The 56,827-nt window shown below is 74.7% G+C and carries 52 protein-coding genes (2 of these 52 only partly in view); 35 read left to right on the top strand and 17 right to left on the bottom strand.

The features are described from left to right. Positions 1-541 carry the beginning of a phytoene desaturase family protein gene (crtI, locus tag CRP30_RS18445; RefSeq protein ID WP_097185475.1) on the bottom strand. It extends 992 nt beyond the left edge of the window, so 541 of the gene's 1,533 nt are visible here — the first part of the coding sequence; the start codon lies at positions 539-541; the stop codon falls past the left edge of the window. Next, positions 541-1,737, bottom strand: coding sequence for a polyprenyl synthetase family protein (locus CRP30_RS18440; RefSeq protein ID WP_097185474.1), 1,197 nt, complete (start codon positions 1,735-1,737; stop codon positions 541-543). The genes crtI and CRP30_RS18440 overlap by 1 nt, the downstream gene beginning before the upstream one ends. 173 nt (positions 1,738-1,910) lie before the next feature. Here CRP30_RS18440 and metF point away from each other — a divergent pair, with 173 nt between their 5' ends. Then, positions 1,911-2,819 carry a methylenetetrahydrofolate reductase [NAD(P)H] gene (gene metF, locus CRP30_RS18435; protein WP_097185473.1) on the top strand — a complete coding sequence of 303 codons (909 nt, stop codon included), beginning with the start codon at positions 1,911-1,913 and terminating at the stop codon, positions 2,817-2,819. Positions 2,820-2,869: 50 nt separating this feature from the next. On the opposite strand, the gene CRP30_RS18430 is transcribed toward metF, so the two are convergent. Next, positions 2,870-3,508, bottom strand: coding sequence for a hypothetical protein (locus CRP30_RS18430; RefSeq protein ID WP_097185472.1), 639 nt, complete (start codon positions 3,506-3,508; stop codon positions 2,870-2,872). 106 nt (positions 3,509-3,614) lie between these two features. On the opposite strand from CRP30_RS18430, the gene CRP30_RS18425 reads away from it, so the two are divergent. After that, positions 3,615-4,292 (top strand): CDP-alcohol phosphatidyltransferase family protein, encoded by a 678-nt coding sequence (locus CRP30_RS18425; RefSeq protein ID WP_235003535.1) that lies wholly within the window; start codon positions 3,615-3,617, stop codon positions 4,290-4,292. A gap of 151 nt (positions 4,293-4,443) precedes the next feature. Beyond that, entirely contained in the window at positions 4,444-5,418 is a 975-nt protein-coding gene (locus tag CRP30_RS18420) for a carbohydrate kinase family protein (RefSeq protein WP_097185471.1), read from the top strand. Between the two features lie 131 nt (positions 5,419-5,549). On the opposite strand, the gene CRP30_RS18415 is transcribed toward CRP30_RS18420, so the two are convergent. After that, positions 5,550-6,209, bottom strand: a complete 660-nt coding sequence (locus CRP30_RS18415; protein WP_235003534.1) for a flavin reductase family protein — start codon at positions 6,207-6,209, stop codon at positions 5,550-5,552. Positions 6,210-6,280: 71 nt separating this feature from the next. On the opposite strand from CRP30_RS18415, the gene CRP30_RS18410 reads away from it, so the two are divergent. Next, the gene (locus tag CRP30_RS18410; protein WP_097185470.1) at positions 6,281-7,198 is read left to right on the top strand and encodes an alpha/beta hydrolase fold domain-containing protein; all 918 of its coding nucleotides are present in this window, start codon (positions 6,281-6,283) and stop codon (positions 7,196-7,198) included. On the opposite strand, the gene CRP30_RS18405 is transcribed toward CRP30_RS18410, so the two are convergent. The 5 genes from CRP30_RS18405 to CRP30_RS18385 are packed head-to-tail and all read right to left on the bottom strand — an operon-like array spanning position 7,173 to position 11,929. Beyond that, on the bottom strand, positions 7,173-8,276 hold the full coding sequence (locus tag CRP30_RS18405; RefSeq protein WP_097185469.1) for a glycosyltransferase family 2 protein: 1,104 nt from the start codon (positions 8,274-8,276) through the stop codon (positions 7,173-7,175). The genes CRP30_RS18410 and CRP30_RS18405 overlap by 26 nt on opposite strands. After that, positions 8,273-9,088, bottom strand: coding sequence for a carotenoid biosynthesis protein (locus CRP30_RS18400; protein WP_097185468.1), 816 nt, complete (start codon positions 9,086-9,088; stop codon positions 8,273-8,275). Before CRP30_RS18400 ends, CRP30_RS18405 begins: the two co-directional genes overlap by 4 nt. After that, on the bottom strand, positions 9,085-10,791 hold the full coding sequence (locus CRP30_RS18395) for a phytoene desaturase family protein (RefSeq protein ID WP_097185467.1): 1,707 nt from the start codon (positions 10,789-10,791) through the stop codon (positions 9,085-9,087). The genes CRP30_RS18400 and CRP30_RS18395 overlap by 4 nt, the downstream gene beginning before the upstream one ends. A gap of 2 nt (positions 10,792-10,793) precedes the next feature. Then, entirely contained in the window at positions 10,794-11,396 is a 603-nt protein-coding gene (locus CRP30_RS18390) for a GNAT family N-acetyltransferase (RefSeq protein WP_097185466.1), read from the bottom strand. Beyond that, positions 11,393-11,929: a YbaK/EbsC family protein gene (locus CRP30_RS18385; protein WP_097185465.1), complete on the bottom strand. Its 537-nt coding sequence runs from the start codon at positions 11,927-11,929 to the stop codon at positions 11,393-11,395. The genes CRP30_RS18390 and CRP30_RS18385 overlap by 4 nt, the downstream gene beginning before the upstream one ends. 215 nt (positions 11,930-12,144) lie before the next feature. On the opposite strand from CRP30_RS18385, the gene CRP30_RS18380 reads away from it, so the two are divergent. The 3 genes from CRP30_RS18380 to CRP30_RS18370 are packed head-to-tail and all read left to right on the top strand — an operon-like array spanning position 12,145 to position 16,765. Beyond that, positions 12,145-12,462 carry a DUF6504 family protein gene (locus tag CRP30_RS18380; protein WP_097185464.1) on the top strand — a complete coding sequence of 106 codons (318 nt, stop codon included), beginning with the start codon at positions 12,145-12,147 and terminating at the stop codon, positions 12,460-12,462. Positions 12,463-12,479: 17 nt separating this feature from the next. Then, positions 12,480-12,968, top strand: a complete 489-nt coding sequence (locus tag CRP30_RS18375; protein ID WP_235003533.1) for an SAV_6107 family HEPN domain-containing protein — start codon at positions 12,480-12,482, stop codon at positions 12,966-12,968. Beyond that, a complete protein-coding gene (locus tag CRP30_RS18370) occupies positions 12,965-16,765 on the top strand; it encodes a DNA polymerase III subunit alpha (RefSeq protein ID WP_097185463.1) in 3,801 nt (1,266 codons plus the stop codon). The genes CRP30_RS18375 and CRP30_RS18370 overlap by 4 nt, the downstream gene beginning before the upstream one ends. Before the next feature lie 12 nt (positions 16,766-16,777). Here CRP30_RS18370 and CRP30_RS18365 read toward each other — a convergent pair whose 3' ends face one another. Next, positions 16,778-17,083, bottom strand: coding sequence for a hypothetical protein (locus CRP30_RS18365; RefSeq protein WP_143278495.1), 306 nt, complete (start codon positions 17,081-17,083; stop codon positions 16,778-16,780). Positions 17,084-17,227: 144 nt separating this feature from the next. On the opposite strand from CRP30_RS18365, the gene CRP30_RS18360 reads away from it, so the two are divergent. From CRP30_RS18360 to CRP30_RS18350, 3 genes are read left to right on the top strand one after another with little or no spacing between them, the layout of a single operon-like run. Beyond that, positions 17,228-17,713, top strand: coding sequence for a VOC family protein (locus CRP30_RS18360; RefSeq protein WP_097185461.1), 486 nt, complete (start codon positions 17,228-17,230; stop codon positions 17,711-17,713). A gap of 46 nt (positions 17,714-17,759) precedes the next feature. Further along, complete coding sequence (locus CRP30_RS18355; protein WP_097185460.1) at positions 17,760-18,509, top strand: class I SAM-dependent methyltransferase; 750 nt, start codon at positions 17,760-17,762, stop codon at positions 18,507-18,509. Next, entirely contained in the window at positions 18,506-19,678 is a 1,173-nt protein-coding gene (locus CRP30_RS18350) for an alkaline phosphatase family protein (RefSeq protein WP_097185459.1), read from the top strand. The genes CRP30_RS18355 and CRP30_RS18350 overlap by 4 nt, the downstream gene beginning before the upstream one ends. A gap of 4 nt (positions 19,679-19,682) precedes the next feature. Here the strand turns inward: CRP30_RS18350 and CRP30_RS18345 are convergent, their stop codons facing one another. From CRP30_RS18345 to CRP30_RS22845, 3 genes are all read right to left on the bottom strand, one after another. Continuing rightward, a complete protein-coding gene (locus CRP30_RS18345; RefSeq protein ID WP_097185458.1) occupies positions 19,683-20,630 on the bottom strand; it encodes a ferredoxin family protein in 948 nt (315 codons plus the stop codon). After that, complete coding sequence (locus CRP30_RS18340) at positions 20,627-21,832, bottom strand: cupin domain-containing protein (protein WP_235003532.1); 1,206 nt, start codon at positions 21,830-21,832, stop codon at positions 20,627-20,629. The genes CRP30_RS18345 and CRP30_RS18340 overlap by 4 nt, the downstream gene beginning before the upstream one ends. A gap of 68 nt (positions 21,833-21,900) precedes the next feature. Further along, on the bottom strand, positions 21,901-22,194 hold the full coding sequence (locus tag CRP30_RS22845; protein WP_097185666.1) for a BatC protein: 294 nt from the start codon (positions 22,192-22,194) through the stop codon (positions 21,901-21,903). A 222-nt stretch (positions 22,195-22,416) separates the two neighbouring features. On the opposite strand from CRP30_RS22845, the gene dinB reads away from it, so the two are divergent. Both dinB and CRP30_RS18325 read left to right on the top strand, forming a co-directional pair. Then, positions 22,417-23,697: a DNA polymerase IV gene (gene dinB, locus CRP30_RS18330; protein ID WP_235003531.1), complete on the top strand. Its 1,281-nt coding sequence runs from the start codon at positions 22,417-22,419 to the stop codon at positions 23,695-23,697. A gap of 125 nt (positions 23,698-23,822) precedes the next feature. Further along, positions 23,823-24,224, top strand: coding sequence for an SCO2097 family morphological protein (locus CRP30_RS18325; RefSeq protein ID WP_097185456.1), 402 nt, complete (start codon positions 23,823-23,825; stop codon positions 24,222-24,224). A 95-nt stretch (positions 24,225-24,319) separates the two neighbouring features. Here CRP30_RS18325 and CRP30_RS18320 read toward each other — a convergent pair whose 3' ends face one another. The 3 genes from CRP30_RS18320 to CRP30_RS18310 are packed head-to-tail and all read right to left on the bottom strand — an operon-like array spanning position 24,320 to position 29,057. Continuing rightward, a complete protein-coding gene (locus CRP30_RS18320; protein WP_097185455.1) occupies positions 24,320-26,668 on the bottom strand; it encodes a transglutaminase TgpA family protein in 2,349 nt (782 codons plus the stop codon). Continuing rightward, positions 26,665-28,053, bottom strand: a complete 1,389-nt coding sequence (locus CRP30_RS18315) for a DUF58 domain-containing protein (protein ID WP_097185454.1) — start codon at positions 28,051-28,053, stop codon at positions 26,665-26,667. The genes CRP30_RS18320 and CRP30_RS18315 overlap by 4 nt, the downstream gene beginning before the upstream one ends. Before the next feature lie 5 nt (positions 28,054-28,058). After that, a complete protein-coding gene (locus tag CRP30_RS18310) occupies positions 28,059-29,057 on the bottom strand; it encodes an AAA family ATPase (protein WP_235003530.1) in 999 nt (332 codons plus the stop codon). Between the two features lie 270 nt (positions 29,058-29,327). Between CRP30_RS18310 and mraZ the strand changes: the two genes are divergently transcribed. From mraZ to CRP30_RS18220, 18 genes are all read left to right on the top strand, one after another. Beyond that, positions 29,328-29,762 carry a division/cell wall cluster transcriptional repressor MraZ gene (mraZ, locus tag CRP30_RS18305; protein WP_097185453.1) on the top strand — a complete coding sequence of 145 codons (435 nt, stop codon included), beginning with the start codon at positions 29,328-29,330 and terminating at the stop codon, positions 29,760-29,762. Positions 29,763-30,196: 434 nt separating this feature from the next. Continuing rightward, complete coding sequence (rsmH, locus tag CRP30_RS18300; RefSeq protein WP_097185452.1) at positions 30,197-31,189, top strand: 16S rRNA (cytosine(1402)-N(4))-methyltransferase RsmH; 993 nt, start codon at positions 30,197-30,199, stop codon at positions 31,187-31,189. Continuing rightward, on the top strand, positions 31,186-31,710 hold the full coding sequence (ftsL, locus tag CRP30_RS18295; protein WP_097185451.1) for a cell division protein FtsL: 525 nt from the start codon (positions 31,186-31,188) through the stop codon (positions 31,708-31,710). The genes rsmH and ftsL overlap by 4 nt, the downstream gene beginning before the upstream one ends. A 3-nt stretch (positions 31,711-31,713) precedes the next feature. Continuing rightward, entirely contained in the window at positions 31,714-33,537 is a 1,824-nt protein-coding gene (locus CRP30_RS18290) for a peptidoglycan D,D-transpeptidase FtsI family protein (protein WP_235003529.1), read from the top strand. Between the two features lie 91 nt (positions 33,538-33,628). Next, complete coding sequence (locus tag CRP30_RS18285; protein WP_097185449.1) at positions 33,629-35,206, top strand: UDP-N-acetylmuramoyl-L-alanyl-D-glutamate--2,6-diaminopimelate ligase; 1,578 nt, start codon at positions 33,629-33,631, stop codon at positions 35,204-35,206. Next, complete coding sequence (locus tag CRP30_RS18280) at positions 35,203-36,597, top strand: UDP-N-acetylmuramoyl-tripeptide--D-alanyl-D-alanine ligase (protein WP_097185448.1); 1,395 nt, start codon at positions 35,203-35,205, stop codon at positions 36,595-36,597. Before CRP30_RS18285 ends, CRP30_RS18280 begins: the two co-directional genes overlap by 4 nt. Beyond that, positions 36,594-37,673, top strand: coding sequence for a phospho-N-acetylmuramoyl-pentapeptide-transferase (gene mraY, locus CRP30_RS18275; RefSeq protein WP_097185447.1), 1,080 nt, complete (start codon positions 36,594-36,596; stop codon positions 37,671-37,673). Before CRP30_RS18280 ends, mraY begins: the two co-directional genes overlap by 4 nt. A gap of 268 nt (positions 37,674-37,941) precedes the next feature. Next, positions 37,942-39,378: a putative lipid II flippase FtsW gene (gene ftsW, locus CRP30_RS18270; RefSeq protein ID WP_097185664.1), complete on the top strand. Its 1,437-nt coding sequence runs from the start codon at positions 37,942-37,944 to the stop codon at positions 39,376-39,378. After that, positions 39,375-40,487 (top strand): undecaprenyldiphospho-muramoylpentapeptide beta-N-acetylglucosaminyltransferase, encoded by a 1,113-nt coding sequence (gene murG / locus CRP30_RS18265; protein WP_097185446.1) that lies wholly within the window; start codon positions 39,375-39,377, stop codon positions 40,485-40,487. The genes ftsW and murG overlap by 4 nt, the downstream gene beginning before the upstream one ends. Continuing rightward, entirely contained in the window at positions 40,484-41,920 is a 1,437-nt protein-coding gene (murC, locus tag CRP30_RS18260; RefSeq protein WP_097185445.1) for a UDP-N-acetylmuramate--L-alanine ligase, read from the top strand. Before murG ends, murC begins: the two co-directional genes overlap by 4 nt. Then, entirely contained in the window at positions 41,917-42,813 is an 897-nt protein-coding gene (locus CRP30_RS18255) for a cell division protein FtsQ/DivIB (protein WP_235003528.1), read from the top strand. The genes murC and CRP30_RS18255 overlap by 4 nt, the downstream gene beginning before the upstream one ends. A gap of 433 nt (positions 42,814-43,246) precedes the next feature. Then, complete coding sequence (gene ftsZ / locus CRP30_RS18250; protein WP_097185444.1) at positions 43,247-44,545, top strand: cell division protein FtsZ; 1,299 nt, start codon at positions 43,247-43,249, stop codon at positions 44,543-44,545. A 155-nt stretch (positions 44,546-44,700) separates the two neighbouring features. Beyond that, positions 44,701-45,432 carry a peptidoglycan editing factor PgeF gene (gene pgeF, locus CRP30_RS18245; RefSeq protein WP_097185443.1) on the top strand — a complete coding sequence of 244 codons (732 nt, stop codon included), beginning with the start codon at positions 44,701-44,703 and terminating at the stop codon, positions 45,430-45,432. Between the two features lie 88 nt (positions 45,433-45,520). Further along, positions 45,521-46,243 (top strand): YggS family pyridoxal phosphate-dependent enzyme, encoded by a 723-nt coding sequence (locus CRP30_RS18240; RefSeq protein WP_097185442.1) that lies wholly within the window; start codon positions 45,521-45,523, stop codon positions 46,241-46,243. Between the two features lie 94 nt (positions 46,244-46,337). Further along, a complete protein-coding gene (locus CRP30_RS23300; RefSeq protein WP_097185441.1) occupies positions 46,338-47,078 on the top strand; it encodes a cell division protein SepF in 741 nt (246 codons plus the stop codon). A gap of 67 nt (positions 47,079-47,145) precedes the next feature. Next, positions 47,146-47,445 carry a YggT family protein gene (locus CRP30_RS18230; RefSeq protein WP_097185440.1) on the top strand — a complete coding sequence of 100 codons (300 nt, stop codon included), beginning with the start codon at positions 47,146-47,148 and terminating at the stop codon, positions 47,443-47,445. Between the two features lie 100 nt (positions 47,446-47,545). Next, positions 47,546-48,268 carry a DivIVA domain-containing protein gene (locus CRP30_RS18225; RefSeq protein WP_097185439.1) on the top strand — a complete coding sequence of 241 codons (723 nt, stop codon included), beginning with the start codon at positions 47,546-47,548 and terminating at the stop codon, positions 48,266-48,268. Between the two features lie 174 nt (positions 48,269-48,442). Next, the gene (locus CRP30_RS18220; RefSeq protein WP_097185438.1) at positions 48,443-49,063 is read left to right on the top strand and encodes a hypothetical protein; all 621 of its coding nucleotides are present in this window, start codon (positions 48,443-48,445) and stop codon (positions 49,061-49,063) included. A gap of 61 nt (positions 49,064-49,124) precedes the next feature. Here CRP30_RS18220 and ileS read toward each other — a convergent pair whose 3' ends face one another. Continuing rightward, positions 49,125-52,286: an isoleucine--tRNA ligase gene (gene ileS / locus CRP30_RS18215; RefSeq protein WP_200814850.1), complete on the bottom strand. Its 3,162-nt coding sequence runs from the start codon at positions 52,284-52,286 to the stop codon at positions 49,125-49,127. Between the two features lie 112 nt (positions 52,287-52,398). On the opposite strand from ileS, the gene CRP30_RS18210 reads away from it, so the two are divergent. The 5 genes from CRP30_RS18210 to CRP30_RS18190 form a co-directional block, all read left to right on the top strand. Beyond that, on the top strand, positions 52,399-53,910 hold the full coding sequence (locus CRP30_RS18210; protein WP_097185437.1) for a potassium/proton antiporter: 1,512 nt from the start codon (positions 52,399-52,401) through the stop codon (positions 53,908-53,910). 174 nt (positions 53,911-54,084) lie between these two features. Further along, positions 54,085-54,438 (top strand): PadR family transcriptional regulator, encoded by a 354-nt coding sequence (locus CRP30_RS18205; protein WP_097185436.1) that lies wholly within the window; start codon positions 54,085-54,087, stop codon positions 54,436-54,438. Next, entirely contained in the window at positions 54,435-55,268 is an 834-nt protein-coding gene (locus tag CRP30_RS18200; protein ID WP_200814849.1) for an ATP-binding cassette domain-containing protein, read from the top strand. The genes CRP30_RS18205 and CRP30_RS18200 overlap by 4 nt, the downstream gene beginning before the upstream one ends. After that, positions 55,265-55,963, top strand: coding sequence for a hypothetical protein (locus CRP30_RS18195; protein ID WP_200814848.1), 699 nt, complete (start codon positions 55,265-55,267; stop codon positions 55,961-55,963). Before CRP30_RS18200 ends, CRP30_RS18195 begins: the two co-directional genes overlap by 4 nt. A gap of 108 nt (positions 55,964-56,071) precedes the next feature. Continuing rightward, positions 56,072-56,827: the 5' portion of a DUF4032 domain-containing protein gene (locus CRP30_RS18190; RefSeq protein WP_097185435.1), read on the top strand. The gene runs 483 nt beyond the window's last position; only the first 756 of its 1,239 coding nucleotides appear in the window; it begins with the start codon at positions 56,072-56,074; its stop codon lies off the right edge, out of view.

Raw genomic sequence — 56,827 nt, 5'->3', positions numbered from 1 at the left:
CGACGTGCCGGGACAGCCGCCGGAATCCGCCGCGCCGGGCGAGGGCGACCAGTTCCGGACCGAGCAGGTCCAGCGGGGAGTCGAGATTGCGGTCGATGAAGGTGGTCAGCTGCAGCCGGTAGAGCTCAGCGAGGTCGGCCAGGTAGCGGCGCAGGGCATCGGCCTCCGCCGGACCGCACAGCGACGCGACCTCGGCGGCGAAGGCAGCGGGGTCGGCGTGCACGTCCAGCGCAGAGCCGTCGCCGAACTGGGCCCGGTAGGTGGTCTCCAGCGGCACGAGGGTGAGGCGGTCCTCGAGCTTCTCGCCGACCGCGCCCAGGGTGTCGGCGACGATCTCCGGTGCCGTGAACACCGAGGGCCCGGTGTCGAGCGCGTAGCCCTCACGTTCGACACGGCCCGCGCGGCCACCGGGGCCGGCGGCACGCTCGACCACCGTCACCTCGCGCCCGGCGCCGCGCAGGCGCAGGGCGGTCGCCAGCCCGGCCAGGCCGGCTCCGACGACGACGACCCGTTCGGTCCGGCCGGGAACGGTGCGCACCATCAGGCGGTGCGGGTGGTGGCCGCGACGGCGAGCGCGTCGAGAGCTGCGCGCGCGTCCTCGGCCAGCGGCGCGGCGGCGATCGCCGAGCGGGCCAGCGCGGTGCGCTCGGTGATCCGCTCCTCCACGCGGGCGCGGGCGCCGGTGGACTCGAGCAGGTCCCGCAGGGCGTCGAACTCCTGGGCACCCGCCTCGGCGTTGCCGAGCAGGTCGTCGAGCAGCCGGCGTCCGGATGCGTCGGCGGACTCCTCGGCGAGGGAGATCAGGAGCGTCTGCTTGCCCTCGCGCAGGTCGTCGTCCGCGGACTTGCCGGTGACGTCGGGATCGCCGAAGACCCCCAGGACGTCGTCGCGCAGCTGGAACGCCTCGCCGAGCGGCAGGCCGATCGCGGTGTAGGCCTCGGTGACCTCCGGCGCAGCACCGGCGATCGCCGCGCCGAGGTGGAGGGGACGCTGGACGGTGTAGCCGGCGCTCTTGTAGCGGGCCACCTTCATGGCTCCGTCCGGCCCGGGCAGCCCACCGGCGGCGCGCAGGAGGTCCAGGTACTGGCCCGCTGTGACCTCGGTCCGCATGGTGTCCCAGACGGAGCGGGCGCGGGTCAGCGCGGCCGCGGAGATGCCGGAGCGGCGGAGGAGCTCGTCGGACCACACGAGGGCCAGGTCGCCCACGAGGATCGCGGCGCCGACGCCGAAGAGCTTCCCGTCGCCGTCCAGGTCGGAGCCGGAGTGCCGGGCGGCGAAGCCGATGTGGGTGGCCGGGCGACCACGCCGGGTCTGCGCGCCGTCCATGACGTCGTCGTGCACGAGGGCACTGGCGTGGACGAACTCCAGTGCCGCGACGGCCCTCAGCACCGCCGGCTCGTCCTGGGCGGCGGCGAGGTCACGCGCTCCGCGCCAGCCCCAGTAGGCGAAGGCCGGGCGCAGCCGCTTGCCGCCCTCGGCGAGGGCGCAGACCTCGTCGACCACCGGGGCGAGGCTCGGGTCCATCGCGGCCAGGGTCGCGCGCTGCCGGTCGAGGAACTCCGTGAGGGCTGCGCTGACCGCCGTCCGCAGCCGGTCCAGCTCGGCCGCCTGCAGCACGGGCGCCGCCGGGACGGCCACCGACTCGTGCTCCTGGGTCCCGGCGGTCACCGTCCCAGTATTGCCCAACCCGATGGTGCGCGACCGCTGGAGCAGGGCAGCTCCGGTGCTCCGGTCCATCGTCTCTCCACCCTCCTCGCGCCGGCGCGCGACAGTCGGCAGTCGGCGATCCGCGTCCGGTCGGGGCCGCTGCTCCTCCTCTTCCGTCCCGGCCGCGAGGTCGGATGCGGGCGCGCAGGAGAAATGTCGTGCCGCCGGGATCGGCGCGTCCCCGGACCGCGCCCGTACCCTCGATGTCCGTGACCCGCACCATTCGCGAACTCCTCGCCTCCGAGCGGCCCACGTGGTCCTTCGAGTTCTTCCCCCCGAAGACGCCCGAGGGCGCAGCCCAGCTGTGGACCGCGCTGCGCGAGCTGGAGCGGTTGCAGCCCTCGTTCGTGTCGGTCACCTACGGTGCCGGCGGTTCGACGCGCGAGGGCACCATGCAGGTCACCGAGCGGATCGCCACCGACACCACCATGACGCCGCTGGCCCACCTGACCGCCGTGGACCACAGCGTCGCCGAGCTCCGTCACCTGGTCAGCCGCCTCGCCGCGGCGGGTGTGCGGAACCTGCTCGCGCTGCGCGGCGACCCGCCGGGTGCGGACCCGCAGGCCGAGTGGCGCGCGCACCCGGAAGGCCTCAACTACGCCGGCGAACTCGTCGAGCTGATCAAGTCGATGGGCGACTTCTCGGTCGGGGTCGCGGCGTTCCCGGAGCGGCACCCGCGGTCGCCGGACTTCGACACCGACGTCACCTGGTTCGTGGACAAGTGCCGGGCGGGTGCCGACTTCGCGATCACCCAGATGTTCTTCCACGCCGAGGACTACCTCCGGCTGCGCGACCGCGTGGCCGCGCGCGGTTGCGACGTCCCGATCATCGCCGGGGTCATGCCGGTGACGAACGCACGGCAGATCACCAGGATCGTGCAGCTGTCCGGGCAGGCGTTCCCGCAGGAGCTGGCCGACCGGTTCGCCGAGCTCGACGGCGACCGCCCGGAGGACAAGGCGGCCGTGCGCGCCTACGGCGTCGAGGTGGCCTCCGACCTGTGCCGGACGCTGCTGGCCGAGGGCGTCCCCGGCATCCACTTCATCACCATGAACCGCTCGACGGCGACCCGCGAGGTGTACGCGAACCTGGTCGGGGCCCCCGCCATCTCCTGACCCGCCATCTGCTGACCGGCCGGCTCCCGACCTGCTCCTCCTGACACCTGCTACCTCCTGACCGGTCGCCCGTCCAGGACGGCGGCCGCGTCGGCGGCGGCCCGGCGCAGCCCCTCGCGCTCGGCGGCGTAGCCGCCCACGACACCGACCACCGGCAGGTTCGACAGGGCGCGGTGGCGCAGCTTGCCCTTGGGCCGGGCGTCGAGGGCGTCGTCGATCCGGCCCAGCAGACGCGCCACGCGCCAGAGAGTGCGGGCGTTGCCACGCAGCCCGCCCCGCTCCTCGCGGGCACCCAGAGCCTCCTCGGCGTAGGTGCCGCGAGCCCTCTCCAGGAGAGGTTGCACCTGCTGGGCGGTCAGGTCCCGCTGGAGCAGCACCCTGGTGAGCAGCGAGATCCGGGCGGCGGGGTCAGCGACGGCGTGCTCGGCGGCCACCCCGAGGACGACGACGCACTGGACGGCCGTGCCGACGGTGTTCTGCAGCGGCAGCAGGTCGGCGAGCTTCCCGGCGAAACGTGGAGCCGCGGAGACCCCGGCCGCCACGCGGGAGACGCGGTCGGCCCACCAGGCGTCGCGCTCGGCCTGGGGGACGGCCGGTGGGCGGCCCAGGCGCCGGACCAGGGGAGCGGTGAGCCGGTCGATCCGCCGGAGGACGTCGACGACCACGGCGTCGCCGATGGGGGCTGCCATGGCAGTCCGGTATCCCGCGCACGGCCGGCTCACTCCCCGCCCGCCGTCCGGTGTCGCCGTGGGCGTCGCTGCCTGGTGGACTGCAGGAGTGGCATCGGAGGAGGCTGTGGACGCGGGCGGGACCGACCGCATGCTCGGCCGCGACGAGTACCTGGCCGCGTGGTCACGGTGGCACGGCGACACGGCCACCGACACGGCGTTGGTGCGCGGCTGGCTGACGGTCGCGTGGACCCTGGCGCGACCGCTGGCCGGGCTGCCGCCGCTCGTCGCGACGGCGTCCGGCCTGCTCGTCGCCGCCGCGGCCGTGCCGGCGGCGGCGGGTGGGGGCCCATGGCTCGTGCTGGCCGGTGTGCTCGTCGGGCTGTCGGGCCTGCTCGACTCCCTGGACGGAGCGCTGGCCATCGGCACCGGCCGTGCCTCCCGCCGGGGCTTCGTCCTCGACTCCGTCGTGGACCGGCTCACCGAGGCTGCGTACGCCGGCGCCCTGTGGGTGGCGGGCGCCCCCGGCTGGCTGGCGGTGGCCTTCGGCGCGCTCTGCTGGCTGCCCGACTACCTGCGGGCCCGTGCCGGCCAGGCCGGGGTCGCCGAGACGGGGGCACTGTCGGTCTGGGAGCGGCCGACCCGGGTCGCCATGGCCGGGCTCACGCTCGGCGGCGCCGGGGTGGTGGCCGGCCTCGGCCACAGCGACCTGGTCGTCACCAGCGGGACGGCGGTCGGCGCCGTGCTCGGGGCCGTGGGGGTCGCCCAGCTGGGCGTCTCCCTGCGGCGGATGCTCACCGACTGACCGCCCCGGCCGACCCCGCCGCCCGCCACCGAGGACAGCGCCGGTGGGCCGGGTGGGAGCCGTGCTCCTATCGTGTACGGGTGCTCCGCTCAGCGGGAGCACCCGACATCGTGCGGCCGTCCCGCCGATCCACCACCGCAGGGAGCGTCCCGTGCCCGTCGCCGTCACCGGCTCCATCGCCACCGACCACCTGATGACCTTCCCCGGGAAGTTCGTCGAGCAGTTCGTCGAGGGCCAGATGGAGAACGTCTCCCTGTCCTTCCTCGTCGACGACCTCGTGCAGCACCGGGGTGGCGCCGGGGCCAACATGGCCTACGGGCTCGGCCTCCTGGGGCTGCAGCCGGTCCTCGTCGGCGCGGTCGGCAACGACTTCGCCGAGTACGAGGCCTGGCTGACGCGGCACGGGGTGGACACCGGCAGCGTCCACTGGTCGGAGCTCAAGCACACCGCCCGGTTCGTCTGCACCACCGACGCCGCGAACAACCAGATCGCGTCGTTCTACTCGGGCGCCATGTCCGAGGCGGGCGAGATCGAGCTCGGTCCCGTGGCCGACCGGGTCGGGGGCTTCGACCTCGTCGTGGTCGGGCCCAACGACCCCAAGGCGATGGTGCGGCACACCCAGGAGTGCCGTCAGCGGGGCTACCGCTTCGCCGCGGACCCCAGCCAGCAGCTCGCCTGGGCCGACGGGGAGATGATCCGCGGCCTGGTCGACGGCGCGGACCTGCTCTTCACCAACGAGTACGAATCGCACCTCCTCCAGCAGAAGACCGGCTGGAGCGAGGAGGAGGTGCTGTCCCGCGTCGGCACCTGGATCACCACCCGCGCGGCCGACGGCGTCCTGGTCCGTCAGGCCGACGCGGAGCCCCTGTCGGTGATCGCCGTCCCGGAGACCAAGCCGGTCGAGCCCACGGGTGGCGGCGACGCCCTGCGTGCCGGGTTCATCGCCGGTCGCATGTGGGGGCTCGGCCTCGAGCGGGCCACCCAGCTCGGATCCGCCGTCGCCACGGCGGCTGTCGAGGTGATCGGCACGCAGGAGTACGACCTGCCGCGCGAGAGCTTCCTCAGCCGGTTCGCCGAGGCGTTCGGTGCCGAGGCGGCCGACGAGGTCGCCGCGCACCTGCCATGACCGTGTGATCTGTCGTCCTCCGGACGACAACCCGGCCAGGAGCCGTCCCCCCGCTGCGACGAGGGAGTCCCCGTGTCCCCGGCGGGGACCCTCCGGGCCCCACACCAGGCCCACACGCTGCGCGGCCCCCGCTACAAGTCTCCTGCTCCCCGGACCTGCTTCCCGATGCCGGGGTCCTCCGACCACTTCGCGTAGGGGATGCGGGGGATCTCGCGGACCTCGCCGATCGTCGACCACTCGTTGCCGCCCAGGCGGGCCAGCGGCTGGAGGTGCTCGATCCGCGGCCGTCCGTCGCGCACCGCGGCGGCCCGGGCGCTGATCGCCTGCACCCGTCCGAACACCACCGTGCTGTCGCCCAGGCGCACCGTCGAGTGCAGCGTGCACTCCACCGACACCGGGGACTCGGCCACGCGGGGCACGCCCACGCGGTCGCTCGGCTCCAGCCGGACGCCGCACTCCTCCGCCTCGCTGATGCCCGCGGGGAAGTCCGTGCCGGTGGCGTTGACCTGCTCGAAGAGCTCCTCCGGGGTGAGGCTGACGGTGAACTCCCCGGTCGCCTCCACGTTGCGCAAGGAGTCCTTGCGCCCCACCGAGGTGAACTGGACGACCGGCGGGTCGACGCAGGCCACGGTGTAGAAGGAGTGCGGCGCGAGGTTCAGGACGCCGTCGGCCGAGCGGCTGCACACCCACGCGATGGGCCGGGGGACGACCACGGAGTTCAGCACGCGGTAGAACGCGCGGATCTCCATCTCGGCGGGGTCGAAGAGGACGCGCTCGGCGGGGTCGGTCACCGGCCCATCGTCGCCGTACTCCCGCTGGTCGGCGCAGGCGGGGCAGGCACGGGGCCTACGGTGACGACGACATGAGCAGCCTGCAGATGAGGGTCGTCGCCGCCGTCGTGCGTCTGGCGTACAAGCCGAGGATGGCCACGGCCGAGCGGGGCAGGGCGCGCGTCGAGCAACCGAAGGGCCCGTCCGCGCCGCCGGCCGGGCTGCGCAAGCGGCACACGGTGAGCACGCGGCGGGTCGGTGGTTCCGACTGCCATACCGTCGCGCCGCGCGACCGCCGGGCCACGCGCGCCGCGGTCTACCTGCACGGCGGGGCCTACATCAGCGAGATCTCGCCCCAGCACTGGTCGCTCGTCTCGAAGCTGGCCGACGCCGGGGTCCGCGTCGAGGTCCCGAGCTACGGCCTCGCGCCCCGGTACACCTACCGGGACGCCTATCCGTTCGTGACCGCCGTCTACCGCGACCTGGTCGCCGAGTTCGGGGCAGCGGAGGTCACCGTCGCCGGCGACTCCGCCGGGGGTGGGCTCGCGCTGGGTCTGGCGCGGACGCTGGCCGGGGCGGGGTTGCCACAGCCGCGGCGCCTCGTCCTGATCGCCCCGTGGCTCGACCTCACGATGGGCAACCCCGGCATCCCGGCCGTCGAGGCGCGGGATCCCTGGCTCAGCCGGGCCGGACTGCACGCGGCGGCCGCGGCGTGGGCCGGCGGGGACGACCCGACCGATCCCCGCCTCAGCCCGCTGAACGGGCCGCTCGTGGGGCTGGCGCCGATGGACGTCTACGTCGGGACCCGCGACATCTGCCTGCCGGACTCGCTGCTGCTGCGCGACCGGGCCGCGGCGGAGGGCGCAGAGCTGCGCCTCGTCGTCTGCGAGGGCGCCGTCCATGTGTACCCGCTGGTGCCCGCGCCCGAGGGCCGCGCCGCGGCCCGTGAGATCGTCGCGACGGTGGCCGGACGGACGGAGCGACCTACAGGCGCCGATCCCGCCAGGTGAGCGTCCCGCGCCGATGGCCGACGACCGACCGGACCATCAGCAGGTCGAACACCAGGATCGACACCGGGTGCGCCAGCGCGTCGGGCCAACTGCGGCCGCCGGTCGCAGCCGCGACCACCGCCCGCCCCGCCGACCCCGCCAGCCAGCCGACCAGCCCGGCCCGCGAGCCGCGCAGCGCCGCGACCGCAGGCACCACCCAGACCGCGGTGAGCCCGGCCGCGGCGGCGACGCTCGCGGCCGGCCTGCCGCCGACCGCCGCCCACAGCGACTTCGCGTACCCCTCCCGCAGCGCCGGCCACCCCTCGTACATCCGGCAGGCCGCCAACCGTGCCCCCTCGATGGGGACGCCCCGCCCACCGGAGCGCTTGACGGCGCGCAGCAGGGCGATGTCCTCGAGCACCTCCCCCCGGACCGCCGCGTGGCCGCCGGCGCGGTCGTAACCGCGGCGCTGGAGCACCAGGAACTGCCCGTTGGCGGCGGCCAGCGAGGGGCGGGGCGATCGTTCGGCCAGGCGGAGGGGGAGCGTCGTCGCCCAGAGCCACGGTGCCAGCGGCTGCACCAGCCGCTCGGCGACGCCGTGCGCCAGCGGCCGCGGCCACGGGGAGACGAGGTCCAGGCCGTGCTGCTCCAGCACGGCGACGGCACCGGCGATCGCATCGGGGAACAGCCGGACGTCGGCGTCCACGAACACCAGGACGCCGTCGTCCCCGTCCACGGCCGCAGCGGCCCCGGTCGCGCAGGCGTGCGGCTTGCCGAGCCAGCCGGCCGGGGGAGGAGGTGCCGACACCAGCCGGACCCGGGGGTCGTCGACGTCGCGGACCACGTCCGCCGTGCCGTCGGTCGACCCGTCGTCCACCACGACGACGCTCAGGGCGGGCACCCCGCGCTGGTCGAGCAGGGCGGCCACGCAGCCGCCGATCTGCTCCCGCTCGTTCCGCGCCGGGACCACGACGGTCACCGGCCGGGTCACCGGGGGTGGATCGACGGGTGGGCGCCGCATCAGCGCGACGTTCGCCGCGGCATGGGCGGCCCCGGCCACGGAGAGCCCGGCGAGCGTGCGGAGCAGCCGGCCGCTCACCGGCGGCTCGCCCGTCGGTGCTGCACCGCGAGGACGACGAGCACCGCGGCGCCGAGGGCACCTCCCCAGGCGGCGGACCCGGGCAGCCCCAGCCAGCCCGCGTGTGCCAGCGCACCCCCCAGGGTCATCCAGCCGAGGGCGAGGAGAGGCGCGGCGTCGCCGATCCGCGGCGGGGCGGGAGAGCGGGCGGCCAGCCGGTCGAGCAGCGTCATGAGCACGAGACCGGCGAACGACCAGCCCGCGAGGTTGGTCAGCGGCACCGTGTCGATGCCGGGCAGCCCTGGGTCCGGGTGCGCCCACGTCCAGTAGCCGGCCTGCACCATCTGCGGGTCGAGGACGACGTCCCAGGCGGCGAAGATCCCGGCGGCCCAGGCGATGCGCGCGGGTCGCCGGCGCTCCGGTCGCACCGGTCGCACCAGACGATCCGCGAGCACCCAGCTCGGCCACGCCATCATCAGCCAGGCCAGCGGGACGAGGAACGGCACGCCCAGCAGCGTCGGGCCGAGGACGTCGCTGTACTCGTAGCTGCCGTAGGGGAAGCCCGTGGCCAGGCCGATCGACTCGAAGGCGATCGCGGCGACGGCCACGAGGAGCAGGAGTCCGGCGGCCGTCCGTGCTCCGCGGCTCAGCCCGGCGTGGACGACCGACAGCAGCGAGCCGAGGACGACGATCGTCCAGCTGACCGCGTCGCGCGCGTCGCCCGAGGTGAGCGGATAGGCGATCGCGGTGAGGACCAGCGCGCCGGCGAGCAGGAGCGGCAGGAGCTGCCCGGCCGCAGGCCTCCAGGTCCGCGCCGCGACCGCCGTCGTCACGCCGGGGTCCGCCGGAGCCGTGCGGCGGCCCGCCGCAGGGCGCGACCGGCCGTGGCCCGGGCCCGGGGGAGGCCACGCCGGTCGGACAGCAGCAGGCGGGCCGACGTCCGCCCGGAGTTGCCGGACACGCCGCCGCCGGGGTGGGTCGAGGCGCCGGCGAGGTAGAGGCCGGGCAGGCCGGGGACCGTGTAGCCCGACAGGGCAGGGGTGGGACGGAAGGCGAACATGCTGGCCAGGCCCATCTCCACGTGCATGACGTTGCCACGGAGCAGGGACAGTTCGCGCTCGAGCGCCAGCGGTGTCTGGATGTGCAGTCGCTGGACCGACGCGGCGAAGCCGGGCGCGTAGCGGTCCACCGCCTCGACCAGCCGCTCCGCCTCGCTCTCTGCGAGCGCGTCCCAGTCGCCGCCGTCCGCGAGCTCGTACGGGTACCACTGGCCCCAGATGGTGACGACGTGCCGGCCGGGCGGGGCGAGGGTGTCGTCGCTGGCGGAGAAGCACATGGCGAGGGGGACCGGGACGCGCGGCAGCCGTCCCGCCGACCAGTCGCCGTGCGCGGAGGCGAGCTCGGCGCGGTCGGTGCAGAGCAGCTGGAGGCCGGCGAGGGCGTCCTCAGGCGACACCCCGGGATAGGCAGGTGGAGCGTCGGTGAGGGCCCGGACGACGAGCCCGAAGCCGTTCCCGAGGGGTGGGTCGGCGTCGGCGAGGGCCGGCGGCGCGGCCTCCCCGGCCAGGTCCCGGGTCACGTTCACGTGGCAGGCGGCGACGACGGCGTCGGCGGAGATCCGTCGTCCGGACACGGTCTGCACGCCGGTGACGCGCCGGCCCCCCGCCCCGTCGTCGCCGGTGAGCAGACGAGCGGCGCCGTCGCCGAGCACCACCCGCCCGCCGTCGGACTCCAGCCTCCGGCGGAGGGCGGCCGTCAGCCCGCCCGAGCCGCCCACGGGGTGCCCGGGCGGGACGTCGTGCAGCAGCGCGATCCAGGCCACCATGGCGGCGGTGCCGGGCTCGGACATCGGCGGCCCCGACTGGGCGCCGAACCAGGCCAGCGCCGCCTTGAGCCGCTCGCTGGTGAACCAGCGGTCCAGCAGCGCGTCGCCCGATCCGAGGAAGTCGACGGCCAGCTCACCACCCGGGGTGCGCGGCCGGCCTCCCGACGGCGCCCCGAGCGGCCAGAACGACCGGATCAGGCCGGCCGGACTGGGCCGCCGGCCGAACGAGGCGGCGACCGCCCGGCTGCGCGGGCCCCACACCTCCACGAAGCGGCGGTAGGCGGCGGCGTCGGCAGGACCGCACGCGGCGGCGATGGAGGCGCAGGTCGCGTCCAGGTCGACGGAGAACACCAGCGGCCGGCCGGCCGGACCGGGGTCGCCGGGGGAGGGCGCGGGGGCGAACGCCCACGGGTCGCAGTCGACGTAGCGCAGCCCGTGCGCAGCCAGGTCGAGCTCCTCGACGATGCCGCTCTGGCGGATGATCACGTGCGCGCTGGATCCGCGGTCGACGAGGACGCCCGGCCAGCGCTCGACGGTGGACACCGCCCCGCCGAGGACGTCGTCGGACTCCACGACCTCCACTGACAGGCCCGCCCGCGCCAGGTAGCAGGCAGCGACCAGTCCGTTGTGGCCGGAGCCGATGACCACCACGTCGACACGGCGGTCGGGACGGCCGTCGACAGGACCGTCGGCCGCGGGGGATGTGCTCACACTCAGCTGTTCGCCGGTGCCGGGTCACGTGGATGCAGGGGCAGGCGGGCGCCGAGGATGGCGAACGGCCGCGCGTCACCGGGGAAGTGGTAGCCGCGCGCCAGGTCGACGAAGCCGTCGGCGTGGTAGAGCCGGAAGGCCTTGGTGTCGGAGTCCGGCGTGGAGAGCAACGCCGCCGGATGGGGGAGGTCGGCGACCAGGGCGTGCAGGAGGCGGCGGCCCAGCCCACGGCTCTGGTGGTCGGGGTGCACGTGCAGCTCGCACACCTCGAAGGCGTCGGGCAGCCACTTCTTCGCCGTCCGCCGGTCCAGCGCCGCCCGCACCTGGTCGTGCCACCACTGGCCCGGTGCGACGACGTAGCCGTAGCCGAAGCCGACGAGCTGCTCGGCTGTCTGGCCCGCTCCCGTCCCCGTCTCGGCGAAGGCCCCGACGGCGCGGAAGCCGGGCCGCTCGGTGTGCTGGACGGCGTAGCCGTACCGGCCGGCGACGACGGCGGAGTCGTAGCCCATCGCCAGGCCGTAGATGGTCAGCGCCTCGTGCATGTGCTCGCGCAGCCACGGCGTCGGCAGCTCGACGACGCGGGTGGCGGGGCGGGTGTCGGTCATCGGGCGGCCGTCTCTGGTGCGTCCACGGGGCTGTGCTCGGTGGGGCCGGGACCCACTTCCGCCGCCGTGCCGCCGGTCAGGCGGAGCAACTCGTCGTAGGTCGTGGGGAAGACGGTGTGCGGGTGCCCCGCAGCGGCCCAGACCTCGTCGTAGCGGGCCAGCTCCACGTCGACGAGCGTGCCGATCGGCTCCGGGTGGCCGATGGGCGCGACCCCGCCGATGGCCTGGCCGGTGTGCCGGCGGACGAAGTCGGGGGTGGCCCGGGAGATCCGCGGCACCCCGAGGAGCGTGGCGACGACGGCCTCGTCCACCCGGTGGGCACCGCTGGTGAGCACCAGCAGGGGGCTGCCCGCCACGTCGAACACCAGGCTGTTGGCGATCGCGCCCACCTCGACGCCGAGCTGGGCCGCCGCCGTGGCGGCGGTCGGGGCGCTGTCGGGCAAGTGGCGCACGGTGCCGGGGGCGCCGGCCGCGCGCAGCAGGCGCGTCACCTCGGCGACCCGGGGATGCTCCGGCGGAGGCGGCTGAGGCATGACCACGATCCTGCCACCGGGCGCGGTGCCCTGCCCCCGTGGTCCTCCCGGGTGACACGGCGGTCCGTCTTGACGAGTGCGAGGGCCTCCGGTCTACTGGACCTGTTCGAACAGACGTTCGAACAGCGTCGCTCCTCCATCGCTCCTCCGGCCCTTCCCCGCCCGGAGCGGTGGCCAGGAGCGGCGCGGTGGTGAGAGACGGTGGGGAGGCTGCCATGAGCCGGGTGCTCGGTGAGGTCGCTGGTGGGGTCGGCGAGGAGGTCCACGTCGAGCGCGGGCCGCTGGGCCCGGTGCAGTTCTGGCGCGGGCAGTCCCGGTACCTGGTGGGAGAACTGCTCGACTCCTGGGTCGAGACCGCGCCGTGGTGGCGGCGCGACGCCACCGGAGCCTCTGCCGACCTCGTCGCCACGCAGGAGGTCTGGCGGGTCGAGGCCGTGCGGGCCGGGCGGTCCCGGACCGACTTCGCCGGCGTCTTCGACCTGTTCTGGGACGCGGCCGGCAACCGCTGGTGGCTCGTGCGGGTGCACGACTGATGGGCGCCGTCCGAGTCATGTCCGACCAGTTACCGGCCACCCAGTTGCCCCTGCCGCCCGCCCTGCCGCCCGCCGCCACCCAGCTCCTCGACCAGGCGCACCGCGCGCTCCGCGAGGCCTCCGGGTACACCGATCCGCGCCAGCGGTACGCCACCGCCCACCTGGGTGCGTTGCGTGGTGCCGCAGGGGTGCTGGCCGCGCGCACGCGGCCCGAGCCGGCCCGCCGGCGCCCGCGCAGTGCCTGGGTGCTGCTGGAGCAGGTCGCACCCGAGCTGGGGGAGTGGGCCACCTTCTTCGCCGCCGGTGCGGCCAAGCGCGCAGCCGCCGAGGCGGGGCTGTCCTCCGCGGTCACCGAACGCGAGGCCGATGACCTGATCCGCGACGTGGGGGCCTTCCTCGTCGTGGTGGAGAACTTCCTCGCCACCCCTGCCGCACCCGGATCCGCCCGGTCCCCGTTCACCCGCCCGCGTGGGGCCGGCGGTCCCGCTACCCGCTCCCGTCGGTGACAGATCCCTTCGTCCACCTGCACGTCGCGTCCGGGTACTCCATGCAGTACGGGGCCAACCACCCGGCCGACCTGGTGGCCCGCGCCGCCGAGCACGGCATGCCGGCCCTGGCGCTGACCGACCGCGACGGCCTGTACGGCGCGGTGAAGTTCGCGCTGGCCTGCCGGTCCGCCGGCGTGCGGCCGATCTTCGGTGTGGATCTCGCCGTCGCCCCCACCCTCGACGGCACGGTGCCCCCCGCACTGGCCACCGCTCTCGGGGGAGAGGCGTCCGGGGCCCGGCCGCCCCGGTTGCGGGCTGCGCCTCCCACCCGCAGGTCGGCACCGGCCCGCCGGAGCCCCGCCCGCGGTGGGGCGAGCGTCGACCCGCGGCTGCCGCGGGTCACCTTCCTCGCCCGGGACGGCGCCGGCTGGCGCTCGCTGTGCCGGCTGACCAGCGCCACCCACCTGCGCGGCACGCGGGGAGAGCCGGTGAGCTCGCTGGCCACGGCCGCCGAGCACGCCCACGGGCTGATCGCCCTGCTCGGGCCCGACTCCGCGGTCGGCCGGGCGCTGCTCAGCGGCCGGGCCGACCACGCGGCCGCGCACCTGGACACCTGGCGGGCCGCCTTCGGTCCTGGTCGGCTGGTGCTCGAGCTGGTCCACCACCGCGGCCGGGGTGACCGGGTGCGGGCGCAGACGATGCTCCGGTTCGCCGCCGAGCAGGGCGTGCCGGTGGTGCTCAGCAACGCCGTCCGGTACGTCGACGCGCTCGACGCCCCGACCGCCGACGTGCTGGACGCCGCCCGCCGGCTGGTCCCGCTCGACGTGCGCCACGTCGACCGGCGGACCGCGGAGGGCTACCTGAAATCGGGCAAGGAGATGTCCGCGGTGGCCGAGGACCTCGTCGGTCCCGACCGCGACGCCGCCCTGCGCCTCCTGGAGGGCACCGCCCGGCTGGCCGAGCAGTGCGTCGTCGACATCCGCGACGACCTCGGCATCGGCAGCGTCCGCTATCCCGAGCTGGACGTCGTCACCACGCCGGCCGAGCGGGGGATGGGCCCCTCGCAGGTGCTGCGGGCCCGCTGCGAGGCGGGGATGGGCCGGCGCGGCCTGCCACCGTCGGAGCGGGTACGGCAGCGGCTGGACGACGAGCTGGCCGTGATCGACCAGCTGGGCTACCCGTCCTACTTCCTCACCGTCGCCGACGTGGTCGACCTCATCAAGAGCTTGAGGGTCCGGGCGGCGGCGCGCGGCTCGGGGGCGGGGAGCCTGGTCACCTACCTGCTGGGCATCTCCGACGTCGACCCGCTGCGGTACGGGCTGCTGATGGAGCGGTTCCTCTCCCCGCTGCGCCACCAGCTGCCCGACATCGACATCGACGTCGAGTCCGCGCGCCGCATGGAGGTCTACGACGCGGTCATCGACCGTTTCGGTGCCGACCGGGTCAGCTGCATCTCGATGATGGACACCTACCGGGTGCGGCACGCCATCCGCGACGTCGGGGCGGCCCTCGGGCTGCCTCCGGCCGAGATCGACGCCGTCGCCAAGGCCTTCCCGCACATCCGGGCCAACCAGGTGCACGCCGCGCTCAAGGACCTGCCCGAGCTGCGGGCCAGTCGGCTCGGCTCCAAGCGCAGTGGCGGATCCGGCGATCTCGACCTGATGTTCGACCTGGTGGCCCGGCTCGACGGGCTGCCCCGGCACATCGCCCTGCATCCGTGCGGCGTGCTGCTCTCCGACGCCACCCTGCTCGACCGCACACCCGTGGAGAACAGCTACCTCGGCTATCCGATGAGCCAGTTCGACAAGGACGACGTCGAGGAGCTCGGGCTGCTCAAGCTCGACCTGCTGGGCATCCGGATGCAGTCGGCGATCGCGCACGCGCTCTCCGAAGTGCAGCGGGTGGACCACGAGCAGGTCGACATCGACGCCGTCCCGCGCGACGACCCGACGACGTTCGAGCTGATCCGCAGCACCCGCACCCTGGGGATGTTCCAGATCGAGTCGCCGGGTCAGCGGGAGCTGGTCGGCAAGTTCGGCCCGCAGACGTTCGAGGACATCATCATCGACATCTCGCTGTTCCGGCCCGGCCCGGTGAAGAGCGACATGGTGACGCCGTTCCTCATGGCGCGGAACGGGTGGCGCGACGCGGTCTACCCGCACCCCGACCTCGAGTTCGCCCTCGCCGAGACCGCCGGGGTGGTGGTCTTCCACGAGCAGGTGCTCCAGGTCGTCGCGCGGATGACCGGCTGCACGCTGGCCGAGGCCGACGAGGTGCGCCGGGCGCTGGGGGAGAAGGACGCCCACCCCGAGGTGCGCACCTGGTTCGTGCCCCGGGCACTGGACGCCGGCTATCCGGTGGAGGTCGCCGAACAGGTCTGGACGGTGCTGGTGGCGTTCGGGTCGTTCGGGTTCTGCAAGGCCCACGCGGCGGCGTTCGCCCTGCCCACCTACCAGTCGGCGTGGCTGAAGACCCACCACCCGGCGGCCTTCCTCGCCGGCGTGCTCACCCACGACCCGGGGATGTACCCGAAGCGGCTGATCCTCGACGACGCCCGCAACTTCGGGATCCGGGTGCTCGGTCTGGACGTCAACGCCTCGGGCGACACCTACCGGGTCGAACGGATCCCCACCGACCCTGACGGTGAAGCGGAGGTCGAGAGTTGGCCGCGGCCGGAGTGGATGCCGGCCACCATGCGCGACCCGTCCGGTTACGGGATCCGGCTGTCCCTGACCGACGTGAAGGGCATCTCCGACGACGAGGTCGCACGGATCGTGACGGGGCAGCCCTACCGCTCGCTGAGCGACTTCTGGTCCCGGGCGTCCGTGTCGCGTCCCGTGGTGGAGCGGCTGGTGCTGGCCGGGGGATTCGACTCCCTCTACGGCTTCGGCATCCGCGACCGGGAGGCCGGCCGGCCCACCTCCCGTCGCACCCAGGTGACCCGGCGCGACCTGCTGCTGCAGATCGGCGAGCTGGACCGGTGGAGCCGCAGCGGCGCACGGGCGAGCTCCAGCGGCCAGCTGAGCCTGGACCTGATGGGTCTGGGGCTCGAGGAGGAGCCCGCATCGGAGACGGTGGAAGGGGAGGCGGAGGAGGAGGCGACGGAGGCGGGCCTCGGCTGGGCGGAGAGCAGCGGTCTGCCGGAGTTCACCGACGCCGAGCTGGTGCGGGCGGAGCTGGAGGTGCTGGGACTCGATGCCAGCCGGCACGTCATCGACTTCTACCGGCCGTTCCTGTCCGCGATCGGTGCGGTGCCGGCGGGTGAGCTGCTCGGCTGCCGCAGCGGGGCGGAGGTGCTGGTCGCCGGGGTCAAGGTCGCCACCCAGACCCCACCGATCCGTTCCGGGCGCCGGGTGGTGTTCGTGACCCTCGACGACGGGACCGGGTGCACCGACTCGACGTTCTTCGAGGACGCGCAGGGGCCCTACGCGGCGACGGTGTTCCACTCCTGGCTGCTGGTCATCCGGGGCGTGCTGCGGCGCACCGGACCGCGCGGGATGTCACTGCGGGCGACGGGCGCATGGGAGCTGCCCGCGCTGCACGAGGCGTGGGAGGCCGACGGGCTGGACGGCGTGCGCGACCTGATGGCCGCACCGGGGGAGTTCACCGAGCAGGCGATCGCCGGGGCCGCCGCCTCGCACGGGCAGCGGCCGGTGGTCGTCCGGCCGGTGCTGGTCCACCCGACCGGCTTCCGGATGTCGCCCTACGACGACATCAAGCCGGCCGGCGAGGACGCCGCGACGGCCGCCCGCCGGGCGGCGTCCGGACCGCCTCGCAAGCTCTGGCACTCCAGCCCCGGCAGCTCGGGCCACTGACCGCGGCGTGGCTCAGTGACCGACCCGAGCGGGGAGGGCGCGCACGGCGAGCGCCTGGGCGACCGCAGCCACCGCAGAACCAACGATCACCGCTGCGTAGAAGGTCCACCACGGCCTGCCCTGCTCGACGACGATCGCGCCGGCGATGAGGAGAGCCGCGATGGCGAGGTCGGAGGCGTGCCGCTGCATGCGAGGCAGCGGAGCGGACACCCGCCATCTCTGCACCGGTCCGGGCGTCGACCGCGCCACCCACCCGACCTGCAGGACCGCCGCGACCACCCCCAGCGCGATCAGCGCCAGACCCAGGACCATCGTCACGAGCGGACCATAGCCATGCGCGTCCGACGGCAGCCGCATTCTCCGCACGGCACACCGGCGCACGAATCCCTTCCGATGACTTCCGGCCGTCGGCAGGGTCCTCCATGACGACCGGATCCACCGGACACGAGTGAGGACGACGCCATGCCCAAGCAGATCCCCTGTCTCTGGATGAACGGCACCGCCGAGGAGGCCGCGAAGCACTACCTCTCGATCTTCCCGAACAGCTCGATCGACCAGATCACCCGCTACGGGCCGGACATGCCCCCGCCGATGGAGGAGGGCGACGTCCTGACCGTCGACTTCACCCTCGACGGGCAGCCCTACACCGCGCTCAACGGCGGGCCGCAGTTCCCGTTCAGCGAGGCGATCTCGTTCCAGATCGTCTGCAAGGACCAGGAGGAGTCCGACCGCTACTACGACCGGCTCGTCGACGGCGGCGAGGAGAGCATGTGCGGCTGGCTCAAGGACAAGTTCGGCGTCTCGTGGCAGGTCTTCCCGGAGGAGCTGATCCAGCTGACCAACGACCCCGACCCCGGCCGGGCGCAGCGGGCCACCCAGGCCATGCTGCAGATGCGCCGCATCGACATGGCGGAGATCAGGCGCGCAGCCGACAGCGTGTCCGTCTAGGTCGGCGCCGGGGTGCCGGCCGCGCACCGCCGCTAGGCTCCCTGAGGTGCCGACCGCCCCCACCTCGCCCGACGAGCAGCTGCCCGCCCGGACCGCTGCGCTCTGGGCGGCCCTCGATCCGCTGGTCGGCGCGGGCACCGCGCTGCGCGTGCTCGACGTCGGCGGCGGCAGCGGCATGTTCGCCGTCCCGCTGGCCCGGCTGGGCCACACCGTCACCGTCGTCGACCCCAGCGCCGACGCGCTGGCCACGCTGCGCCGCCGCGCCGACACCGCCGGGGTGGGCGAGCGCGTGCACGGCATCCAGGGCGACGGTGACCTGCTGCACGAGGTCCTGACCGATGGCACCGCCGACGACTCCACCTACGACCTGGCGCTCTGCCACTACGTGCTCGAGGTCGTCGACGACCCGGCGGTGACCCTCCGCGAGATCGCCCGCGCCCTGCGGCCGGGCGGTCAGGTGAGCGTGGCAACGGTCAACCGCGCCGGCGCCGTCCTCGCCCGCGCCGTCGCCGGGCACCCGGTCGAGGCCCTCGCCCTCCTCGAGGACCGCGACCCGGCTCCGGGCCGGGCGAAGCCCGCGCGGCGTCGCTTCAGCCCCGAGGAGCTCCTGGCCCTGGTCGGCGGCGCGGACCTGGACCCGGGCCCCTGGCGCGGGGTCTCCGTCGTCGCCGACCTGCTCGAGGCGACGTCCGGCGCCGACCAGCAGGCCGTCCGCGCGCTCGAGGTGGCACTCGCCGGAGCGTCGCCCTTCCGCGACGTCGCCACCGGGCTGCACGTCCTGGCTGCCCGCGCGTGACCCCCCTGGCGCCGGACCTCTCGGCTCCCCGGTACGGCACCGCCACGCTCGCCGACGTGCTGCCGAGCGCGGCCACCGCCCTCGGCGTGACCGTCGAGCGTGGCGATCTGCCGGCGGACCCGCTCGGACTCACCGAAGCCCTCGGCGGCGCCCGTCGGGTGGCCGTCCTCCTCGTCGACGGCCTGGGCGCCGACCTCGTCCGGGCGCACGCCGACATCGCGCCCACCCTGGCCGCGCTCGCCCGCCCGGCCGGCGACCTGGCCGCGCCCTGCCCCAGCACCACCCCCGTCAGCCTGGCCACGTTCGGCACCGGGCTCCCGCCGGGCAGCCACGGCATCCTCGGCTTCGTCACCGACGTCCCGGGCGAGGACCGTGCGCTCAACCACGTCCAGTGGCGCGACGACCCCGATCCCGACGTGTGGCAGGCGCGACGCACCGTCTTCGAGCAGGCCGAGGCGGCAGGTGTCCCCTCGACCGTCGTCGGCCCGTACGCCTACGCGGGCTCCGGCCTGACCCGCGCCGTCTACCGGGGCGCGGCCTACCCGGGCGCGGTCAGCCACGGCGACCTCTGCGCCCAGGTCCTGCATTCGCTGGCCGCCACGCCTCGCGCCCTGGTCTACGGCTACGTCGCCGAGCTCGACCTGACCGGCCACGTCCGCGGCGTGGACTCACCCGCCTGGCGGGCCCAGCTCGCCTTCGTCGACCGGCTCGTCGAGGAGCTCGTCACCGGCCTGCCCGACGACGCCGCCCTCCTGGTCACCGCCGATCACGGCATGCTCGACGTCCCCGACCACACCCGATTCGACCTGGACGAGGAGCCCGCCCTCCTCGAGGACGTCCGCCTGCTGGCGGGGGAGCCACGCGCCCGCTACGTGCATGCCGTCGCCGGCGCGGAGGCCGACGTCCTCGCCCGGTGGCGGGAGGTGCTCGGCCACCGGGCCTGGGTCGGCAGCCGGGACGAGGCCGTCGCCACCGGCGTGTTCGGTCCCGTGGACGAGCAGGTCGCCGGGCGCATCGGTGACGTCGTCGCCCTGGCCCGCGGCTCCTGGGCGCTGACCACGCCGAGCCTCGAGCCGGGCCCCAGCAGTCTGGTCGGCTACCACGGGTCGCTCACCGCCACCGAGCTCGCCATCCCGCTGCTCGCCGCCCGCGGCCGCGCTCTGGGTTAGCCGCTCAGCCCGCTGCGAACTGCACGTGCCAGGTGCGTGAGTGCGCCGGGTGCGTCGCCCGGCAGGTCAGCCGGTCGGTCGCCGCCGAGGGTCGGCTCTCCACGTCGGTGACGACGTCGCCGTCCGGTCCGGCGAGCGTGACCACCCAGCGCTCGACCTCCGCTCCCGGCGGCGTCTGCTGCGCGACCGAGACCACGGGCAGGTCGTCGACGCCGAGGATTCCGAGAGCCCCACGGGCGAAGTGCTGCGCCGCCTGCCCAGGCGCGGGCACCCCGGCCCGACCGCGCAGCCACGGGAGCACCACCTGCCCGGCGGCGTGCGCGGCAACGAGGTCCGCGCCGTCGCCGGGCACCTGCCCGTAGTAGAAGCCGTGCGGCAGGACCAGCACGTTGGCGGCGAACCGGTCGCCGCCGAGGTGGCTGCACTCCCAGACGTCGGCAGGACCGGGGGCGGGGAGCGTGCGGGCGAGCGGGCGGCCGCGCAGCGCGCAGCATGCGTCGTGCCCACCGTGGGTGCACACCAGGTAGGTCGGGCCGGGCGCCGGCTCGCCGACCGAGCCGTCCCAGGGCGCGGTGAGCAGGTCGGCGTCGCTGTCGCGGACCGACCACCACAGCCCCTCGCGCCCGGGCCGGCTGTCCACGTAGGCCCACCGCCGCCCCGAGTCGGCCAGCCGGTCGCCCGGACGGCGGACCAGCAGCAGGCGGACCCCCTCCGCCCTCGACCGCCGCGCCAGTGGAGCCGCCACCTCGGCATCGAAGCGGGACTCCGTCAGGGCATCCCGGCCCCACGGCCCGGGCTGCTCGACGAGCAGCCAGCGCTGGACCGGGGAGGCGGTGGCGACGGGGGAGTCGCCCCGGGCGAGGGCGCGCACCGAGCACCGGTCGTCGTCGAGCCGCCCCACGGGCCGGGCGGGGACCTCCGTGCGGCAGAAGTCGTCGGCGCGCTCGCTCACGCCGGGCCGGCGTCGGGCACGGTGGCCACGCCCTCGGTGACGAGCCGGCGGGCGAGGGTGATCCGGTCTGCGCTCTCCAGACCGGGCAGGTCCGCGACCTTGAGCTCCCCGACGTCGAGCAGCGCCGTCAGCGCCGGCCGGACGTCGGCCGGGAAGGAGTGCGAGCGACGGCCGGCCAGCAGCACGACCTTCCCGTCCGCACCGTCGCGCAGGGTGCACCGCAACCGGCGGCGCAGCCGAAGGACCGTCTCGGCGCCGAGCGCCGCCGCGGCGGCGGCCTGCGCGAGCGGGGCGACCGGCTCGGGGCGCACCTGGGCCCAGGTGCCGGCGCGCAGCCGGTCGGCGACCTCGGCCGGGTCGACGCGGCCCAGCCACTCCTGCAGGCCGGCGATCACGGTGGCGACGTCGTCGCGGATCGAGTCGGGGTCGGTGAGGTCGACGCCGAGGGGGAGGGAGCCGCGCAGCTGCGGGTCCTCGGCGGCGAGCGAGCGCACGAGGTCCAGCGCCGACTCGGCGGCGCCCCAGCGCGTGACGGAGTGCACGCCGATCGTCAGGTGGACGCTGACCTCGCCGAGGGCACGGGCCGAGTGCAGGTACCCGCGGGGCAGGTAGAGGACGTCGCCGGGGCGCAGCACCGCGTCGATGACCGGCTCGCGCTCGGCCGCTGCGGCCACCTCGGCGGCACGGTCGGCCCACGGCTGGGTGCGCAGGGGGTCGCGCAGCACCGGCTCGTGGATCGTCCAGTGCTTCTCACCGGCGACCTGCAGCACGAACACGTCGTGCACGTCGTAGTGCGGGCTGAACCCGCGCGAGGACGGCGGGGTGATGTAGGCGTTGACCTGCGTCGGGTGGCCCAGGTCGGCGGCCAGCTGGTCGGCGAACTCGATCAGCGGCGGCCAGAGCCGGTGCAGTCCCTGCAGGACGACGGTGCTGCCGTCGGCGAACAGGCGCAGCACGGCCTCGGAGGACACCTGGTCGCCGATCTCCGCGCCGGCGCCCCCGGAGGTGGTGAACCGCTTCGGTTCGACGACGGCGCCGTCCTTGGCGATGCGCAGGAAGGGCGTGCGCAGGCCGCGCCGGGAGAGGAGCTCGTCGACGGCGGGCAGGTCGAGCAGGTCGGTGAAGGAGTTGCCGGTGTTCTGGGCGCGGGTCAGCAGCGGCCGGCGGGCCCAGTACTGCTCGGCGAAGACGCCGGGGTCCATGTCGGTGCACCGCCGCAGGGCCGGACGGAGCTCGTGCTCCGCCCGGCCCTGGGTGGTCGGGCTCTCGGTCAGGCCGAACCGTCCGCGCCACCGTCGGCGCCACCGTCCGCGCCGCCGTCGGCGCCACCGTCCGCGCCACCGTCCGCGCCGCCATCGGCACCGCCATCCGCGCCACCGTCGGCACCGCCGTCCGCGCCACCGTCGGCACCGCCGTCGGAACCGCCACCAGCGGCACCGCCGTCAGCCGGGCCGTGGGCGCCGCTGTCCGCGCCGCCGTCGGCACCGCCGTCGGAACCGCCGCCGGCGGCACCGCCGTCGGCCGGACCCTCCGTGCTCGTCATGTCGTCGTCGTCGAGAGCCATGGCATCTCCGTCCAGGTCGATCCGGGGCTGCCGGACGGCAGCCTCCCGTCGCTGCTTACCTCCGTCATCCTCGTCCGACACCTCCCGTCCCCACCACCCCGACCTGCGGGGACGCCGGCAGGTCACGACCGGGACACGACGCCGTGCCGCCGCGCACGCACCGTCCCGGGGTCGGTAGTGTCCGGGACGGGATCGAACACCTGTTCGACAGAAGGAGGCGCAGTGGGTCCGGGCCAGGCGGAGGGCTGCAGCGTCCTGCACGTCGACATGGACGCGTTCTTCGCCAGCGTCGAGGTGCGGCGGCACCCGGAGCTGGCCGGCACGCCGGTGATCGTCGGCGGGGCCGGCAACCGGGGCGTGGTCACGTCGGCGACCTACGAGGCCCGCCGCTACGGCGTGCACGCGGCCATGCCCACCGCCCGCGCCCTGCGACTGTGCCCGACGGCGACGGTCCTGCCCGGCGACCTGGCGCTCTACAGCGAGGTCTCCCGGTCGGTGATGGCGCTGTTCCGCTCGATCACCCCGCTGGTCGAGCCCCTCTCGCTCGACGAGGCGTTCCTCGACGTCTCGGGGGCCGGACGCCGGCTGGGCGACGCCGCGGAGATCGGCGAGTACCTCCGCGCCCGGGTCTTCGACGAGCAGGGCATCACCTGCTCCGTCGGCGTCGCCGGCAGCAAGTTCGTCGCCAAGCTCGCCTCCACCCGCGCCAAGCCCGACGGATTGCTGGTCGTCCGACCGCCCGAGGTCATGGACTTCCTGCACCCCCTGCCGGTCGGCGCCCTCTGGGGAGTGGGCCCCAAGACCGAGGAGCAGCTGCTCCGCCTGGGGCTGCGCACGGTCGGCGACCTCGCGCACGTGCCGGCGAAGACGCTGCAGCGCGCTCTGGGCACCGCGGCGGGGTCCCACCTGCACGCGCTGTCCTGGGGGCGCGACCCCCGCCGGGTGGTCCCCGACGAGCCCGAGAAGTCCACCGGGCACGAGGAGACGTTCGGCACCGATGTCGACGACCCGGCGGTGATCCACCGGGAGCTCCTCCTGCTGGCCGAGCGGACGGCGGGCCGGCTGCGGTCCGGGGGATGGCTGGCCCGCACGGTCAGCATCAAGGTCCGCTTCGCCGACTTCGCCACGATCACCCGCAGCCGCACCCTGGACGTCCCCACCGACGTCGGACAGGAGCTCTACGAGACGGCGCGGGCCCTCTACGACGCGCTGGGGCTCGATCGGGCGCGCATCCGGCTGGTCGGTGTCCGGGCGGAGCGGCTGGTGGACGCCGACTCCGCCCCGCAGCAGCTCGAGCTCGGCGCGCGGGAGCACGGCCGGCGCGAGGCCGAGCTCGCCGCGGACCGCGCCGCCCGCCGGTTCGGCGCAGGGGCGGTGCGCCCCGCGACGCTGCTGCACCGCACCGGCCGGCCGGGGAACGCGTCACCCACCAGCGCGGTTCCCCGCTCCCGGGCGACGCGGAACCAGGCAGGGCGGCCGTCCGTTGGGCCCCCGGAGGAGTGATCGAGGCATGATCACGGCGGGTCGCCACGCAGTCGCCTTTCGCGCGTTGCATCGGACTCGTATCCTCGGTATCACCGTCGGCGGCAGCCTCCGACGGCATTGGCTCCGCCCACCTGGAGGTCGACGTGCCGCTCTCCGAGCACGAGCAGCGTCTGCTGGAGCAGATCGAGCGCGCCCTCGTCGATGACGATCCGAAGTTCGCCTCGTCCGTACGGACCGGTGACCGAAGGCTGAAGGCGCGCCGCAAACTGCAGCTCGGCGCACTGGTCATCGTCGTCGGCATGGCGGTCCTCGTCGGTGGAGCGGTCGCCCAGTCGTTCCTCATCGGCGCGCTCGGCTCCCTGATCGCCTTCGCCGGCCTCGCCCTCGCCGTCCTGAACTACAAGGCGGCGACCGGTGCCGTCGAGACCGGCACCTCGTCCGGGAGCAGCCGCGGACCGGCCGCCCCCGGCCGCGGCAACCGGGCCGGCCGCCAGCCGCTGAAGAACCGGCTGGAGGAGCGTTTCCGCCGCCGCTACGACCAGTAGCCGCACGCCGGTCCTACCGAGAGCCGCTGTCCGTCCGGACGGCGGCTCTCGGCGTTCCGGGGATCAGACGTTCCCGGTGTCGGACGTTCCCGGTGTCAGACGGCCCGCGTCCGCCGCATCGTCCGGGGCACCCGGCGGGCGACCGCGGCGGCCAGCCGGCTCCCGGCCCCCTGCACCAGGGAGGCCGGCCAGCACCGGGCCCGTAGCCGGGCGCCGCGCGGCACGGCGCCCAGCAGCTCCCGCCGGGCAGTGGTCAGCGCGGCGGTCAGGTCGGGGTGCGCGTGCCGTGCGTTCGCCGGCCCGTAGCTGGCCGACTCCTCCGCCAGGGCGAGCCGGAGCACCGCGTCGGCACCGGGGGAGTCCGGCCGCAGCAGGTCCCCGAGTTCGCGTGCGGCGCGGCGCGGCGTCCACGCCGGGTCCGACCGGATCCCGGCGTCCAGCGCAGTCGCCGTCAGCTCGTCCCAGAGGTCGCCCGCCGATCCGCTCGCCACGCGGCGCCGGCGCTGCAGCGTGCGGATCCAGGCCGGGGCGGCCGCGACGGCGGCCGCCAGCAGGGCGAGCGCGACGCCGCCGGCGAGCGGCCACAGGAGGTCCTCGCCGCCCTGACCGGACTGCGCTCCGGTCGCTCCGCCGGCGGCTCGGTCCTGGGGTGCGGACGGGAGCGGCTGGGACGGGGCGGTCGGCACCGGCACCTGCGCCTGGCTGTCGGTGGCCTCCTCCTCGCCGGCCCGGGGGGCCCAGGGCAGCTCGACGGCGCGATCCCGGGCGATCGGCGTCGGGTCGAAGGGCACCCAGCCGAGGTCCTCGAAGTACACCTCCACCCAGGCGTGGGCGTCGTCGCTGGTGATCAGCCGACTGCCGTCGCGCTGCTCGGTGCCCGGCGTGTAGCCCAGCGCGACGCGTGCGGGGACGCCGGCGGCCCGGACCATGACGGCCATGGCGCCGGCGTACTGCTCGCAGTAGCCGCGGCGCAGGGTGAGGAAGTCCACCAGGTCGTCCCCCGTGGTGCCCGGCTCGGTGGACAGGCTGTAGACGAACCCGTTGGACCGGTCGGTCAGGAAGTCCTGGATGCTGCGCACCCGCTCGTACGGCGTCCCGCTGTCCGCGGTCAACTGCGCGACCAGGTCGGTGACCCGCGGATCGAGCATCGGCAGCGCGGTGAAGAACTGCTGCACCGGGTCCTCGGGTCCCAGCAGGGCCGCGTCGGTGAGCTGGGCAAGCGTGGGCCGCGGCTCCGAGGCGGCGACCGTGTAGCTCAGGCCGCCGCTGGTGACGTCGCGGCCGTAGACGGTGCCCGTGTCCGGGTCGAAGCGCCAGCCGTCCGCCCCCTCTCCGTCGAGCCGGACCGACTGCGGGGCGAAGAGCGTCGGCAGGAAGCGGTCGTCGTGCTCCAGCACCTCCACGGTCGCCGTCACGGGGCGGTAGGACTGCCGGTCCGGCAGCGGGGCCAGTTCGTCGTCGTCGGCGATGGACTCCTCGCCGCGCATGTTGCTCAGCGTCCAGCCCGACTCGTTGTCGTACTCGTCGATGGCCACGGCGCGGAGGTAACCCGGATCGGTCACCGAGGCGTCCACCCGCAGCAGCTCGATCGGCTCGGGCAGCGTGAGCTGGCCCTGCATCGTGGCCACCGGGTCGAGCGAGGTGCCGGTGGCGCCGCCTCCGGAACCACCGCCGAGACCGCTGGCCAGCGAGCCCTCGGCCAGGATCGGGACCAGCGACCCGAGGACCAGCCCAGCGGCCACGGCGACGGTCCCGGTCCGCAGGGCCGCGAGACCACCGGTGACGCCGCTGCGCCGGCTGGTGCGGCCCGTGGCGGCCAGCCGTCGGCGCTGGTCGCTCCACATCAGCAGCGCCAGGCCGGCGGCCGGCCCGACGAAGGCGACCAGCCCGATGGTGCCGGTGACCGTGGCCACGGGGACGCAGAAGAGGACCAGCAGCGCGAAGCCCGCCAGGGTGGCCTGCCGGCCCCCGACGGTCACCAGGTCGACCAGGACGGCCAGCACCCCCACGAAGACCGAGGTGAGCGCGAGCAGGCCGGTGAGCGGCAGCGCCGGGGTCGCCTGCTCCTGCAGTTCCGCCGAGCCGTCGGCCAGCACGGCGAGCAACTGCTCGACGCTTCCCGGCGTCGGGACGATGCCGGAGATCGCCTCGGTGGGCGCGAACAGCGCGGTGAGGACGGCCAGGAGCAGCGCCAGCTGACCGAGCGGCACCAGGGCGGTGCCGAGTGCGGACACCCGGGGGGACGGGGATCGCCCCCGGGCGAGCGCCGACCACAGCGCCGCGCCACCCACCCGGAGCAGCAACCCCCCGGCCAGGACGGTGAGGACGACGGCCAGGACGGGCGTCAGCCAGGCCGCCGAGGTGTACACGGGGCTGAGCGCCGCCGAGCCGAGCAGCGTGGCCGTGGCCGCGACCACTGCCGAGCGCAGGTCCGGATCGGTCATGCCGGTGATCCGTGCAGCCCGCCGACGCGGACCGGCCCGGCGGGCGCCGGGACGCCCAGCTCCGCCCAGATCTCGGCGACGGTGCGGTCGGCGCGGGCGACGGCGACCCGCCAGCCCGCGGCCCGGAGCAACCGCGCGGCATCGTCGCGCTGACCGGCCAGGGCCCCGCGCGACGCCGCGGACGGTCCCCGCCGGCCCCGGCCGGGACCCGGAGCGGCCCAGCTCTCGATGTCGGTCAGCACGGCCAGGTCGGTGGTCGGGCCCGACCGGCTGCGGATGAGCTCGACGACGTCGTCCGGCCCGACCGCACCGAGCAGGCAGACGACCGGCCCCTCGCCCGCGGCCCGGCACAGGTGCTCGATGCCGACACCCAGACCCGGCATCCGCGAGGGACCGACCACCGCCAGCCGGTCGAGCAGGTCCTCGGCGCTCAGGCGCCCGTGACCGGACATGGGCACCAGCTCGCCCGCGTCGGTGACGGCGCGCAGCACGGCCCCCCGGCGGGCCAGCTCGCTGCCGATGCTGGCGGCCGCTTCCACGAGCCACTCCAGGCTGTCCACGGGCGGGGCATCGTCTCCGGCCGGACCGGGCCGGACCTCGTCGTCGCCCGGGCGGATCCGGTGCGGTGCGACCAGGTGTGCGCGGGCGCGGGTGTCCACCAGCAGCGTCGCCTGCGCCCGCCACGGCCGTTCCTCGAGCCGCACCATCAGCTCCCCGGTCCGGGCCGTCGCCCGCCAGTGGACCTTGCGGAGGTCGTCGCCATGGCGGTACTCCCGCGTGCTGACGTCGTCCTCGCCGTGGACGGCGATGCTGCGGCGGGCGCCCTCGCCGCCACCTCCCTGCCCGCCGGCCGGGCCACCGGCGCCCAGCGGCCGGACGCGGGGGAGGACCAGCAGCGGCGCGCTGTCGGCGCCGACGGCGCTGCGTTCCACCAGACCGAAGGGGTCGACGAGCCGGAGCCGCAGGGGGCCGAGCACGTGCCGGCCCCGGCGCGAACCGTGCACCCGGTACCGCAGCGCCGTCCGCTCGCCGGCGCCGAGCCGCTCGACGACGAACTGCGGCGCGGGGCCCAGGTCGCCGGGCAGCTGCTCGGTCAGCACCCACAGACCGCCGGGGCGGTTGTCGGCGTTGGCCAGCTCCAGCACGACGTCGGCGTCCTCTCCCCGGGGCACGCGCGCCGGCGTGACGGTGCGGCGCGCGCTGATGCGGAAGCGCTGCCGGGCGACCGCCAGCGCGGACAGCAGCGGCAGCCCGAGCGTGAAGACCGCCAGCTGCACCAGCGCCCGCTCGCCCAGCAGGGCGCCGACGAGCAGCAGGGCGAGGCCCGCCCCGACCACGCAGCGCCCGCGGAGGGTCAGCGACGAGAGCACGCGCCCGGCCGGCACCGCGCTCAGCGCCCGCGCGGGACCGGCACGGTGGACAGCAGCTCGGCCACGACCTGCTCGGCGCTGCGCCGGCCCAGTGCGGCGTCCGCGGTCAGCAGCAGCCGGTGGGCCAGCACGGGGGTGGCGAGCTGCTGGACGTCGTCGGGCAGCACGTGGTCGCGGCCGGCGAGGGCGGCCGAGGCCCGCGCGGCACGGAGCAGCTGGAGGCCGGCCCGCGGGGACGCCCCGAGGCGCAGGTGCGGGGACCGGCGGGAGGCCTCGACCAGGCCGACCACGTAGCGGCGCACCGCGTCCGAGACGTGCAGCGTGCCCACCGCCCGGACCAGCTCGCGCACGGCGGCCGCGTCGGCGACGGGGGAGAGGGTGGCGAGCGGATCGGCCGTCGACCGCTCGTCCAGCATGGCCAGCTCGGCCTCGCGCCCGGGGTAGCCCATCGACACCCGCGCGGTGAACCGGTCGCGCTGCGCCTCGGGGAGGGGATAGGTGCCCTCCATCTCCAGCGGGTTCTGCGTGGCGATCACCAGGAAGGGCCGTGCCAGCTCGTAGCTGACGCCGTCCACCGTGACCTGCCGCTCCTCCATGCACTCGAGGAGGGCGGACTGGGTCTTGGGAGAGGCGCGGTTGATCTCGTCCGCGACGACGATGTTGGCGAAGATCGCCCCCGGCTTGAACTCGAACGCCCGGCTCTCCTGGTCGTAGACCGCCACGCCGGTGACGTCGCTCGGCAGCAGGTCGGGCGTGAACTGGATGCGGCGGACCGTGGCGTCGACCGAGGCGGCCAGTGCCTTGGCCAGCGTGGTCTTGCCGACGCCGGGCACGTCCTCGATGAGGAGGTGTCCCTCGGCGAGCAGCACCACCAGTGCCAGCCGCACCACGTCGTCCTTGCCCTGGACCACGCGGCCGATGTTCGCCGCGATCCGGGCGCCCGCCGCAGCGATGTCGGTCTCCGGGCTGCCGCCCCGAGGGCCGTCCGCTCCGTCGGCGGTGCGCGTCGCCTCCGTCACCCCTCCACCGTACGTGGCGAAACCGTTCCGGGACCGGTGGTCGTTCCAGCACCCCACCGCGCCCCACCTGGAGCCCCTCGACCGTCCCGTGACCTGCGAGCTCACGTGGCCGCGGCCGACGAGGGGCGGGCGTGGGGGGAGCAGGTCACGACACGGCGGCGAGTGGTGTCGGGTGGGGGCTAGTGGGTTACTGTGTCGCCCGGTGGGGAGGCAGGGACCAGTCAGGGGTCGCTGCGGAGCCAGTGGAGGACAGATGCAGGGGGTGATCCGGTGTTCGTCGGCAGCTACCCCTTGCGGCTCGACGAGAAGGGCCGGCTCGCCCTCCCCGTCCGCTTCCGCGACCAGGTGGCCGACGGCATGGTGATCAAGAAGGGCCAGGAGCGCTGCATCTACGGCCTGACCATGAACCGGGTCGCCGAGCAGAGCGCCGCCATGGCCGCCATGGCCCCCTCCGACACCGCTCGGGCGCGCATGGCCGCCCGCATGAGCTTCGGGTCGATGGTCGAGATCGAGCCGGACAAGACCGGCCGCATCACCATCCCCGCGAGCCTCCGCGAGTACGCCGGGCTGGACCGCGACGTCGTCGTCGTCGGCGTGGACACCCGCTTCGAGATCTGGGACGCGACCAACTGGGAGGCCTACGTGGCCGAACTGGAGGCCGCCTACGCCGACCTGGAGAGCGAGGGGATGCCGACGCTGTCGTGATCCCGGGAACGCCTCCACCCGTGAGAACGGGCGTGACGCGGACACCGTTCGAGCCGCCTTCCCCGCGGCTCGACCGCCCCGGGCCCCAGCCGCCTTCCCCGCGGCTCGGTCCCGCCGTCCTCGTCAGCCGCCCGCACGCGGGTGGGCGGACCACCCCGCCCCCGCGGGACACCACCTGACGCCCTTCCCCGGCGCCAGGCGGTCCCCGCGGGGGGCGGGCGCCCGCCCCGAGAGGAACCCGGTCTCCACCCCGCCCCACTGTCTCCACTCCGCCCCACTGTCTTCACCCCGCCCCACCACCCCCAGGACCGAACACCTGGCCCACCCAGCCCCACCGCCCACCCAGCTCCACCGGAACCGCTGCGTCCCACTCCCGGGTCGGAACGCGCGGCACCATCCGGGAAGGAATCCCGGACCCTCGGAAGGCAGGAACGATGAGCAGCACGGATGCTGCGGCGCCGGAGCCCGCGCGCCCTCCCGTGCACGTGCCCGTCCTGCTCGAGCGCATCACCGAGCTCCTCGCACCCGCCTGCGCCGCCGACGGCGCCGTTCTCGTCGACGCCACGCTCGGCCTGGCCGGCCACTCGCTGGCCATGCTCGACGCCCACCCCGGCCTCCGGCTGGTCGGTCTCGACCGCGACCCCGAGGCCCGGGCCGAGGCGGCCCGCCGGATCGAGGCAGCCGGCCACACCGACCGGGTCACGCTCGTCCCGGCCGTCTTCGACGAGCTGCCCGACGTCCTCGCCCGCCTGGGCATCGACGAGGTCCAGGGCGTCCTGTTCGACCTCGGCGTCTCCTCGCTCCAGCTGGACCGGCCCGACCGCGGCTTCAGCTACTCCGCCGACGCCCCGCTGGACATGCGGATGAACCCCGAGGCCGGGCGTACCGCCGCGGAGATCGTCAACACCTACCCGCCGAAGGAGCTCGCCCGCGTCCTGCGCGTGTACGGCGAGGAGCGCTTCGCCTCCCGCATCGCCGCGGCGATCGACCGGGAGCGGGCCCGCGAGCCCTTCACCAGCACCGCGCGGCTGGCCGAGCTCGTCCGCGAGGCCATCCCGGCGGCCACCCGCCGCACCGGCGGCCACCCGGCCAAGCGCACGTTCCAGGCGCTCCGGATCGAGGTCAACGACGAGCTCGGCGTCCTCGAGCGGGCGCTGCCGGCGGCGGTCGACGCCCTCGCCGTGGGCGGCCGCGTCGTCGTCATCACCTTCCACTCCCTCGAGGACCGCATCGTCAAGCAGACGCTGGCCGCCGACGCCGTCGACCGGACCCCGCCCGAGTTCCCGATGCCGGTGCCCGAGCTGGGCCCGGTCCTCCGCCTCCTGACCCGCGGAGGCGAGGCCGCCTCCGACGAGGAGCTGGCCGCCAACCCGCGGGCCGCCTCCGCCCGTGTCCGTGCCGCCGAACGCATCCGGAGGGCCGCATGACCCGCGCCACCGCCCGAGTCCCCGTCGGCACGAGCTCCCGGAGCACCGCGCCGCGGACCGGTTCCACCCGCACGACACCCCGAACCACACCACGCACCACGCCCCGGTCCACCCCGCGGCCGGAGCTGCGCCTGGTCCCCGGTGGCCAGACCGCCCGCACGCGCCGCCGGGCGCCGCGGGCGCTGCGCCACCCGCGCGCGCCGTTCGTACTGCTGGTCGTCGCGATGCTCGTCGGGACCACACTGGGACTGCTCATCCTGAACACCGCCATCGCCGTCGGCTCGGTGGAGGCCACCCAGCTCCGCGCGGACAACGCCGTGCGCGCCCAGGAGGTGCAGCGGCTCGAGCAGCAGGTCGTCGCCGGCGGCACGCCCGCCGAGATCGCCGCCGCGGCGGTCGCCGCCGGGCTGGTCCCCGCCGGGCCGGCCGCCTACCTGGTCATCGACCCCGACGGCGGCTCGGTGCTGCGCGGCACTCCGGTGCCCGCCGAGGACCCGGCCGCTTCCGAGGACGGGGACTGACCCGTGCCGACCACTGGCGGGCCGGGCGCGGGACGCCCCGGCTCCCGTCCGGGCGCGTTCACGCCCCGCCGGGCACCTGGTAGCCGGCGCAGCGGCGTCGGGCTGTCGATGGACCAGCGGGGGCTGCGCAACCGCTGGGGCCTGGCCTTCATGATCACGCTGCTGGTCCTCGTGGTGTGCAAGCTCGCCGTCCTCCAGGGCGTGGACGGCGCCGCCTACGCGAACGCCGCCGAGCAGGACCGGCTGCGCACCTTTCCCCTGGACGCGCTCCGCGGTGCGGTCCTGGACCGGGACGGCAACCCGTTCGCCTACACCGTCGACGCCTCGAAGGTGGTCGCCGATCCCGAGGTGGTCGCCGACCCCGAGCGCACGGCCCTCGCCCTGACGACGCTGCTCGACGTCCCGGTGCCCGAGCTCACCGAGAAGCTGTCGCGGGACAGCCGCTACGTCGTCCTCGCCAACCAGGTGCCGCCCGAGACCACCGACGCCATCGACGCGCTCGAACTGCCGGGCGTCCTGAAGGAGCCCGATCCCGTCCGGCTCTACCCGGCCGGCACGGTGGGCGGCCAGGTCATCGGCTTCGTCGGCCGCGACGGCGAGGGCCTCGCCGGGATCGAGCGGACCTTCGAGGAGGAGCTCGCCGGCACGCCCGGCTCGCGGCGGGTCGAGGTGGGCAGCGGGGGATACCCGATCCCGTCGGGCATCGACGAGTCGACGCCGGCGACCGACGGCGACTCGGTGACGCTCACCCTCGACCAGGACCTGCAGTACGTGACGGAGCAGCGGCTCGCCGAGTCCTGCGCCGACGGTGCCACCACGCGCGCCTCGGCGGTCGTCCTCGACGTCCGCAGCGGTGAGGTCGTGGCCATGGGGTCCTGCCCCGGCTACGACCCCGGCAACTACTCGGAGACCGACCCCGACCTGCTCGGGAACCCGCTCGTGTCGAGCGTCTTCGAGCCCGGCTCGGTCATGAAGGCCGTCACGCTCGCAGCCGCGCTCGAGGAGGGGGTCGCCGAGCCCGGCACGGTCCTCAGCGTGAACGGCCACATCCAGGCCGGCGACCGGGTCGTCACCGACGCCCACGACCACGCCCCGGTGGACTGGACGGTGACCGGCATCCTCGCCAAGTCCAGCAACGTGGGGACGATCATGCTGGCCCGCGAGGTCGGCGACGAGAAGCTCGAGCAGTACCTGCGCGCCTTCGGCCTCGGCGACACCACGGGGATCGAGCTGCCCGGCGAGAGCGCCGGCATCCTGCAGGACTCCGAGGACTGGAGCGGGGTGCGGGCGGCCAACATCGCCATCGGCCAGGGCATCTCGGTGACCACCCTGCAGATGGCCTCGATCTACCAGGCCATCGCCAACGACGGCGTCCGCGTGCCACCGCGGATCGTCGAGGCGGTGACCGGCCCGGACGGGAAGGTCACCGAGACGCCGGAGCCCGAGGGCACCCGGGTCATCAGCTCGGAGACCGCCGACAAGATGGCCTACATGCTCGAGGCAGTCGTCGGGCCCGGTGGCACCGCGCCGCTCGGCCAGATCGAGGGCTTCCGCGTGGCCGGCAAGACCGGCACCGCGCAGCGCGCCAACCCGGACTGCAACTGCTACGAGGGCGGCGGCTACGTGACCACGTTCGTCGGCTTCGCGCCGGCGGACGACCCGCAGTACGTGGTCGCCGTCGACCTGGAGCGGCCGACCAGCGACGCCGAGGGCGGGCAGGTGGCCGCGCCGGTGTTCGCCGACATCCTCCGGTACGCCCTGACGGCCGACAGCGTCGTCCCCTCGGGCACCGCGCGGCCGGACTTCGTGCTCACCGGCACCCCCTGACCTCTGCCCACGAGCCCTGGCACGAGCCGCCGCACCGCCGCCGGGGCGAGGTGCGCGGGCGAACCGGTGTGCGCCGGTAGATTGGAGCCCCGTGACCCCGACCGCTGCCGGGTCGGCCCCCCGGCCTGCGGGGGACCGACCGCAGGCCACCCCCCTGACGCTGGCCGACCTGGCCGATCTCGTCGGCGCACCCGCCGCCGGCCGGTCCGGGGACACGCCGACGATCACCGGCGTGACCCTCGCCTCGGGCGAGGTCCGACCCGGTGACCTCTACGCGGCCCTCCCGGGGGCGCGGACGCACGGCGCCCGCTTCGCCGCCGACGCCGCCCAGCGTGGTGCGGTCGCCGTCCTCACCGACCCGACCGGCCTGGAGACGGCCCGCTCCACCGGCCTGCCCGTCTGCGTCGTCGACGACCCCAGGGCGGTCCTCGGTCTGGTGGCCGACCGCGTCCACGGCGGGCCGAGCGCCCAGCTGACCGTCCTCGGCATCACCGGCACGAACGGCAAGACCACCACCGCCTACCTGGTCGAGGCCGGCCTGGCCGCCGCCGGGCTGGGCACCGGGCTCATCGGCACGGTGCAGACGCGCACCCGGAGCCGCGCCGCCGACGGCACGCTCACCGAGACCGCCTTCCCGAGCGTCCGCACGACCCCGGAGGCGCCGGCGGTCCACGCGCTGCTCGCCACGATGGCGGCGTCCGGGGTCGCCGCCGTCGTCATGGAGGTCTCCAGCCACGCGCTGGTGCTCGGCAGGGTCGGCGGCGTGCGGTTCGCCGCCGCGGGGTTCACCAACCTGGGCCGTGACCACCTGGACTTCCACGAGACCCTCGAGGACTACTTCCAGGCCAAGGCGATGCTCTTCGACGGCCGTGCCGCCTGCGAGCTGGTCACGGTGGACGACGAGGCGGGCCGGCGCCTCGCCGGCCTGCGCCCGGACGCCGGGACCGTGTCGACCACCGGGCCGGCCGACTGGTCGGCCACCGACGTGGCGACGGCGCCCGACGGCGGCTCCACCTTCACCCTCGCCGGCCCCGGCGGGTCGTGGCCGGCGCGGCTCCGCCTGCCCGGGCGGTTCAACGTGGCCAACGCCGTGCTCGCCGTCGCGCTGCTCGACGCCGCCGGCGTCCCGGTCGAGACGGCACTGGCCGGCATCGCCACGACCGTCGTCCCCGGCCGCATGGAGCCGGTCGACGCCGGCCAGCCCTTCGTCGCCGTCGTCGACTACGCGCACACCCCGGACGCCGTCACGACGGCGCTGGAGGCGCTCCGCCGGTCGACCGAGGGCCGGCTGATCACCGTGCTGGGCTGCGGGGGCGACCGGGACCCCGGCAAGCGACCCGGGATGGGCGCGGCTGCCGCGGCCTCCAGCGACGTCCTCGTCGTCACCGACGACAACCCGCGCTCGGAGGACCCGGCCGCCATCCGCGCCGCGATGCTCGCCGGCGTGCGGGAGGTTCCCGAGGACCGGCGGGCCGAGGTCCACGAGGTCCCCGGACGACGGGACGCGCTGGCGGCGGCGGTCGCCCTCGCCCGGCCCGGCGACACCCTGCTCGTGGCGGGAAAGGGGCACGAGACCGGCCAGGAGATCGCCGGCACCGTGCACCCCTTCGACGACCGCAGCGTGCTCCGTGACGTCCTCCGCGAGGTCCTGGCAGGAGGAACGACGTGATCGGGCTGACGCTGGCCGAGGTGGCCGAGCTCACCGGTGGTGAGCTGACCGGTCCCCTCGGCGCGCCGGTGACCGGGAAGGTCACGCTGGACTCGCGCGCCGTGGGCGCCGGCGACCTGTTCGTCGCCGTGGTCGGGGAGCGGGTCGACGGGCACGACTTCCTCGGTGCCGCGGCCGCGGCCGGTGCCGTCGGCGCCCTGGCCACCCGGCCCGACGCCGCCCTGCCGACGGTGGTCGTGGACGACCCGGTCGTCGCGCTCGGCCGGCTGGCCGCCGGCGTGCACGCCCGGCTGGTCGCCGGAGGGCTCGTGACCCTCGGCATCACCGGCTCCTCGGGGAAGACCTCCACGAAGGACCTGCTGGGCCAGGTGCTCGCGGCCGCCGGCCCCACGGTGAGCCCGCCCGGCTCCTACAACAACGACATCGGGCTGCCGCTCACCGTCCTGGACGCCGACGCGTCGACCCGCTACCTCGTGCTGGAGATGGGTGCCCGCGGCCCGGGGCACATCGCCCGGCTGTGCCGCATCGCCCCGCCGCGCATCGGCGTCGTCCTGAACGTCGGCTCGGCGCACCTCGGCGAGTTCGGCAGTCCGGAGGGCACGGCGCAGGCCAAGGGTGAGCTGGTGGAGGCGCTCCCGGAAGAGGGCACCGCCGTCCTCAACGCCGACGACCCGCGCGTGCTCGGCATGGCGCCGCGAACCGTCGCCACGGTCGTGACCACCGGCCTCGGCGACGACGCCACCGTCCGCGCCACCGGCGTCACGCTGGACGACTCCGCACGGCCCCGGTTCACGCTGGTCGCGGCAGGGGAGGAGCACCCCGTCGCCCTGCAGGTGACCGGAGGCCACCAGGTCGCCAACGCACTCTCGGCCGCGGCGGCCGCGCTGGCCGCCGGGATGACCCCGGCCGACGTCGCGGCGGCGCTGTCGAACGCCACGGCCCGCAGCCGCTGGCGCATGGAGGTCGACCGCCGCGCCGACGGCGTCGTCGTGGTCAACGACGCCTACAACGCCAACCCGGAGTCCATGCGGGCGGCGCTCGCCGCGCTCACCGGACTGCCGGCCACCCGACGGATCGCCGTCCTGGGCGCCATGGGCGAGCTGGGGCCCGGCGCACCGGCCGAGCACGACCGGCTGGGCCGCGACGCGGCAGCCGCCGGCGTCGACCTGATCGTTGCGGTGGGTGCCGATGCGGTAGGCATAGCGGAAGGCGCGGTCGCCGCCGGCCGCCGCGCAGGAGAGGAGTCGGTGCACGTGCCGGACCGGGCCGCTGCCCGTGGACTGCTCTCGGAGGTGCTCCGTCCAGGAGACGTCGTCCTCGTGAAGGCCAGCCGCGCCTACGGGCTCGAGCTGCTCGCCGCCGACCTGCTGACCGACGGGGGCGAGGCATGAGGTCGGTCCTGATCGCGGCCGGGTTCAGCCTGATCCTGTCCATCCTGCTCACCCCGCTGGCCATCCGGGCGTTCCGCCGCCAGGGGCTCGGGCAGGAGATCCGGGACGACGGTCCCGAGAGCCACCTGTCCAAGAAGGGCACGCCCACCATGGGCGGCACGGTCATCGTCGGAGCGACCGTCGGCGGCTACGTGGCCGCGCACCTCTTCCTGAGCGACCAGGACAACTGGGGCTTCACCGCCACCGGCCTGATGCTGCTGTTCCTCATGGTCGGCATGGGGACCGTCGGGTTCCTGGACGACTACCTCAAGATCCGCCACCGCCGCAGCCTCGGGCTGAACAAGACCGCCAAGCTCGTCGGGCAGCTGGTGGTGGGGGTCGCGTTCGCGGTGCTCGCGATCAACTTTCCCGACAGCCGGGGGGTGACCCCGGCGTCCACCGTCGTCTCCTACGTCCGCGACATCGCCCCGTTCGCGCTGGGCTCGGTCGCCTTCGTGATCCTCGCGTACCTCTTCATCGCCGGGTTCTCCAACGCGGTGAACCTCACCGACGGTCTGGACGGCCTGGCGGCGGGCTCCTCGGCGATGGTGTTCGCCTCCTACATCTTCATCTCCTTCTGGCAGTTCACCCACGACTGCGCCACCGAGGCCATCGACGGCTGCTACACCGTCCGTGACCCGCTCGACGTCACCCTCGTCGCCGCGGCGGGGCTCGGCGCCTGTCTCGGCTTCCTGTGGTGGAACACCAGCCCCGCGCGGATCTTCATGGGCGACACCGGTTCCCTGGCCCTGGGCGGGCTGCTGTCGGGTCTGGCGATCGTCACCCGCACCGAGCTGCTCCTCGTCGTCCTCGGCGGGCTCTTCGTCGCGGTCACGCTCTCGGTGGTCATCCAGGTGGCCTTCTTCCGCGCCACGCGCCGCCGGGTGTTCCGCATGGCGCCGCTGCACCACCACTTCGAGCTGGCGGGCTGGACGGAGAACACGGTCATCGTGCGGTTCTGGCTGGTGACGGCGATGGCCGTGGCGTTCGGGATCGGCCTGTTCTACGCCGACTGGCTGAACTTCGTCGGCCTGTGACGGGTCGGTCACAGGACCGCCGATCATTGGTCCACCTGGGACGACACGCGCCCGGGATCGCCCGGCCCGGGGCGGCCAGCAGCGACGATGGCGGTATGTGGGCGGACGCGAGGGGCGGGCACCGGTGACCGCCGGCACCAGATCCGGCACCAGGTCCGGCGCCCGTCCCCGGCCGTCGGGCAACGACCGCACGGTCCGCGAGCGCGCCACCCCGACCCGTCACGAGCGCGTACCGCGCTTCCGGGGGCCGGCCTGGCTCGACGGTCCGATGACCAGCTCCCACCTGGTCCTCGGCTCGGCCGGTCTGCTCCTCGCCATCGGCCTGGTCATGGTCTTCTCCGCCTCGTCGATCGAGGCGGCGCTGGACGACCAGTCCGCCTGGGCGCCGGGCGTCCAGCAGCTCGTCTGGGCCGTCCTCGGCATCGGGGCGATGCTCGTCGCCCTGCGCCTGCCCATCGGTCTCATCCGGCGGTGGTCGCCGATCGCGCTGATCGTCGTCGCCGTCCTGCTGCTCCTCGTCCTCGTCCCGGGGATCGGGGTGAGGCTCAACGGCGCCCGTCAGTGGATCGACCTCGGCTTCACGTACTTCCAGCCCTCGGAGCTGGGCAAGCTGGTGTTCGCCCTGTGGGGTGCCCACGTGCTCGCGTTGCGCGAGCGCTACCTGACGACGTCGTCGCTGCTCGTCCCCGTCGTACCGGTCTTCGGCGTGCTCGCGCTGCTGGTGATCGCCGAGCCCGACTTCGGTGGCGTCGTCAGCCTGGGCCTGGTCCTCGTCGGGCTGCTCTGGGCGGGCGGGATGCCGCTGCGCTGGTTCGGCTGGGCGTTCCTCGCCGGGGCCGCGCTGCTGGGCGTCGTCGCGCTGCTCTCGCCGGTGCGCATGGCCCGCCTGACCTCGTTCCTCGACCCGTTCGCGGATCCGACCAACACCGGCTTCCAGGCGATCCGTGGCCTCTACGCGCTCGCGACCGGCGGCTTCTGGGGGGTGGGACTGGGCAACAGCGCGATGAAGTGGAACATCCTCCCCGAGGCGGAGTCCGACTTCATCTTCGCGATCATCGGCGAGGAGCTGGGCTTCCTGGGCTGCCTGGTCGTCATCGCGCTCTACGGCGTGCTGGCCTGGGCCGGCTTCCGCATCGCCTCCCGCTCGGCCGACCGGTTCGTGCAGCTGGCCTGCGTGGGCATCACCGTCTGGCTGATCGGCCAGGCCGCCATGAACATGGGCTACGTCGTGGGCCTGCTGCCGGTGACCGGCGTGACCTTGCCCTTGATCTCGGCAGGTGGCACCTCCCTCATCCTCACCCTGTTCATCGTCGGGCTCCTGGCGCGGTTCGCCCGCTCCGAGCCCGCCGCCATCGAGCACCAGCGCACCCAGCCGCGCGGCCGGATCGCCCGGCTCCTGCTGCCCGTGCCCACCGCGGCCGTCGAGCCGGTCCGGCCGCGGCGCCGGCCGGAGGAGCAGCGCCCCACCCGCACGGTCGGCTCCGGTGGGCGCACGCTCCTGCACACCCGGTCCCGCCCCGCCCGCGAGGTCGTCCCGCCGGCGGCGCCATCGGACCGGGACCGGGAGCGGGACAGGGAGCGCGGCCGCGGTGCCGCGGATTCCCGGGCGCGGCCGGTCCCACCACGCGACCGCCGTCCGGCCGGGAACGGGCGTCGCCAGGGCCCGACGTCCGGTGCTCCGCGCCGGCCCGGAGGCCCCCGATGAGTCGTCCCCTGAGCGTCGTCCTGGCCGGCGGGGGCACCGCCGGCCACATCGAGCCGATGCTGGCCCTGGCGGACGCCCTGCGCCGCCGGGACGGCGACCTGGTCATCACCTGCCTGGGCACCGCGCGCGGCATGGAGACCCGGCTGGTCCCGGCCCGCGGTTACGACCTGCGGCTGATCCCGCCGGTGCCCCTGCCGCGCCGGCCGACGCCCGACCTGCTGCGGGTGCCCGGACGGGTCCGGCGTGCGGTCGCCGACACGAGGAAGGTGCTCGACGAGGTGACCGCGGACGTCGTCGTCGGCTTCGGCGGCTACGTGGCGCTGCCGGCCTACCTCGCCGCGCGTCGGGCCGGTCGTGGGCGGGCGGGGATACCGATAGTCGTGCACGAGCAGAACGCGCTGCCGGGGCTGGCGAACCGCATCGGCGCCCGGCTGGCCGCCCGCGTGGCGGTCACCGTGCCCGGCACCCCGCTGCACCGCGGGGAGCACGTCGGGATGCCGTTGCGCACCGCGATCGGCACGCTCGACCGGGCGGCCCTGCGGGCGCAGGCCCGGTCGGAGTTCGGTCTGGACGCCGACCGGCCCACCCTCCTGGTCTTCGGCGGCTCGCAGGGCGCCCAGACGCTCAACCGGGCAGCGACGGCCGCGGCCGACCGGCTGGCTGACGCGGGCGTCCAGGTGCTGCACGCGCGCGGCCCCAAGAACACCCACGTGACGGTTCCGGAGCGGCCGTCGGGTACAGCTCCCTACGTGCTCGTCGACTACCTGGACCGGATGGACCTCGCCTATGCCGCGGCCGACGTCGCGCTCTGCCGGGCGGGGGCGGTGACCGTGGCGGAACTGTCCGCGGTCGGGCTGCCCGCCGCCTTCGTGCCGCTCCCCATCGGCAACGGCGAGCAGCGGCGCAACGCGCTGCCCGTCGTCGAGGCCGGTGGCGGACTGCTGGTCGAGGACGCCGAGCTCGACGACGCCTGGATCGGTGCCCACCTCCTGCCGCTGCTCACCGATCCGGCGAGGTTGGCCGCGCTGGCCGGCAACGCGGCCGCGGCAGGGGCGCGCGACGCCGACGAGCGGCTGGCGGACATCGTGCTGGAGGTGGCGGGCCGATGAGCGCCGCTGACGTGGCGAACTGGAGCGACCCGGTGCCCTCCCTCGAGGACATGGGCGCCGTGCACTTCGTGGGCATCGGCGGCGCCGGGATGAGCGGCATCGCGCGGATCCTGCTCGCCCGTGGTGTGCGCGTCTCGGGCAGCGACCGGCGCGACACCCCCACCCTCCTGGCTCTGCGGGCGCTGGGGGCCGACGTCTCGGTGGGCCACGACGCGGCCAACGTCGCCGGCGTCGACACGGTGGTGGTGTCCACCGCGATCCGCCCCGACAACCCGGAGCTGGCGGCCGCGCGGGCGGGCGGTCTGCGTGTGCTGCCGCGCGCCGTGGCGCTGGCGGCGGTCATGGCCGGACGCCGGAGCGTCGCCGTGGCCGGCACCCACGGCAAGACGTCGACGACGTCGATGCTCACCGTCGCCGTCCAGGCCTGCGGGGTCGACCCGTCCTTCGCCATCGGCGGCGACCTCAACGAGTCGGGGAGCAACGCGCACGCGGGGGAGGGCGACATCTTCGTCGCCGAGGCCGACGAGAGCGACCGCTCGTTCCTGTTGCTGGCCCCCTTCGGGGCGATCGTCACCAACGTGGAGGCCGACCACCTCGACAACTACGGCGACCTCGCCGCCGTGGAGGCCGCGTTCGACCGGTTCCTCCAGACCGTGCACCCCGAGGGCTTCGTCGCCGTCTGCGCCGACGATCCCGGGGCGGCCCGGCTGCTCACGGTGCCGTCTGCGGCGCGGGTGCGCACCTACGGGACCGGACCGGACGCCGACCTGCGGCTGACCGAGCTGCGGGTCGGGCCCGATGCCACCAGCTACACCGCCACCCTGGACGGCGTCGGGCTCGGCCGGGTCCGGATCCAGGTCCCGGGGGAGCACATGGCACTCAACAGTGCCGCCGCCCTCCTGTCGGGGCTGGAGCTCGGACTCCCCGCGGCCGAGCTGATCGACGGTCTCGGACGGTTCGGCGGGGTGCACCGTCGGTTCGAGCTGAAGGGCGTGGTCGCGGGCGTGCGCGTCTACGACGACTACGCCCACCACCCGACCGAGGTGACCGCGCAGCTCAAGGCGGCCCGGGCCGTCGCCGGTGACGGGCGCCTGGTCGTGGCGTTCCAGCCACACCTCTACAGCCGGACGCAGGAGTTCGCGGCCGGCTTCGGACAGGCCCTGGCGCTGGCGGACGAGGTCGTGGTCATGGACGTGTACGGCGCCCGCGAGGACCCGGTCCCCGGGGTCACCGGCGCGATGGTCGCCGACGCGGTGCCGCTGCCTGCCGGCCGCGTGGTGTTCGAGCCGTCGTGGTCGGCGGCAGCACCGGCGCTGGCGGCGCGGGCGCGTCCCGGCGACCTGGTGATGACCATGGGGGCCGGCGACGTGTCGATGGTCGGACCGGAGGTGCTCGAGGCGCTCCGTTCGGCTGCTGCGGGTCCGGACCGGTGAGCCGGTCGGGCACCACGACGCGGGACCGCGGCGGACGATCCCGGCGGCGGGCCGAGCGCCAGGCCGCCACGGGTGCGACCGGTGGTGCCACGCGCGCGGGCGGCGGGCGCCGGGGGCCGGAGCGGCACGGCAACCGCCGGCGGGGGAGTGCCCGCCGTCCGTCGGGGCCCGTCACCCCGCTGGCCCGCCGCCGGGCCCGCCTCCGGCCGCGGCAGCGGCGCCTGGTGCAGCTCGGTGCGCTCGTCGTCGCGGCGGCCGCGATCGCCTGGCTGCTGCTGGCCGGCCCTGTCCTCGCCGTCCGTGCCGTTCAGGTCGACGGGCTGCGCACGCTCCCGGCGGACCAGGTCCAGGAGGCGGCCGGCATCGCCTCCGGCACCCCGTTGCTCCGCGTCGACGTCGATGCCGCCGAGGCCCGGGTGGCGCGGCTGCCCCAGGTCGCCGACGTCGAGGTCACGCGCGACTGGCCCGACAGCGTCGTGATCACCGTCGTCGAGCGGGTCCCTGTCGCCGTCGTCGGAGAAGCGGGATGGCGTTCGCTGATCGACGCCGACGGTGTGCTCTTCGACATGGTCACCGGCGCCCCACCGGAGGGCGTGGTGCCGCTCGACGTCGCCGCACCCGGTCCGGACGACCCCGCCACGCTCGCGGGTGTCGCCGCGGTCGGCTCGCTGCCGGCGGCTGTGCGCGCCCAGGTGTCCGGCGCCGCGGCCACCGGCCCCGACGACATCTCACTGACCCTGACCGACGGCACGGTGGTGCGCTGGGGGGACGCGACGGAGTCCGGCGAGAAGTCGGCCGCGCTGGTGGGACTGCTCGAGCAGATCGCCGCCGGAGCCCTCGAACCGGCCACCACCATCGACGTCAGCACCCCTGACTCGGTCGTCCTCCGCTAGTCGGAGGGCTCCGCGGGCCTCGGTGTTCGCCCGGGCGGGCACGCCCCGGACGTGCCGCGGTCCCCGCCGTCGTGGTCGCCGTAGCGGACGGTGTCGTCGCGATTCCGGACCGCTCCGGGTACCGGATCCATCGACACGCCAGGGCTTGCGACACGCCCGACGCGCAACATCTCTTTCACCGGTTCCGTCCCCAGGAAGCTCCCAGGGTCTGCACCACTGCATGAGACGTTTCCGGCGCGGGTCGTCACACCTAGTGGTGCTCTTGTGACCATCGGGTCGGCTGAGTTCGGTGCGATCCGCTCCACCCGACACGCCGACCTCTGGAGGGTGTTTGTGTCGCCCTCTCGGCCGGTCCTAACTTCGTCCCTGTCGACCTAGTTGACATAACTGTAAGGCTGAACTTGAGGATGAGGGTCCAGTTGGGGAGCACCGCATGACACCTCCGCACAACTATCTAGCGGTCATCAAGGTCGTCGGTATCGGCGGCGGCGGGGTGAACGCGGTCAATCGCATGATCGAGGTCGGCCTCAAGGGGGTCGAGTTCATCGCGATCAACACCGACGCGCAGGCGCTGCTGATGAGCGACGCCGACGTCAAGCTCGACGTCGGCCGCGAGCTCACGCGCGGGCTGGGCGCCGGCGCGCAGCCGGACGTGGGCCGGCAGGCGGCCGAGGACCACCGCGAGGAGATCGAGGAGGTCCTCAAGGGGGCCGACATGGTCTTCGTGACGGCAGGCGAGGGCGGTGGCACCGGAACCGGTGGCGCGCCCGTCGTGGCCTCGATCGCGCGGAAGCTGGGTGCCCTCACCATCGGTGTGGTCACCCGCCCGTTCGCGTTCGAGGGCAAGCGCCGCGCGGTGCAGGCCGAGTCGGGCATCGAGGAGCTGCGCAACGAGTGCGACACGCTCATCGTCATCCCGAACGACCGGCTGCTACAGCTGGGCGACCGGAACGTGAGCGTCATGGACGCCTTCCGCACCGCCGACCAGGTGCTGCTGTCCGGTGTCCAGGGCATCACCGACCTGATCACGACGCCCGGCCTGATCAACCTGGACTTCGCCGACGTCAAGTCGGTCATGTCCGGCGCCGGGTCGGCGCTGATGGGCATCGGCAGCGCGCGCGGTGACAACCGCGCGCTCCTGGCCGCCGAGCAGGCGATCGCCAGCCCGCTGTTGGAGGCCTCGATGGAGGGCGCCCACGGCGTGCTGCTGTCGATCTCGGGCGGGTCCGACCTGGGCCTGTTCGAGATCAACGAGGCCGCCTCGCTGGTGTCCGACGCCGCGCACGCGGATGCCAACATCATCTTCGGTGCCGTCATCGACGACGCCCTGGGTGACGAGGTGCGGGTGACCGTGATCGCCGCCGGCTTCGACAGCGGCCGTCCCAGCCAGCGCAAGGACGCCGCGAACACCGTGGTCACCGGCGCAGCCGCTGCGGCCGCGCCGGCCGGGCTGCCGCCCTACCGTCGGCCGCTGACCCCGGCGGCGAAGCAGCCGGCGACGGAGCGGCGGGTGGTCCCGCAGACCGCCCAGGCGCCCACCTCCGGCGCCGCCCCGGCGGCCGCACCCGCTCCGGTACCGGTCGCGTCGTCGCGGCCGGCGCCGGCGGCGACCGGCGGAGGCATCACCGTGCCCCCGCTGCCGCCGATCCCCGGGCCGGTCGCAGGGCGTCGTCCGTTGTCGAACGAGGACTTCGAGGAAGAGCTGGACATCCCGGAGTTCCTGAAGGGTTGAGCCAAGGACCCCCTGCCCCCACCGTAGAAGGACCCCGTCCTCCTCACCCCTCGCACGCTCGGGGTGAGCCTCGGGACGGAGCCTCGGCGGGTCCCTGCAGGGGGCCGCTCCAGCACGTCACCTCGTAGGCCACGTCACTCCTAGACTCAGCCCACATGAGCACCTCCCCGGCCGCTCCGCCGTCGGTACGACCCCGCCGGGTCGTCACCGATCGGCGGGGCGGCCGGTCCCGTTCCCCGTACGACTCCTTCAACCTGGGTGACCACGTCGGCGACGATCCCGCGGACGTCGGCGCCAACCGGTCCCGGGTGGCCACGGAGCTCGGCGTCCCCGAGGACCGGCTGGTCTGGATGTCCCAGGTCCACGGCACCCGGGTCGCGGTGGTCGACGGCCCGCAGGACGGCGCGGTGGCCGGGACCGACGCCCTGGTGACCGCCACCCCCGGCCTGGTGCTCTGCGTCCTCGTGGCCGACTGCGTGCCGGTACTCCTCGCCGACCACCGGACCGGTGTGGTGGCCGCCGTGCACGCCGGCCGCGAGGGAGTGCGGCAGGGCGTCGTCCCCGCCACCCTGTCCGCCATGGCGAGCCTGGGGGCGAAGGCACGGCACGTGACCGCGTTGCTCGGCCCCGCGGTGTGTGGCGAGTGCTACGAGGTGCCGGCCCAGATGCAGGCCGACGTCGCCCGCGTCGCGCCGTCCGCGGCGGTGCGCACCCGCCAGGGCACCCCCGGCCTGGACCTGCGGGCCGGCGTCGCCGAGATCCTGCGCCGCGCCGGGATCCCCGAGGTGGTCCAGGACCCGCGCTGCACCGTCGAGGACCCGCAGCTGTTCTCCCACCGGCGCGACGGCGTGACGGGGCGGCAGGCCGGCATCGTCTGGCTCGACTGAAGGAGGCCGCCCACGCCGCGCGACCTCGGCGCGGGCCCCTGGAGGGCAGCCGTTCCAGCACCTCACCGCGCGGGGCAGGATCACCGATATGCCCGGTCTCGAGGAGAACGTCCGCGCGGTGCGGGCGCGCATCGATGCCGCGGCCCGCGATGCGGGGCGCGACCCCGCATCGGTGGCTCTCCTGGCGGTGAGCAAGACGTGGCCGGCGGCCGACGTGGCTGCGCTGGCCGCGCTGGGGCAGCGGGACTTCGGTGAGAACCGCGCCCAGGAACTGCTGACCAAGGCGGCCGAGGTCGGCGGCCTCGACGTGCGCTGGCACTTCGTCGGCCAACTGCAGCGCAACAAGGCGGCCGCCGTGGCCCGGCTCGGGGCCGTCGTGCACACCGTGGACCGCGAGTCGCTGGCCCGCGCGCTCGATCGCGCGGGGGAGCAGGCCGGCCGTCCGGTCGACGTGTTCGTGCAGGTCGACCTGGGGGGAGCGGCCGGCGAGCTCGCCGCCCGCGGCGGCGCGGTGCCGGCCGACGTCCCGGCCCTGGCCGACCTCGTGGCGGCGTCGTCGGGTCTGCGGCTGCGCGGACTCATGGCCGTCGCCCCGCGGGGGGAGGACCCCCACCCCGCCTTCGACCGGCTGGCGGCCCTCGCCGCCCGGGTGCGGAGCGACCATCCGGAGGCTGTGGAGCTGTCCGCCGGCATGAGCGGGGACCTCGAGGCGGCGATCGCGGCCGGTGCGACGGTCGTGCGTGTCGGAACCGCGATCTTCGGCGACCGGCCCCTACCCTGCGACGGAGATCAGATCTCACCAGCCACATGAGTCACACCGGTCACCCGGTCCCCGGAAGCCCCGTGGGACCGAGGAGGCCGGGTCGGCAGGCAACGCGCAGGACGCCAGCAGAGGGGGAGGTCCGATGGCTGGAGCCATGCGGAGGATGGGTATCTACCTGGGGCTCGTCGAGGACGACGACGCCCGCGGCTACGGCCGGTACGACACCCGTCAGTCCGAGCACCCGGAGCACGACCGCCGGTACGGCGGTCGCTACGCCGACGACCGGTACGACGACCGCTACGACGACGAGTACGCCGGCAGCGGGTACGTCGACGATGACCTCGAGGACGAGGTCCCCGCGGCCCGCGAGCCCGAGGCCCTGCCCGTGCGCCGTGAGCGCGCCGTGCGCCCGATCGGCCTCGCGCCGGCGGGCGCCGGGGCGGGTCCCTCGCGCGTCGGCGCCATGAGCGGGTCGGCGATGGGCGGGTCCGCGATCGGTGGATCGGCCATGGGCAGCGGCCCGGTCGGCGCGACGGCGGCCAAGCTGGCGGTCCGCGAGCCGGTCGCCGTGGTCGCCGAGCCGGCCCCCGCGCCGGCGCCGCAGCCCTACCGGATCACGACGCTCCACCCGCGCACCTACAACGAGGCGCGCACCATCGGTGAGCGTTTCCGCGACGGGATGCCCGTGATCATGAACCTCAGCGAGATGGACGACGCCGACGCCAAGCGTCTCGTCGACTTCGCTGCCGGTCTGTCGTTCGGGCTTCGCGGTAGTATCGAGCGCGTCACGGCGAAGGTCTTCCTGCTCAGTCCGCAGAACGTCGACGTGACGGCCGAGGACAAGGCCCGGATCCGCGAAGGCGGGTTCTTCAACCAGTCCTAGGCATGCGTGAGGGGAGCTCGCGCGTCTGTGGCAACGGCACGCGCAGTGCCCCGAACGAACGAGGACCGTGGCTCTTCTCTGGCAGATCGTCTCGTCGGTGCTGCTCGTCTTCCTCGTCCTGCTCTTCGCGCGGTTCGTCGTCGACTGGGTGATGGTGCTGGCGCGCAGCTGGCGCCCCTCCGGTCTCGTCGCCGCCGGGCTCGAGGTCGTGTACACGACGACCGACCCTCCGCTGAAGGCGGTGCGCAAGGTCATCCCACCCTTGAACCTGGGGTCCATCCGACTGGACCTCGGGTTTATGGTGCTGTTGATCGCCGTGTTGATCCTTCGTGGCCTCACGACCTCACTCGCCGCTGCTGCCGCGTGATCCCTGATCCCACCCGGGGCAGGGCCGTGGAACGGGCGACGCACGCTGCCGCTCGCCCGAGAACGTCCCTGTTCCCGCCGTCCGACCCGAGGTGACCCCGATGCCACTCACGCCTGCCGACGTGCACAACGTCGTCTTCAAGAAGCCGCCCATCGGCAAACGGGGCTACGACGAGGACGAGGTCGACGCCTTCCTCGACGTCGTGGAAGCCGAGCTCGCCCGCCTCATCGAGGAGAACAACGAGCTCCGGGCCGGGAACGGCCGCAGTGCCGCCCGCATGGAGGAGGCCCCTGCGCCGGCTCCGGTGGCGGCCCCCGCGCCTCCGCCGCCGGTCCAGCAGCCGCGCGAGGACGACAGCGCGCGCGCCTCCCGCATGCTGGCGCTCGCCACGGAGACGGCCGACCGGTACGTCAACGAGGCCAAGACGCAGGCCGAGCAGATGCTCACCGGCGCCAAGACCAACAGCGAGCGGCTCATGACCGATGCGCGCGCCAAGAGCGAGCAGATGGTCACCGAGGCCAAGCACCGTGCCGAGTCCATGGTCGGCGACGCGCGCACGCGTGCGGAGACCATGGAGCGCGAGGCCCGCGCCAAGGCCGCCGCCCTCGACCAGGACGCCGAGCGTCGCCACGTCGAGGTGATGGGCAGCCTCGAGGAGAAGCGCAGCAGCCTGGAGCGCAAGATCGAGGAGCTCCGCACCTTCGAGCGCGAGTACCGCACCCGGCTGCGGTCCTACCTCGAGTCCCACCTGCGCGACCTCGACAGCCGGGGCTCGGCGGAGCCGGCCGCTGCCAACCGGCAGAACCAGCACGCGCCGGCGTAAGCACGGACTCCTGCTCCGCACCGCTCCCTCACCGGGGCGCGGTCGGCGGGCGGGCATCGCGACAGGGCCCCCGGACACCCGTCCGGGGGCCCTGTCGCGTGCTTCGGCCTGCTGCGGGCGCCCGCGCCGAGCCTGCGAGGTGTGGGGAGGAGCGGGTCCTTCTAGAGTCGCAGCGTGATCTTGGCTGCCGGCCTGTTGGTGCTCCTGGGCCTGGGACTCTTCGTTGCGGGCGTCCTCACCGGCGTGACCGCCCTCTACTGGGGCTGCGTGGCCGTGTGCGTCGTGGCCGCGGTGCTGCTGTTCGTCGCCCGCAAGCGGCTGGCCGCGCCGACCGCCGCGGACGCCCGGACGACCGCGGCGACCGCGCGGACGGAGAAGCCCGTCAGCACCGCCGACGAGCGGCCGGGGTCCACCCCGGAGCAGGCGCCCGGTGCTCCCGCGGAGCCCGCCGCGGCAGGGACCGCGACCCCTGCTGAAGGCGTGACGCAGGCGGCGGCCGGGGCCACCGCCGCCTCCGTGGCACAGGCCCCGGGCGTCGCCGGGGAGCTGCCGGACCCGCCGGTGGAGGAGGTCGAGGTGACCGACCTGCTGATCGTGGTCGACCTCAAGGACGAGGTCCTCGTCATCGACGAGCACCCGCGGTACCACCTGCCCGGGTGCGTCCACCTCGGCGGGCACACCCCGATCCCGCTGCCCCTGGACGAGGCGCGGACCGACGGGTTCACCCCGTGCGCGGCCTGCGCTCCCGACCGCAACCTCGCCCAGCGCGCCCGGGACCGGAGAGTCGCCGGGTAGGGCACCACCCTCCAGGGCACCGCCGCGCGCGAGCGAGGGGGTGGGGAGGCCGGGGTCCCTCTCAGGCGCGGGCGACCCAAAAGCGCAGACCCTCCGGCCCCTCGAAGCCGTCGCCGGCGCCGGCCACCCCCACGTGCACCGTCGCGGCCAGCACCTCGCCCGCGACCTGGTCGCCGTGCTCGGTGAGCGCCTGCGCGATGGCTCCCTCGGCCGTCCACGACAGCTCGATCCGGTCGCTGACCTCCAGGCCGCTGGACTTGCGCGCCTCCTGGATCACGCGGACCACCTCGCGGACGAGCCCGGCCCGCTCCAGCTCGGGGGTCAGCGCGAGGTCGAGGGCCACGGTGAGCCCACCGCCGCTGGCCACCGTCCAGCCCTCCCGGGGCGTCTCGGTGACGATCAGGTCGCCCGCCTCGAGCGGCACCGGAGCCCCGTCGACGTCGACCGTCGCCGTCCCCGCCCGGTAGGCGGCGGTGAGCTCGGCGGCGTCGGCGGCCGCCACTGCCTTCGCGACTGCCTGCACCTGCTTGCCGAGCCGGCGGCCCACGGCCCGGAAGTCCACTTTGAGGCTCACGTCGACCAGCTCGCCGACCGCGGACAGCTCCACGAGCTCGGCCACGTTGAGCTCGTCGGCGACCTCCGCGACGAGGTCGCGCGGCAGGTCCGCCCAACCGGGCGCCGCGACGACGGCGCGGGCCAGGGGCTGGCGGGTGCGCACCTTCGCCGACGTCCGGGCCGAGCGGCCCAGCTCCACGAGGCGCCGGACGAGATCGACCTGACCGACCAGGGCGTCGTCCCGGGCGGCCTCGTCGACCACCGGCCACGAGGCGAGGTGCACGGAGTCCGGCGCGTCCGGCTCCAGGGCGGGGAGCACCGCGCGCGTCCACACCTCGTCGGTGACGAACGGGGTGAACGGGGCCATGAGGCGCGTCAGCCCGTCGAGGACCTCGTGCAGCGTGCCCAGCGCCGCGGCGTCGCCCTCCCAGAAACGGCGCCGGGAGCGACGCACGTACCAGTTGGACAGGTCGTCGACGAACTCGGCGAGCAGCCGGCCGGCACCCTGGGTGTCGAAGTCCTCCAGCGCAGCGGTGACGCCGTCGGTGACGGCGGCCAGCTGGGCCAGCGCCCAGCGGTCCAGGAGTGGACGGTCGGCCGCCGGGGGCGCCGGTGACACGGCCGGGTCCCATCCGTTGGCCGAGGCGTACAGGGTGAAGAAGCTGGCGGTGTTCCAGTAGGTGAGCAGCACCTTCCGGACGACCTCGGACAGCGTCTCGTGGCCGACCCGGCGCGCCGACCACGGCGAGCCACCGGCGAGCATGAACCAGCGGACGGCGTCGGCGCCGTGCCGGTCCATGAGCGGGATGGGCTCCAGGATGTTGCCCAGGTGCTTGCTCATCTTGCGGCCGTCCTCGGCGAGGATGTGCCCCAGGACCAGCACGTTCTCGTAGGAGCTCTTCTCGAACACCAGCGTGCCGATCGCCATGAGCGTGTAGAACCAGCCGCGCGTCTGGTCGATCGCCTCCGCGATGAACTGCGCGGGGTAGGACGCCCGGAACTCCGCCTCGTTCCGGTGCGGGGCACCCCACTGGGCGAACGGCATCGAGCCCGAGTCGTACCAGGCGTCGATGACCTGGCGGACCCGCCGGTAGGTGCCCTCCTCGCCGGGCAGGGTGAAGGTGACGTCGTCGATGAACGGCCGGTGCGGGTCGAGGTCGGAGAGGTCCCGGCCGGTCAGCTCGGACAGCTCGGCCAGCGACCCGACGGCGACGAGCCGGGCCGGGTCGGCGTCGTTGCGCCAGATGGGCAGCGGCGTGCCCCAGTACCGGTCGCGGGAGAGCGCCCAGTCGATGTTGTTGTTCAGCCAGTCGCCGTAGCGGCCGGTCTTGATGCTCTCGGGGTACCAGTTGGTCTTCTCGTTCTCGGCGAGCAGCTGGTCCTTGATCTGGCTGGTGCGGATGTACCAGGACGGCTGCGCGTAGTACATGAGCGGCGTGTGGCAGCGCCAGCAGTGCGGATAGCTGTGCTCGTAGCGCAGCTCGCGGAACAGCACCCCGCGGTTCTGCAGGTCCTGCACGAGGGCGGCGTCGGCGGCCTTGAAGAAGTGCCCGCCGACCAGTGGGACGTCGGCGAGGAAGTGCCCGGTGGGGTCGATCGGGTTCACGACCGGCAGGCCGTACCCTCGGCACACGGCGAAGTCCTCGGCGCCGAAGGCGGGGGACTGGTGCACCAGCCCGGTGCCGTCGTCGGTGGTCACGTAGTCGGCCAGGACGACGAAGTGGGACCCCTGCTCGGGGAGGTCCGCCTCGGGGAAGGCGACCAGCTCGAACGGCCGCTGGTAGTGGACGAACTCCCAGTCCCGCCCGGCCGTGCGGGCGAGGATCTCGGCGTCCTCGCCGAGCACCGCGGCCAGCAACGGCTCGGCGACGACGAACGTGCCCGCGTCCGTCCGGGCCACCACGTAGGTGACGTCCGGGTGCACCGCGACGGCGGTGTTGGACGGCAGGGTCCACGGCGTCGTCGTCCAGATCAGCAGGTCGGCCTTGCCGGCCCACTCGCCGCTGGTGACGGGCAGCCGGACGTACACGGAGGGGTCGGTGAGGGTCTCGTAGCCCTGGGCGACCTCGTGGTCGGACAGACCGGTCCCGCACCGCGGGCAGTAGGGGGCCACGCGGTGGTCCTCGACCAGCAGCCCCTTCTCGAAGACCTGCTTGAGCGACCACCAGACGCTCTCGATGTAGGCCGGGTCCATCGTCCAGTAGGCGGTGGACATGTCGACCCAGTAGCCCATCCGGCGGGTCAGCTCGGAGAACGAGTCGACGTGCCGCTCCACCGACTCCCGGCACCGGGCGTTGAACTCCGCGATGCCGTAGCGCTCGATGTCGGGCTTGCCGGCGAAGCCCAGCTCCTGCTCGACGGCGATCTCGACCGGGAGGCCGTGGCAGTCCCAGCCCGCGCGCCGGGGCACGTGCCAGCCCTGCATGGTCTTGAACCGGGGGAAGACGTCCTTGAACGCCCGCGCCTCGATGTGGTGGGTACCCGGTCGGCCGTTCGCGGTGGGCGGCCCCTCGTAGAAGTTCCACTGGGGCCTGCCGGCCGAGGCCTCCAGGGACCGGGCGAAGACCTTGCCGTCCTCCCAGCGCCGCAGGATCTGCTGCTCGACATCCGGCAGGTCGACCTGCGGGGGCAGCGCGGTGAAGGGTCCGGCGGACGAGGGAGAGCTCACGTGCTCATTCTCCCCGACCCGCCAAACGGGTTGCGCGCGCGTCCGGATCCGCGCGCCGTCGGAAGGAGGCCCTCAGCCGCGTACGGGAGACTGCCCCCATGGACGGGGCCCGGTGAACGACACGGTCACCGTCGCGCTGGCCGTCGGCGCGCTGGTCGTCCTGGTGGCCGCGGTCGCCCTCCGGCTGGCCGACCGGCTCGGCCTCCCGAGCCTGCTCCTCTACCTGGCCTTCGGGATCGCCATGGGCGAGAGCGGCCTCGGCGTCCAGTTCGAGAACTACGAGCTCACGCAGACACTGGGGTACGCCGCACTCGTCGTCATCCTCGCCGAGGGCGGGCTGACCACCCGATGGGCGGACGTCCGCAGGGCGATCGGCCCGGGCATCGCGCTGTCCACCGTCGGCGTCGCCGTGAGCGTCGGCGTGACGGCCGCCGTCGGCGTGCTCCTCCTCGGTTTCGGCTGGGGCTTCGCCCTGCTGCTGGCGGCGGTCATCAGTTCCACGGACGCTGCCGCCGTCTTCGCCACGCTGCGGCGACTGCCCCTGCCGCGCCGGGTGGCGGCGTCCCTCGAGGCCGAGAGCGGCCTCAACGACGCTCCGGTCATCCTGCTCGTGACGGTGCTCGCCGAGTCACTGACGGGGGAGGCGACCGGGCCCTGGTGGCTCGTCGGCGTGGTGGTGGTCGCGGAGCTCGCCGGAGGCGCGGTCGTCGGCATCGGGATCGGGTTCGCCGGCGCCGCGCTGCTCCGCCGCGTGGCACTTCCCGTGGCCGGCTTCTACCCGCTGGCCACGCTGGCGCTCTGCGTCCTCGCGTACTCGTCGGCCACGCTGGCCCACACGTCGGGCTTCGTCGCGGTCTACCTCTGCGGTGTGGTGCTCGGCAACGTGGCCGTGCCGCACCGCACCGCCAGCATCGGCTTCGCCGAGGGCATGGCCTCGCTCGCGCAGATCGGCCTGTTCGTCCTGCTCGGCCTCCTGGTGTCGCCCGACCGGCTGCCGGAGGTGGTGGGACCGGCGCTCGTCGTGGGCGGCGCGCTGCTGCTGCTCGCCCGTCCGCTGTCGGTGGTGGCGAGCCTGGTGTGGTTCCGCTTCCCGTGGGCCCAGCAGGCGTTCATCTCGTGGGCCGGCCTGCGCGGGGCGGTGCCGATCGTCGCGGCGATCATCCCGCTCACCGCCCAGGTCCCCGGGGCGACGACCGTCTTCGACACCGTGTTCGTGCTGGTGGTCGTCTTCACCGTGGTCCAGGGCTGGTCGCTGCCCCTGGTGGCGCGACGACTGCGGATCGCCACGCCGATCACGCCCCGCGACGTGCAGGTGGAAGCGGCGCCCCTGGGCGAGCTCGACGCGGACCTGATGCAGCTGACCGTCTCCCCGGGGTCGCGGCTGCACGGGGTGTACCTGCCCGAGCTGCGGCTGCCCGAGGACGCCGCCGTCGTGCTGATCGTCCGCGACGGGCGGTCGTTCGTGCCGGACGAGACGACCCGGCTCATGCGCGGGGACCAGGCGCTGCTGGTGTCGGCGCGCCGGTCCCGGCCCGAGGCCGAGCGACGGCTGCGGGCGGTCAGCCGCGCGGGCCGGCTGGCCAGCTGGCGCGGCGAGCAGGGCCGGGTGACCGAGCTCGACTGAGGAAGGACCACCCTTCCCCCCACACCTCGCGGGCTCGGCGCGGGTCCCTGAAGGGTGGCCGCTCCAGCACGTCACGAGGCTCGCGGCGGGCCCCTGCGGGAGGGCCGGCGATGCCCCGACACGCGATCGGCTGCTTGATAGCTCCGAGCTATACAGCGGCGCTACTATCCGGCCATGGCTGACGACCGGCGCGCGCAGTGGCTGCGCGGAGTGCTCGATCTGTGCGTCCTCGCCGAACTCCAGCGGGGGGAGTCCTACGGCTACGGCGTGGCACGTGCGCTCGAGGACCTGGGGCTCGGGCCCGTCCCCGGAGGGACGTTGTACCCGGTGCTCGGTCGCCTGGAGCGAGCCGAGCTGATCCGCTCCCGCTGGGTGGACTCGGCCAGTGGTCCGCCGCGCAAGTACTACGGGGTGACCGCGGCCGGGACGGACCTCCTCCGGCGGGAGGCGGGTGAGTGGGCGCTGTTCGCCGCCCGCGTCGGCACGGCGCTCGGCGCGGGCGTCACGCCGGTCCGGGAGACGCGGTGAGCGCCGCGCCCCAGGCGGTCGAGGCCTGGCTCGCAGACCTGACCAGGGCGTTGCGCCGGGAGAACGTGGACGGGTGGCACTGCGAGCAGGTCGTCGCCGAGGCCGGCCGCCACCTGTCGGACGGCGGGGAGGATCCGGTCGCGGCCTTCGGCACGCCGCAGGAGTACGCCCGGATCGTCGCGGCGGATCTGGCCGTCGACGACGGAGAGCCGCCGTCGCCGGCCGCCCCCCGGCTCGTGGTCACCGGGGTGCGCAAGAGCTATGGCCGCGGGGCGCGTCGTCGGCCGGTGCTCGACGGGGTGGACCTCGTCGTGGCCGCGGGCGAGGTGGCGGCCGTCGTCGGACCGAACGGTGCGGGGAAGTCGACGCTGTTGCGGATCTGCGCGGGGCTGGAGAGCCCGGACGCCGGCAGCGTCGTGGTGACGGGAGCGCTCGGGTACTGCCCGCAGCAGCCTGCGCTGGTCGACCTGCTCCGGGCGGAGGAGCACTTCGACCTCGTGGGCGCAGGCCGCGGCATGGACACCGCCCAGGCGCGTCGCGCGGGTGGCGACCTCGCGGCTCAGCTCGCGTGGATCCCCGATCGGCAGCCGGTGGGGGAGTTGTCCGGGGGCACCCGCCAGAAGCTGAACGTCGTCCTCGCCGCACTCGGGGATCCCGGCCTGCTGCTGCTGGACGAGCCGTACCAGGGCTTCGACGGCGAGGCCTTCCTGGACTTCTGGGAGCGGGTGTGGCACTGGCGCGACGCCGGCGCGGCCGTCGTCGTCGTCACCCACCGCCCGGAGCAGCTCAAGCGGGTGGACATCGTCCTCGACCTGGGCGGTCCCCGATGAACCGGATCACGGTGATGGCGCGCTCGACGGCTGTGGAACTGCTCAGGCGGCGCACCGTGGTCGCGCTCATGGTCCTCGTGCCACTGGCCTTCTACGCGGCCCGCCACGACCTGACCGGTCAGTCGATCCGTTTCCTGGCGATCGGCCTGGCCTGGGCGCTGAGCACCCTGAGCGCCTTCGCCGGCATCGCGGGGCAGGCGATCGATCCGCGCCTGCGGCTGTCGGGGTACCGGGCGGGCGAGTTGCTGGCGGGCCGGCTGCTCGGACTCCTGGGCCTGGCCGTGGCCCTCACCGGGTTCTACGCCGCGGTGATCATGGTCGACCGCCGGCCGGAGCGATGGCCGGGACTGCTCCTGGCCCTGGGGCTGACGGTGGCTGTCGCGCTGCCGTTCGGCCTTCTCGTCGCCGCCCTGCTGCGGCGGCCGCTGGAGGCCGCGATGCTGCTGCTGGTCGTGTCCGGCCTGCAGATGATGATGGACCCGGCCGGATCCGCGAGCCGTGTCCTCCCGTTCTGGTCGGTACGCGAGATCCTCACCTGGACGGTCGACGGCACCGACCTCGGCTACCTGCAGCGAGGGCTCGTGCACGGTGCGCTCACGGTTGTCCTGCTCGGGGCGGCGACCGCCGCACTCCGGGCCCGGGCGCTGCGCGGGAGTCGGGGATCGGTCCTCGTCCAGGCGGAACCGACGGGCTGACGCCGGCGTCCCGGGCGCCGGCAGCCGGGTCCCGTGGGATCGTGTCCGCGGGCCGGCGTCGTCCTCGACGAACGGCGGCGACCCGTCCGCCTACCACCGGAGCGCGCCATGCGGTTCCTCTTCCGGCCCCCGGCCGCCGAGGCGACGGGGTTGCTCGCCCTGCCTTGGAACGAGCCGCTGGAGCAGTGGGATCCGGACCTGCTGCTCGAGGTCCCGCAGCGGGGCATCTCGCGACACGTCGTCCGGTTCGTGGCCAGCGGCTCGCACGTCTTCGCGCTCAAGGAGATCAACGAGCGCCTCGCCCGCCACGAGTACGCCCTGCTCAGCCAGTTCGAGGAGGAGGGGCTCCCGACGGTCTCCGTGCTCGGCATCTGCGTCGACCGCCCCGCGGCGCAGGAGGCCATCCTGGTCACCCGCTACCTCGAGTACTCGATGTCCTACCGCTGGCTGTTCTCCAGCCCCCGGGCCGGGCACTCCGCCGAGCAGCTGCTCGACACGATGGTCGAGCTCCTCGTCCGGCTGCATCTGGCCGGCGTCTTCTGGGGCGACTGCTCGCTGTCGAACACGCTCTTCCGGCCCGATGCCGGCGCGCTCGCGGCCTACCTCGTCGACGCCGAGACGGTCGAACGCCACCGCTCCCTCTCGCCGGGCCAGCGGGCCTACGACGTCGACCTCGCCCGCGAGCGCGTCGGCGCCGAGCTGCTCGATCTGCGGTTCGGCGGCCTGCTGCCCGAGGGCATCGACCCCATCGAGGTGGCCGAGGGGCTGCCGCCGCGCTACGCGGCGCTGTGGGACGAGGTGACCCACGAACAGGTCTTCGGGGTCGAGGAGCAGCAGTGGCGGCTCACCGAACGGCTGCGCCGG

The sequence above is a fragment of the Blastococcus haudaquaticus genome (assembly GCF_900230285.1).
Lineage (GTDB): Bacteria > Actinomycetota > Actinomycetes > Mycobacteriales > Geodermatophilaceae > Blastococcus_B > Blastococcus_B haudaquaticus.
The sequence above is the reverse complement of the archived record's forward strand: the minus strand, read 5'-3'. Positions and strand labels throughout refer to the sequence as shown.

Excerpts from the sequence above, each read along its gene's own strand:
- CRP30_RS18440 (WP_097185474.1), bottom strand. The coding sequence starts at position 1,737 with ATGGACCGGAGCACCGGAGCTGCCCTGCTCCAGCGGTCGCGCACCATC.
- metF (WP_097185473.1), top strand. The coding sequence starts at position 1,911 with ATGTCCGTGACCCGCACCATTCGCGAACTCCTCGCCTCCGAGCGGCCC.
- CRP30_RS18430 (WP_097185472.1), bottom strand. The coding sequence starts at position 3,508 with ATGGCAGCCCCCATCGGCGACGCCGTGGTCGTCGACGTCCTCCGGCGG.
- CRP30_RS18410 (WP_097185470.1), top strand. The coding sequence starts at position 6,281 with ATGAGCAGCCTGCAGATGAGGGTCGTCGCCGCCGTCGTGCGTCTGGCG.
- CRP30_RS18390 (WP_097185466.1), bottom strand. The coding sequence starts at position 11,396 with ATGACCGACACCCGCCCCGCCACCCGCGTCGTCGAGCTGCCGACGCCG.
- CRP30_RS18385 (WP_097185465.1), bottom strand. The coding sequence starts at position 11,929 with ATGCCTCAGCCGCCTCCGCCGGAGCATCCCCGGGTCGCCGAGGTGACG.
- CRP30_RS18380 (WP_097185464.1), top strand. The coding sequence starts at position 12,145 with ATGAGCCGGGTGCTCGGTGAGGTCGCTGGTGGGGTCGGCGAGGAGGTC.
- CRP30_RS18375 (WP_235003533.1), top strand. The coding sequence starts at position 12,480 with ATGTCCGACCAGTTACCGGCCACCCAGTTGCCCCTGCCGCCCGCCCTG.
- CRP30_RS18360 (WP_097185461.1), top strand. The coding sequence starts at position 17,228 with ATGCCCAAGCAGATCCCCTGTCTCTGGATGAACGGCACCGCCGAGGAG.
- CRP30_RS18340 (WP_235003532.1), bottom strand. The coding sequence starts at position 21,832 with ATGGACCCCGGCGTCTTCGCCGAGCAGTACTGGGCCCGCCGGCCGCTG.
- CRP30_RS22845 (WP_097185666.1), bottom strand. The coding sequence starts at position 22,194 with ATGGCTCTCGACGACGACGACATGACGAGCACGGAGGGTCCGGCCGAC.
- CRP30_RS18320 (WP_097185455.1), bottom strand. The coding sequence starts at position 26,668 with ATGACCGATCCGGACCTGCGCTCGGCAGTGGTCGCGGCCACGGCCACG.
- rsmH (WP_097185452.1), top strand. The coding sequence starts at position 30,197 with ATGAGCAGCACGGATGCTGCGGCGCCGGAGCCCGCGCGCCCTCCCGTG.
- ftsL (WP_097185451.1), top strand. The coding sequence starts at position 31,186 with ATGACCCGCGCCACCGCCCGAGTCCCCGTCGGCACGAGCTCCCGGAGC.
- mraY (WP_097185447.1), top strand. The coding sequence starts at position 36,594 with ATGAGGTCGGTCCTGATCGCGGCCGGGTTCAGCCTGATCCTGTCCATC.
- ftsW (WP_097185664.1), top strand. The coding sequence starts at position 37,942 with ATGACCAGCTCCCACCTGGTCCTCGGCTCGGCCGGTCTGCTCCTCGCC.
- murG (WP_097185446.1), top strand. The coding sequence starts at position 39,375 with ATGAGTCGTCCCCTGAGCGTCGTCCTGGCCGGCGGGGGCACCGCCGGC.
- murC (WP_097185445.1), top strand. The coding sequence starts at position 40,484 with ATGAGCGCCGCTGACGTGGCGAACTGGAGCGACCCGGTGCCCTCCCTC.
- ftsZ (WP_097185444.1), top strand. The coding sequence starts at position 43,247 with ATGACACCTCCGCACAACTATCTAGCGGTCATCAAGGTCGTCGGTATC.
- pgeF (WP_097185443.1), top strand. The coding sequence starts at position 44,701 with ATGAGCACCTCCCCGGCCGCTCCGCCGTCGGTACGACCCCGCCGGGTC.
- CRP30_RS18240 (WP_097185442.1), top strand. The coding sequence starts at position 45,521 with ATGCCCGGTCTCGAGGAGAACGTCCGCGCGGTGCGGGCGCGCATCGAT.
- CRP30_RS23300 (WP_097185441.1), top strand. The coding sequence starts at position 46,338 with ATGGCTGGAGCCATGCGGAGGATGGGTATCTACCTGGGGCTCGTCGAG.
- CRP30_RS18225 (WP_097185439.1), top strand. The coding sequence starts at position 47,546 with ATGCCACTCACGCCTGCCGACGTGCACAACGTCGTCTTCAAGAAGCCG.
- CRP30_RS18205 (WP_097185436.1), top strand. The coding sequence starts at position 54,085 with ATGGCTGACGACCGGCGCGCGCAGTGGCTGCGCGGAGTGCTCGATCTG.
- CRP30_RS18195 (WP_200814848.1), top strand. The coding sequence starts at position 55,265 with ATGAACCGGATCACGGTGATGGCGCGCTCGACGGCTGTGGAACTGCTC.